Source organism: Eisenbergiella porci (genome assembly GCF_009696275.1).
GTDB lineage: Bacteria > Bacillota > Clostridia > Lachnospirales > Lachnospiraceae > Eisenbergiella > Eisenbergiella porci.
Genome location: NZ_VUMI01000009.1, coordinates 57,672 through 115,342, shown reverse-complemented (window position 1 = coordinate 115,342; position 57,671 = coordinate 57,672). Strand labels below are relative to the sequence as shown.

Here is a 57,671-nt window from a genome sequence, read left to right as displayed (position 1 = left end):
CGCCGCCCATGGAGCCTATGTAATTGCTGCTTTCGTTTTCAGAAATAAACTCGCCTTCATCGTCATAGTTATAGCCCACTACAAAAACAACCGCATCCGCGTCCTTCGCAAGCGCCTTTGCACTCTCCAGATCCGAACCGTCATTGTAGATTACTTCACAGCCTCCGTTGGCTTTTTTCAGCCCTTCCACCGGCGTTACCACATAGGGAGGACGCACCCAGCTGGAACCGTGATCGCCGATAACCGCGGTATTTGCCAGTTTTCCAATCAGGGCAATTTTCTTTGTTTCACTTTTTTTCAGAGGAAGCACGTTATTGTTTTTAATCAGGGTGATTCCTTTTTCCGCTGCTTCCTTTGCCACTGCGATATGCTCTGGACAGCCTACTACGGACATATCGTATTCCTTATGTTCTTTATCAAAAGCGATGATTGTGCGCACGATACGCAGCGCCGCATCGTTAATATCCTCCTCGGACACAAAACCGTCCTGCACCGCTTTTACCAGGCGGTCACCGAAAAACTGGGTCCACATCATTTCCATATCCTGTCCGCCCTGGGCAGCCTCCACGGTATCCCTGACGCCCCAGCAGAAGTCGGACATTACGAAACCGTCAAAATCCCATTCTTTCTTCAGAACCTGACGGAGCAGATATTTATGATGGCCGCACTGTACGCCGTTGTAACGGTTATAGGAGCTCATGATGCTGGCCGCCCCGGCATCCACGCAGTCCTTGAAATGCGGAAGATAAACCTCCTGCTCGGTGCGCTGGTCGCAGGTTACGCTGCATTTGAACCGGGCATTTTCCATATTGTTGAAGGCATAGTGCTTCACACATGCCATAATGTCCTCACCCTGCACGCCTTTTACCAGCGCCGCTCCCATCCGCCCGATCTGATAGGTTTCCTCGCCGTAGGTTTCCTGGCTGCGTCCCCAGCCCGGATTATAGGGCATGTTAATGCAGACACCGGCAAACAGATTGCCTCCGAACGCCCTGGTCTCCCTGCCGATGCAGTGTCCCACCCGTTCCTCCAGCTCAGGATCAAAAGTAGCGCCTCTGGCCATGGACACCGGGAAGCAGGTGCTCTGCCAGTTACCGCATACAACACCCCTGGGCCCGTCCACAAAAAGCATGGGAGGAACCTTCTCCTCTTCCAGTCCGCCCGCCGCATAGGGCGTTACATTATAATGGTTGGAATCATCCTGCATGGCCTCCATCATCTGCGCCATGTCTTCCTGTCTCATCCTGGTAATGTCAATGTTGCCGCTCATCAGCCACACCTTCTGCTCCAGTGTCAGCCGATCCACAATTTTCTTTGCCTCTTCCGTGCAGGAAAGGCGGTATTCCTTCGTCGCTCTCATACATGAACCCCTTTCTGAATCAATTGCAAGTCCGTAACTATTCAGTCCTTTCACAGTTACTGCCAAAATCCATCCTGAAGCAACGGATTATGGTCAGCGCAGTCATCGCGCTGTCCCGCTGAATCGTTACGCAATTCCATACACCTGCGCAGTCCTTCTCTTTGCCGCGCAGGCGTGTGCTCGTGAACATATTTATTTTAGATGATTTGTGCAGAAATGTCAATTCATATAACCACAACACAAAACTATCTCATTTCTTCTTCCGGTTATCAGATTCTCCTGCAGCCGTCCGGATGCCCGAATTGTTACACTTTCTCCTACCGCCTGCATACTGCACCAGCTTTGACAATTTGCAATTTTATGCTATGATAGTTTTATGGAACAATATGAAACATCCAGAATACACATTTTTTGTGAAACAATATAAAAACGGGGGAATACGATATGGCAAGCATGAGGGATGTAGCCCGGAAAGCCGGCGTGGGAGTGGGAACCGTGTCCCGGACTTTAAACAACAGCGGCTATGTGGCAGAAGAAACGAAGAAAAAAATATACGAAAGTATGGAAGAACTGAACTATAAGCCCGCCCCTGCTGTAAAAACACAGGCAGGCAGGAAAACCGGCTTCGTGGGCGTCATGGTCCCCAGCCTGGAACATCCTTTTTTTGCCAGGATAATGCGCTGTATCGAATACGAGCTGTCCCGGCATAATTACAAATGTATCGTCTGCAATACCATCGACATTGTAAACCGTCAGGTTGAATTTATGGAAATGTTGGAAGAGAATGTGGTGGACGGGCTCATCGCATGCGTCGATCCAATCCCAGGCTTTAACGGAAGAAACGGACGGGCAATCGTCAGCATGGATCGCTACTGGTCCGCAGATGTCCCACTGATCCGCTCGGATCACGAACAGGGAGGGAGGATTGCCGCGGAGGTATTTTTAAAGGGCGGCTGCCGGAAAATCATCCAGTTCTACGGCGGCTTTGATTGGGAAAAAAGCGCCAACATCCGCCACAAAGTAATGGAAATGGTACTCAGGGAAAACGGCTGTGAGGTGATTTCCGTAAATATGGAATGGGATGCCATGAGCTATTCCTACAACAAAAACATCATTCACAAATACTGGGACATCATTAAGGATACCGATGGATGTATGACAAATGACATCGGCGCCCTGAGCTGTCTGGCCGTGGCCAGGCAGATGGGGCTTGAGGTTCCCGGACAGTTCAAAATCATAGGCTATGACGGCACTGAAATCACCAATCTCACTTATCCGGAGCTGTCCGTTATCGAACAGGACTGCCCCGGCATCGCAAGGGAATGCGTAGATGCCGTGCTTTCTCTGATAGAAGGCAGGGAACCCGACACCTGCCTCCGCCTGGTTCCCGTCCATTGGCGCGGACGTGGAACAACGTAATTGTTCCATACAAACAAACAATTAAAAGACCATTTTGGCAGCCCGTCAAAATGGTCTTTTTTTATATTTCTTTTCATCTTCCACATTTTCTTTGTGATATATTCATAGTTAAAACGATTCATTTTTGTTGCTTTTATATGAAATGCTGACTCATTTCCAAAATATGGTTGACACGCCTATAAAAAGTGCTTATTATTCTAAACATGGAACCGTTCCATACGATTTGGTTAGGAGGATAAGCGATGAAAGTGGTGAACAAGAGTGGATTGTTTAAAACCAATGTTAAAAAGACATTAAAAGCATGGCAGCTGTATGTACTTCTCATACCCACCCTGCTCTGGGCAGTTATTTTTGCCTATTACCCCATGTACGGGGTCGTCATTGCCTTTAAGGACTATAAAATCAGGGCAGGAATTCTCGGCAGCCCCTGGGCCGACCCCATACTAAAATACTTCCAGCAGTTTTTCAGTACAAGCATTGCCCTGAATGCTATCAAAAACACCATTGTTATCAGCCTGGAAAGCCTTGTTATCGCTTTCCCGATTCCGATTATCTTCGCACTGCTGCTGAATCAGATTCAGGGCAATCGGATTAAAAAGACAATTCAGACCATCAGCTATGCGCCCTACTTTATGTCAAACGTTGTAGTTGTGAGCATTATATCCGTCTTTTTTGCAGCAAACGGTGTTGTAAACAACCTGGTGACAAGCGCAGGCGGCAAAGAAACCCTGTTCACTTCTCTCCCGGAGTGGTTCCGTACTCTGTTTATCGGTTCCAACATCTGGCAGACCATGGGCTTTAACGCAGTTATCTTCATTGCGGCGCTGACCGCCATCAGCCCTGATTACTACGAGGCCGCCACAATAGACGGCGCTTCCAGATTCCAGCGGATTCTGTATATCGATATTCCCATGATTCTGCCCACAATCATCCTGATGCTCATCCTGCAAATCGGCAATATCATGAATGTCGGCTATGAGAAAGCATACCTGATGCAGAACGGCTCTAATACCATCGTAAGCGAGCTGATATCCACCTATGTTTACAAGGTCGGCCTGCAGACGGCGCAGTACAGCTTCGCTACGGCCGTCGGCCTATTTAATTCCGTTGTTAACTTCATCATACTTGTAACCGCGAACTTTATAGCGAAAAAAGTAAGCGATATCAGTATTTTCTAAGAATGGGAGGAACCAGGATGAATAAGCAGGCATCAAAAAAGGCCGCGAACCCGGCCATTCATAAAACCAAAATGAAATTATCCGTAGGGGACAGGATTTTCAATATCGTCAACGCGGTAATCATGATAATCATCTGTCTGGTGATAGTGTACCCCATTTACTACGTGGTAATCGCCTCCATCACGGACCCGGTTATCGTAAATTCCGGGAAACCGCTGTTTTATCCGGTCAAGCTTTATCTAAACGGCTATAAAACCACTTTAAGCTATACCCCCCTGTGGACAGCCTATAAAAATACAATTACATATACCGTTGTCGGCACCATTGTTTCGCTGTTTGCCACAATCCCTGCCGGCTATGCCTTATCCCGAAAGGATCTCCCTGGGAGACGCGGCCTGATTTTTCTGTTTACCTTTACCATGTTCTTCAACGGAGGAATCATTCCCCTCTACCTGACCATCAGGAATCTGGGAATCTATAACTCCATTTGGGCGATGGTGCTGCCCGTTGCCGTTTCCGCCTATAACCTGATCGTCTGCCGTTCCTTCTTTGAGGCCGGCGTTCCGGATGAGCTGCTGGAGGCTTCCAAGGTAGACGGGTGCTCGGATTTCACCTTTTTCTTCAAGATTGCAATCCCGCTATCTTCCACCATCATCGCAGTTATGTGTCTGTTCTATGCAACAGCGATGTGGAACCAGTTCTTTAACGCACTGATGTATCTGCAGGATGACAGCAAGATGCCACTGCAGGTTGTTCTGAGAAACCTGGTCCTCATGAACCAGGCAAACCAGATGGGCTCCTCGGGAGACGCCATGGTTACCAAGCAGAAGCTGGCGGAACAGCTGAAATACTGTATCGTCGTCGTATCCGCAGCACCGCTTCTGGTTGTATATCCATTCATCCAGAAGTATTTTGCAAAGGGCGTAACCATCGGCGCAGTCAAGGGGTAATCCCGGTTAATCATATCTTCCCAAAACCAGGAAGATATATTTAATACAACAGTTACCAATTTTTCAATATTAGGAGGAAAATACATGAAAAAGAAAATTGTTTCTTTACTGCTCACACTGACTATGGCGGCCGGGCTGATTTCCGGCTGCGGCAGCAGCTCCTCATCAGGCGCAGCCAGCACAGGCTCCGGAGGACAGACTGCTGAAAATATGGAAGAGGCTGTAGCAGCGGCTTCCTCAGCTGCGGACAGCGGTCTGACCAAGGAAGAACAGGAGGCTGTGGACGCTGGAATCCTGAACCTGGACGGCACACTTCCTATCATCAAGGACCCGGCTGCCTTTGAGGAAAAATACGGCAAAATCTCCGCATTGATCGTTAACACGGCGGACAGAGTCGTACCGGTTAAGGATCTGGAAATGTGCAAGGTATGGTTCGAGGATACCGGTATTGAATTCGACTGGCAGGCGATTCCTTCCGAAGGTGCCCAGGAGAAAATAAATCTGATGCTTGCCTCCGGCGAAGAGCTTCCCGATGTATTCTGGAACTTCGGCGACGGAAAATCCGGCAATATCGTAGTTCAGTACGCAGATCAGGATATCTTCCTGCCGACGGAAGGGTTGATTAACGAATATATGCCCAACCTGAAAAAGATTCTGGATGACAGCGAAAATTACTGGTCCGAAATAACCGCTCCCGATGGCCATACCTACGGCTTCCCGTATATCGAGGAAATGTACGGTCTTGTCCTGACCGGCGGCCCCCTGCTGATTAACAAGACATGGCTGGATGAGGTAGGGAAGGAAGTTCCCACCACTGTTGACGAATGGGTTGACTGTCTGAAAGCTTTCCGCGATGGTGGAGATCTGAACGGAAACGGCGCTGCAGATGAAATTCCCATGGCTACCTGGTTCGGCGCTACCGATACCTTCGGTTCCTACAACATGTTCTACCGTTTTACCGGCGCTTTCGGATGCGCTGATTCCTACTGCGGCGGCAATGCCTATGCGGATCATTTAAGACTGATTGACGGCAAAGTAACTTTCACGGCCCAGGATGAAGCCTTCCGCAAAACCGCAGAATTTTTCAATATGCTTTATAACGAAGGCCTTATCTGGAACGGTTCCTTTGAAGCGGATGAAAGCGCTTCCTATAAATCCTCCTTGATTAAGGAAGATGTAGCCAGAATCGGATGCTTCGGCACCTGGACCGATCAGGAAATCACCAACCTGGATGTCCATGATGAATATGTTGCCATTCCCCGGCTGCAGGGTGAAGCAGGTATGACCGGTTTTGAAAATAACTATTCCGAGCTTCAGGATTCCTCCAATACCGCAATCACCACCACCTGCAAATTCCCTCATGTCATTGCCAAATTCGTGGATTATATGGTAGGTGATCCCGCCATATCCATCCAGTCCAACTGGGGTGCGGAAGGCTATAACTATGTAAAGGATGACAATGGTATTTTACGGACTCCGCTTGATGAGCAGGGAAGATATGTGGCTCAGACAGAATACACCAACTTCGGCGAAGCACGCGTAAACTCCACCACCTGCCGCGGTTCCATGATCGTTCTGGATGAGTACTATGAAACAGTTGCAGGCTATGCCTATGACGCCGTACAGCTTCTGGAAAACCAGAAAACCAACGGCAAGGAAGACATTATGGCAGAAAACGACACAATTCCCCGTGTTATGATGACCACCGATGAATTATCACGGCTCGCCCAGATTCAGCCCACCATCTCCGATATCGTTGACCGTTATATCAATCAGTGGGTAACAGGCGGCGTGACGGACGACAACTGGAACGCATACCTTGGCGAACTGCAGTCCGCAGGCGTTGAGGATCTGGTTTCCATCTATCAGTCCGCAGTTGACAGAAGCAGTAAATAAGACGGACATTGTAAACCGTTTATACCATGCTTTACAATCGTTTGAAAATAAGAAAAAGGAGATAATCTGAACAGATGCAAACAAAAAACAAATATAAACCTGTAGTTCATTTTACACCTCCGGCAAACTGGATGAATGATCCCAACGGCATGGTATATGTAAACGGCCGATATCATCTGTTTTACCAGTATTATCCGGCGGCCCCCAACTGGGGGCCTATGCACTGGGGCCATGCGGTTTCTGAGGATCTGCTCCATTGGGAGCACCTTCCCGTTGCCCTCTACCCCGATGAACTCGGATGTATTTTTTCAGGCTCCTGCGTGCTTGACAGGGCGAATGTTTCCGGTCTGGGAAGTATTGAAAACCCACCTCTGATAGCGGTTTATACCAACCATCGCATTTCAGATCACCTGGAACAGCAAAGCATTGCCTACAGCCTTGACTATGAGCATTTTGAAAAATATTATGGAAATCCCGTGATTCCCAACAAGGACAAACCGGACTTCCGCGATCCTAAGGTTTTCTTTAATCCGGTAAAAAACTGTTACAGCCTGGTGCTTGCTGCCGGAAGCAGGGTGGAATTCTACAGTTCAGAAAATCTGAAGGACTGGAAAAAAACAGGGGATTTTGAAGCAGGCATCCATGGGCTTGGAGGCATCTGCGAATGCCCGGACTGCTTCCCTCTCATGACAGAGGAAGGCGAAAAATGGATTCTTATCATCAGTATGATCCTGCCGCCCGGGCAGGCAGGCAAGGATAAGGACAGCGTCCACAGAATGTCCCACATCACCCAGTATTATGTTGGGATCTTTGACGGAGATACCTTCCATGACACAGAACAGTCTGCCGTCCCCCTTCTGCCTGATTACGGAACGGATAATTATGCGGCGGTTACCTTCCAGAACCTGGAGGAAAAGGTAATGCTTGGCTGGGCGGATAACTGGGATTACGCGGGCCAGGCCCCCACCGATGCCGACGGCTTCCGGGGCCAGATGACTCTCGCCAGGCAGATGAAGCTTGTAAAGACAGCACAGGGCTACCGGCTTGCCTTTTCCTTCCCAGGACTGGATTCCCTGAAAGCCTCCGCCTTACCGCTGTTTCCGGGAGACAACAGACTGCATACGCAGACCTTCGGCTTAAAGACCACCGTCAACGGCCCCGGAAAAATCACATTCCGAAACAGCACAGGGGAATCCGTAGAAATTGAAGTCACGGAGGAGGAAATCATCGTTGACAGACGCCACGGCGGGCAAACAGGCTTCCAGAAGGACTATGACAGCGACTGCTATGGCATAAACCGCGCCCCCAGGCTTTGTCAAAACACCTCCATCATGGAAATCGTCTTCGACAGATGTATCCTGGAGGTTCTTGCGGATGACGGAATGACTCCTTTTACCGTCAGCGTTTTTCCTGTACACCCCTATGAAAAGATATGTGTCACAGGAGAAATCAGCGCGGACTTTTACCAAATTCAATAACAACTATCATTCATATCGCTTATCCCAAAGCCCCGGTACTGTTCACCCAGCCGGGGCTTTGGCCCGTTTAAAAATCCCGGTTCAGGGCTTCCATGGCTTATAATCCGTTACATTACAGGAATTCCCTTCTTTTTGTAGGCATTAGCAGCTTTTAATGCAGATGCAACATGGTGCGAAGTTTGAGTAAGATATTAAAAAAGCAGCTATCATTGATTTAGGATCTCCTTTAAATGATTGCTGCTTTTTCCTCATTATTCTTTATCCTGCCAAAGGGAAGCATCCTGCAACCTTTCAGCCATCCGAATGGTTACAGTTATTTCACTTTCCGCGCCAGCATCTGGGCCTTCACACACAGCTCCGCCGCTTTCAGGGCATGGGCCTGGGTCATGGCATTCTCCGTCCGGTTGATACAGTCCAGAATCAGCTGTCCGAAATACGGAAACCCTACCTGGCCGCTCACATTGATGTAATGCTCTCCGTCCTTATCCGCCCAGAAAACATGATCCCCTTTTTCTTCCTTTGCCAAATCCACATATTTACGCAGTTCAATGTAGCCTTCCGTTCCCAGAATGAAGGTCCGTCCGTCTCCCCAGGTGGAAAGACCGTCGGGCGTAAACCAGTCCACCCTGAAGTAACCCATGGCTCCGTTGTTTCCCACCAGCGTGGCGTCTCCGAAATCATCCAGCTCCGGATATTCCGGATGGTTGTAATTGCCGATTTCACTGTTTACGATGGTTGCGTCCGTGGCTCCTGTATAATAGAGAAACTGTTCAATCTGATGGCTGCCGATATCGCACAGGATTCCGCCGTATTTCTCCTTTTCAAAAAACCAGGCGGGACGGGAGGGGGCATTCAGGCGGTGAGGGCCCATCCCCAGCACCTGGATTACCTTGCCGATGGCTCCCTGCCTGATCAGCTCGCCTGCATAAACGGCGCTTTCCACCTGAAGCCGTTCGCTGTAGCTTACCATGTATTTTTTACCGGTCTCTTCCACAGTTTTCTTTACCATATCCAGCTGTTCCAGCGTAGTCAGCGGCGCTTTATCCACGAAATAATCCTTGCCGGCCTTCATCACGCGCACGCCAAGGGCAGCCCGCTCCGACGTGATACAGGCGGATGCCACCAGCTTCACTTCCGGGTCGGAAAGCACCTGTTCTTCGCTCTCCGCCCTCCTGGCAGCTTCCTGCGGGTAAGCCTTAAGGAAGGCTTCCACCTTGGCAGGATCCGGATCGTATACCCATTTCAGCGAAGCACCCGCTTCCAGCAGACCGTTGGTCATCCCGTAAATATGCCCGTGATCCAGCCCTACGGCCGCAATCATAAATTCTCCTTTTTCCACCACCGGGTTGGGCTTTCCCTTAGGTGCATAGTTCATACCATCTCTTTTATCCATCTTTGCTCCCCTTTGCTCGCTGCAGCATATTTTATTTTTTAAATAACGGTTTTAAGTCTCTTTTCCCTATTTCTGATCATAATTTCCCACCGAGATCTCTTCCGGTGCAAAATTTTCCACACTGGCGGACTTTTCATAGAAATGGACCGCATTTTTCAGGAGCCCTTCCATCGTATAATATTCGTCCTCCGGTGCAATCGGCAGAGTTACCGTGCGTTTCTGGAATCCGGCTTTATAGATTGCCGTGATCAGTTCCACCGTTTTCCTGCCGTCTTCTCCGGTAATGAAAGGGCGAGTGTGTGTTTCCAGAGCAGTAAGGACATTTTCGATTTCTCCGGTATGCCCTTCATAGAGCAGATCCGGCAGGGCGGCATAGGTATCCTTCAGCTTCTGCATCAGCTCCTGGTTATGCCCCGGCACCGGAAAACCATTGGCCTGCGTGACCTCCGCCACACAGGACCAGGGCGCCGCCAGCTTCGCCTTCTCACACTGCAGCACAATCCCCTGCTCCTCGCCGTGGTGAACCACGGAGCTTGTGACTTCCGCCACAGAGCCATCCGCGTAACGGAGGGCTGCAAAGGAAAGATCCTCCACCTCTGAATTATCATGCATTACATTGGCAAGCACCGAGGTCACTTCCGTGGGAAGGCCTCCCTGAATCCAGTTGATCATATCGATATGGTGCACTGCATGGTTCAGTGTCGGGCCGCCACCCTCTTTTTCCCAGGTTCCCCGCCACCACAGATCATAGTAGCAATGCCCTCTCCACCACAGGGAATTTACATGGGCGCACCGTATCTTACCGGCCAGCCCGCTGTCCGCCGTCTTTTTCAGCTTGTAAATGCTGTTCCTGAAACGGTTCTGGGCCACCACTCCCATGGTTACTCCGTTCCTTTTTTCCGCTTCCAGCATGGCGTCGCATTCCTTTAAGCTGGGCGCCATAGGCTTTTCCACCAGTACATTACAGCCTGCATCCATGCAATGTACTGCGATTTCCGCATGGCTGGAGGGCGGCGTACAGATATGTACAAGATCTATTTTCAATCCGGATTCCAGCAGCTTCTCATGGCTGTCAAAAACCTGTGCCCCTTCCAAATGATATTTTTTCCTGGCGGCCTCCGCCTTTTCCGGATAGATATCAACCAGCGCCGCGATGCGGCACCTTTCCGGAAATGTGAGCAGTCCCTCAATATGACTTCCTGAAATATTTCCCGTCCCTATCACTGCTGCCTGTATCATTGCATACTTCCTCCTTCCGTTCTGCACGGATGTTTCATTCCGGCCGGTTTTGCGGCACGGGCTGTCGGCATTTTCCCTACGGCGCTGCGTTCTCTGTACAAGGCTGAACCGTTACCCCATTCGGCCAATTAAATCGCTGTGCGATGGGCCTCTTATTACTGATTTTCTGTTTTCCTAAACGTATCGTAGCATATGCCGCAGGTGAATTCTTTGCGTGTTTTGTCTTAAAACATGCGTTTATTGTGTTATTAAATACAAGTCCAATACACATAAAGGAAAAATGAGAACCGCTTATTTACAAGAGATATGAAAGAGATTATATTAGATATTGGTCATCACCTATAATAGTTCCAGCAGGTTTGCGCATTCACTGCGCAAACCGTGAGAAAACGTGGTGGCAGTGCCCCTCGCCGAAGGCGGCTGGATCGTTACCGTTTATTTTCCAAGAAAGCTCTTTTTATAATAATGTCCCGGAGAAACCCCGGTCATTTTCTTAAAGGTCCTGATAAAATTATTGTAGTCATTAAAGCCTGACAGATAACAGGTCTCCGTCACCGTTTTTCCGTCCAGAAGGTGCTGCTTTGCCGCCGCAATCTTTTTAATCAGAATGTACTGATATAAGGTGCTGCCCGTCTGCTGCCGGAACAGATGGCTCAGATAATATCTGTCGATGGAAAAACAGGCCGCAATGCTTTGCAGTGACAGCTCCGGCGAAAGATTGGCATCGATATAATCCATGACCTCACCGATTGTTTTATCCGCCGCCGCTGGCTGTTCCTGCTTAAAATCCCGGTAAAGGGAATTGACGTATACCAGCAGCTCGGCCAGGCAGGCGGTCATGAGCACATCAGAGCCGTATTTTTCCGACTGGCTGGCCTGACGGAGCTTTTCATTCATGCAAAGCAGCGTCTCCGTCTGTTCCTCTGAAAGCAGAATGACGTTGTCTTTTCCTGGCCGGTGGTTCTGGAAGCAGCCCAGAAGATTCGTGGCCGGAGTGCACATTCCATGCACCAGCCGGGGATGAAAATGTATGGCAATCCTGTGAAAGGGGATTTTGCCGTAATGGCAGGCGCGGTGGATCTCGCGGTCGTTAAAGACCGCGAGATGGCCTCTTTGCATATGATGGACAGACTGCTCTATGTACAGATCCACATCGCCCTCCAGGAAGAGGAAGATTTCATAATCCTCGTGGAAATGGAACCTGGCATCTCCCGGGCCTTCCGTGCGTTTGTCCATCAGTACGATGGATTCGTTTAATTCCATGTAGTAATCGTCATTGCGCATAAAGCCTTCCTTCTGCCATCTTTCAGCGTCCCGGCCGCCCGGACCGCTGCTGTTTTATGCTCCTGTTTTATGCTTCTTTCTTAATCTGAACCGCCATATAAGCCTCCCCCGGCAGCTCCACCCGGAATTTTCCGCTAAATACCCCTCTGTCTTCAACCGTCATTTCCCAGGTATCAATCACCTTCACCCGGAACTTCGTCTCATCATCAAAATAATAATCCCGGAAGGAGGGACGCATGAAGCTGTAATACATCAGATAATAGTCTTTCACCGGTTTCTCTTCCCCCTCTGCCTCCTGCGGTACGGCACAGATTTCATCAAAACCTCTGGTAAGCGGCATCAGGCCGTTTCCGGGCGTTTCGCACATAATATCATGAAGCAGTTCAAAACGCTTCCAGCTCTCCCCATGCAGTGTTCCGCCATGGGACCACCAGAGAATATCATCCGGGTTCATATAGGTTTCCCCATGGCCGGGATACCCGCCCCTGCAGGCCGCTTCCCAGAAACGGCGCAGCATTTCCTCGCCGCTGATATTGCCCCAGCCGTGCTGGATATTGCCTTCATAGGCGATTTCATCCATAACGATAGGCTTACGGTATTTTTCACGCCACTCATCCACCAGCTCAGAGGTTTTGTAAATATCCTGCCTCTGAATGCTGCAATGAGTGATCCAGGGCCTGCTGTGATCATACACCCCCATGCAGTTATGGATGGAACGCAGATGGCGGTACGCATCCTTTTCACACAGAATCGCGCCGTAACGCTCCCAGTCCTCCGTGGTCTTATTTTTCATTAAATCATATTCATTTGCCAACGACCACCATACATTGCGGTATGCGGAAAATCTGGCAATCACATAATTCCAGTAAAAATCATCCTGTTCCTTCGTCATCTGGGAAAAGCCCCAGCGATCATAAGGATGCATCACGATCAAATCCGCCTCTATCCCCAACTCCTGCAGGGCAAGGATGCATTTTTCGATATGCTTGAAATGAACCGGGTTAAACCGGTAGAAATCCCAGTCATTTCCTTCCGTTTTTCCTGTATAGCCCCAGAAATTCTCCTTGGTCAGCACGCTGGAATCCATGGGCGTCCCCTCATAGGGATAAGATCTCGGCTCTCCCAGGTTATAGTCATAATGCTTGGGAAAAATACAGAAGCGGATTTTGTTGAATGCACTTGCCTTTAGTGTTTCCAGCGTCTGTGCAATTCTTTCATCTGACTGCAGATCCCATACATAACAGGTGGTTCCGATGGAATAGTACCTTGTTCCGTCCTCATATGCAAAATGGTAGGTATCAGCCACACGCACCGGGCCATGGTTTCCTTCCCCCGCAGGAAGGCTCACAAAGCTTCCTGTCTCCTCTTTTTCCAGGAAATCCGCGCTTATGGCAAAGCAGTAGCTCCCCTCAAAGGAGGGCATAAAGCGTACCTTATAAACACCGTCCCCATCATAAAAACCGTCCGTCTTTACCGTTTCCTTTTCTCCGGTAAAGACGCCCTGAATATGGTGATCGACAAAAGGATTTCCCTCCGCAGGCCCCTGGCAGCTTACCTCCAGCATCCCCCATCTTTCTACCTGTTCCTGAAATAACAACTTACTCATTTTAATCCTCCTTGTTTTGCGGAGCAAAATGCGAGCCCTGCGCGAGCAGAGGATTTTCCTCCTGGTTTTGCGGAACAAAATGCAATTTCTTTAGAAATTTATCCTCTGACGAGCAGAGGAATTCTGCTCCTCTTTCTGCTTTTTATGTATGATCCAACACGCCGGCCACCGCTTTTTTCCAGCCGTCCAATTTCTCCCTGCGCACATTTACGTCCATGGAAGGAGTAAAAATGCTCCCCTCCCAACCGGAAAATAATTCCTCCTCCGAATACACCCCCGCGGAAATGCCCGCCATATAGGCGGCCCCGATGCCGGAAAGCTCCTCCGCCTGAGGGATTTTCAGTGTTTTCCCGGAAATATCGCTCTGGAACTGCATCAGATAACGGTTTCTGGCAGGCCCTCCGTCCACCCGCAGCTCCTTCATGGGAATTCCCGTATCCTGCTCCATGGCCAGAACCAGATCCGTTATCTGATAGGCAATGCAGTCAAGCGCGGCGCGGACAATTTCCGCTTTGCCCGTAACTCTCGTCATACCGCTTAAGGAAGCGGCGGCTGACTCGTCCCAATAGGGCGCCCCCAAACCGGTAAAAGCAGGAACCAGATAGGTCCGATCCGCAGGATTGGCGGCTGTGGCGAGAGACTCCGTCTCCCCTGCGGAGCCGATGAGCCCCACATCCTTCTTCAGCCAGGTAATCACCGCGCCGGTATAATTCAGGTTCCCCTCCAGCACATAATCCACTCTCCCCTTATGCTTCCAGGCCAGAGAGGTCACCACGCCGTGACTGCTGGGAATGGGCTGCCCGCCGATATTCATCATCAGAGAGGAACCGGTTCCGTAGGTGGCCTTGCTCATACCGGGCTGCAGGCAGCCCTGCCCGAACAGCGCGGCATGGGAATCTCCCAGCACCCCGCAGATGGGAACAGGCTTTTCAAACAGCCCGTTCATGGTGGTATGGCCATAAACCGCATCCGAATCGCAGATCTGCGCCAGGCACTCCATAGGAATCCCGAAAATTCCGGCAAGCTCCTCATCCCATGCAAGGGTTTTCAGATTCATCAGCTGGGTTCTTGAGGCATTGGAATAATCCGTCTTAAACGCATGCTCCTGCGTCAGCTGCCAGATCAGCCAGCTGTCAATGGTGCCCAGACAGATTTCTCCCCGCCCGGCCCGCTCTGTAAGCCCTTCCTCCTGCCCCAGCAGCCACGCCATTTTGGCTGCCGGGAAATAAGCGGACAAGGGTATCCCCGTTTTTTCTTTTATTATACTATCAAATCCCCGCTTTGCAATATCCCGGACAATACTCCCCGCCCGGCCACACTGCCAGACGACGGCATCGGCCAGCGGCTCCCCGCTCCCGCGATCCCACATGGCCGTTGTTTCTCTCTGGTTACTGATGCCTACAGCAACGATCTGCGCCGGCGAAACCCCGTTTTTTTCCATAAGGAGCCCCACCGCACGGACCGTATTATCCGCGATTTCACGCAGGTCATGGGACACCCACCCCTGTGCATTCACCAGCTGACGATGGGCCAGATCCTCCCTTGCCAGCAGTTTCCCGCAGCCGTCAAACAACAGCGCCTTCGTTCCCTGGGTGCTCTGGTCTATGCTTATGATAAATTTTTGTTCCACCTTTTTATCCCCTTAAATTTTTTTGAAACTCCCAAATTTTCATAGCTGCCTGGTAACTGTGAAAGAACCGCTTAGTCTATTACAGTTCCTTTAAAATCTCCGCCGCCTTTGCCGCAATGCCTTCCGCATTCAGCCCATAATAGTCAAACACTTCCCGAGAGGTTCCCGAAATCACCGGTGCATCCGGCAGCGCCATATTGATCACACGGCGGGGACAGGCACTGCCCACCACCTGGCTCACCATGGAACCAAGGCCGCCGAAGGGCGCATGCTCCTCCACGCTGATCACAGCCTTCACCTTCCCCGCCGCGTCCACTATCGCTTCCTTATCCAACGGCTTCACACAATACATATCCAGAAGCCCAGCGCTGATCCCCTGCTCCTTCAACAGCGCAACGGCATCCAGGGCCGGACGCACCATCTCCCCGCAGGCCACAAGAAGCACATCCGTCCCTTCAGCCAGCACCGTAGCCTTATCCATCACAAACGGAATATTATTTTCGCTGTAAATATCCTCCACCGCATTTCTCCCCACACGCAGATAGGCAGGCCTGGTATCCTGAAGCAGCGCCTCAATGAGCTTTGCCGTCTGGAACCGATCGCTTGGCAGATAAACCCGCATGTTTGGGATTGCGGACATGGCTGCAATATCCTGCGCGGAATGATGGCTCATTCCCAACGCCCCATAGCTGACGCCGCCGCTGATTCCCACCAGAGTCACATTGGTATCCGAATAAGCGCAGTCTATTTTTGCCTGTTCATAGCTTCTTGTGGAAAGGAAGCAGGCAGGAGAAGCCGCAAACGGTTTTTTCCCGCATTTGGCAAGCCCTGCGGAAATGCTCACCAAATCCTGCTCCGCAATACCCACCTCCACGAACTGCTCCGGATATTTGGCGGCAAAAGGCGCCAGCGAAGCGCTTCCCCGGGAATCGCTGCAAAGCACCACAATATCCTTATCCGTTTCCGCCTTTTCCATAAGCACTTCACAGATAGCCTGTCTGTTCGGTATTTTATTCATGACAAAGGGCCTCCCTTCTCTCCTTCAAATCCTTCATAATCTGTGCATATTCCTCTTCCCCTGGCACCTTATGATGCCAGGGCGCCTTATTTTCCATCACTGCGGAACCACAGCCCTTCACCGTATTGGCAATCACCACCGTAGGCCGCCCCTTACAGGCTCTTGCCGCCGCCCATGCGCCGCACAGCTCCTCCATACAGTTGCCGTCCACGCTGAGCACGTTCCAGCCAAAGGACGCCCAACGCTCCTCCTGGCTGTCCTGCCCCATCACATCCTCCGTGCTTCCCGAAATCTGCAGACGGTTGCGGTCCACCACCGCGCACAGGTTATCCAGCTTATACTGAGAAGCCGCCATAGCGCCTTCCCATACAGACCCTTCCGCCAGCTCGCCGTCTCCCATAACGGTATATACCCGGTAATCCCTGTGATCCATTTTCCCGGCCAGGGCCATCCCCACCGACACCGGAAGCCCATGCCCCAGTGAACCGGAATTCATCTCAATCCCCGGAAGCTTATTGTTCGGATGCCCGATATAAGGCGAGCCAAATCTGGAAAACTTCCGCATCACCTCATCTTTTGGAAAAAAACCCTTCCTGGCCAGCACCGCATAATAAGCCTCCACCGAATGCCCCTTGCTCATAATAAAACGATCCCTGTCAGCAGACTCCTGATTCTCAGGACTGATATTCATTTCCTTAAAATAAAGCGACACCAGAATATCCATGACGCTCATATCCCCGCCGATATGTCCGCCCTTTCCCTCCACCACCATATTCACCACATCCTCACGCAGCTCATAGGCCAGTGCCGCCAGTTTTTTCATCTCATCCATGCCCATTCTCCTCTTAACCTTTCATAAAACTCCTGCCTGACAAAACGCTTCCTTTACTTCCTCCGGATTGTCATCATAAAGATCCGCCTTCACACCCATATACTTGCACGCCTCATACAGCACCGGCACCACATCTGCATGGATACCCACACAATGATGAATATAAGGCCCCTCCACAAGCTTAGCCTCCAGACGCTTCAGGTTCTTAACCTCCACCCACACATAGGTTCCCTTGGTATACGGCCCCTCCACGCCCTTTGCATTTCCAAGAAGCATGGAATATTCCCCGTTATCCCCGTCAAAACGCGCCAGCGTCATCTCACCCAGCTTTGCCTGCGCCTCCACCGCGCCCGGATGCTCAAAGGCCAGAGGATAACCGATAACCGGCTTCTCCTGCGCCACGGAAATCGGCCAGGGCCCGCAATGCTGCAACAGCTCTCCGTTCTCATTATCCGGATGCCTCACCGTCCAGTCCGCGAAAAAGCTCCTGTTCTCATCCATTCCCGCAGCCTCCACCAAAACAGCGGTAATCGCCCCATGAATATCCGTCTCACACACCACCGGAATCCCCTCCTCATTCAAAAGAGAATTTGCAGCACAGGGCATAATCCCAATCTCCCCCTGCAGGGCATTCCAGCACTGAATTGCAATGGCATTACACCCATACTTCCCGGCCAGATTCTTCATGGCAACCTTCAGCGCCGCCACATTTGCAAGCTCCTCCGGCTTAATCTTCACACACATATTACTATTACAATACTCCACCACCTTCGCGGCCTCGCATCCCTCTTCCTTCACCCTCTCCATCTCCGCCATCAGCTCAGGCATGGGAATCGGTGACAGCTGAATATTAAACCGCTCCAACAGCTCCCCCTCATTACACATCGTGGACCAGAAATCAAACGGCCTGGGAGCAATCTGCAGAATCCTCGTATGCCGGAACACATCCACCACATTACAAACCGCCAGGAAATTCCTCATCCCCCTCTCAAACTCCGGATCCCCCAGCCTGCAATTCGTCATATATGTAAACGGCACCTGAAACCGCCTCAACACCTTCCCCGTAGCAAACAACCCGCACTGACTGTCCCGAAGCCGCACCCCATTCTCATCAGGCCTCTCATCCCGCGGCCCCCACAAAAGCACCGGCAGCCCCATCTCCTTAGCCAGCCTGGCACACACATACTCCGTACCAAAATTACAATGCGGAATAAAAATCCCCTTTACACCTTCCGCCCTGAACTTTTCCTGAATCCTCTCCCGATCCCCCTCATCATAAAAAAGCCCCTCCTCATTCACATCCACAATATCCACAAACTCCACCCCCAGCTCCCGCAGCCTCTCCCTCGTAAGATTTGCATACTTCACCGCATCCGGCGTACTGAAAATACTCCTCCTCGTAGGCAAAAACCCAATTTTAATTTTCTTCATACTCTCTCCCTTCCGCGCACCCGCGCATAAGACGCCATCCAAAGCCTCCAAATTCACCCCAAACCAACCAATAACTCTACAGTTAAACTTAATTAAATTCGAAATTAATTTGTTTAACTTTAGCTTAATATTATTGAATATTAATTAAATTGTCAAGCCATTTCACTATCTTAATTTACTAAATTTTATTTTTTTCCAAACGCCCCTACCTCCCGCTACTAATACCCCCAGCTTCCAGCATCGGCTGTGAGGGGGACGGGGCTGCGGGGGTCCGGGCTGTGGGGAGGGGAGGGGCTGGGGGAGGTGGTTTCTATGTCGTTTCGGCCGGGGCTGCTGTGGGGTGATTTTGTGTTCCATATGAAAAAACGGCGATGTTTCTTACTGCTCCGCCAGGCCAGGATTCTGCCGCCCTTAGCGGCCTGTCTGACGAACGCAGCCGACTCCCAAGTCGCTGCGTGAGGAGTTTTGGCCGCGTTGGCAGAAGCCTGACCTGACGGAACAGTTAGAAACACCGCCGTTTTTGAAACTGGAACACAAAACACCCCACAGCAGCCCCGGCCGGAACGACACAGAAACCACCTCCCCCAGCCCCTCCCCTCCCCACAGCCCGGACCCCCGCAGCCCCCGTCCCCCTCACAGCCGATGCTGGAAGCGCCGCCCTTGACTTCTGTTAAAAGGCGTATTAAAATTAAATAATAAATTTAACAGCCAGGAGACCCCAATGGAAATTTCAGCAAAGGAATTAGCTCAACTCATCAACGTATCTCCCGCAACCGTTTCCATGGTATTCAACAACAAACCGGGAATCAGCGAAGCAACCAGGGACCTTGTCTTAACCACGGCGGCCAAATACGGCTACACCCCCAAAAGCGCCCTGCCCGCTTCCGCCTCTTCCAGAGTCATTCAGCTAATCAATTATAAAAAACATGGAAAAATAGCGGCCGATACGCCCTTCTTTTCCCAGCTGACGGAAGGCATTACCCAGGAATGCCGCCGTCAGAACTGCGTGCTGCATATTTCCTATTTTTATGAAAATATGGATATTTCCGCCCAGCTCGCATCACTGAAGGAGGTGGACTGCATCGGCATTCTGCTTCTGGCTACGGAAATGCAAAGGGAGGATTTCAAAAAATTCAGGGATTTTCCCGTACCGATTGTGGTACTTGACTGTTATTATGATGAGCTGAAATACGACTGCGTACTGATCAATAATATTCAGGGAGCTTTCAATGCCACCAGCTACCTGATTAAATGCGGTCATAAAAAAATCGGCTACCTGCGTTCCAATCTGGAAATCAGCAACTTTGCGGAACGCGCCGACGGCTATTATAAAGCGCTGCGTACAAACGGTATCAGCACCTCTCATCCTTACGTCCACGCCATTTCCCCTACGGCTGAGGAAGGCTATCAGGATATGCTGACGGTTCTGGATGCGGATCCGGAGCTGGCGGATGCTTATTTTGCGGATAACGACATCATTGCCGCCGCCGCCATGAAGGCCTTCCGGGAACGCGGCTTCCGGCTGCCGGAGGATATTTCCATTATCGGTTTTGACGATATGCCGCTCTGCGATATGATGGTCCCGTCCCTCTCCACCATGCGGGTCCGCAAGCAGGAGCTGGGCGCCGCCGCCATTGCGCGCCTGATGGACCGGATTGCCGATAACAAAAAGGAATACCTGAAAATCTCCATGTCCACCCAGTTAATCAAAAGAGAAAGCGTCTCCGTTCTTACGTGAGACGCTTCACTTAACATAGCTGTTCAGTTTCTTTACACGATACGTAGTGCAATAACCAGTTGTTACACCAGGCATCGACCTGCCTGACAGCCCTATCCATATGATAAAAAGCCATTGCTTTCACCTTTTTAAATCAGCCTGCGTGTAATAGAATGACCTCGCTTAGGAAACACTATTCAACACGCAATACAGATAACATAAAATACAGATGACAGGAAATTTTTATGGAAGCAGATTGGAACTTAACAGAAGCAATCGAATATTACCGAGGTCAGAACGTATCCCAGGATCAGCAGGCTCTCATTGAGCTTTTGCGCGAGGTCCAGGCCGAAAACGGCGGCAGCATCCCGGCCTGCGCGCTGGAGGAAATCACCGCGCAGCTTGACATCCGTCCGGCTATACTGACGGCAATTCTCAAACGCTGTCCCGGCCTTCGAACTCAAACTGCACCGCACAGCCTTGAGCTCTGTGCCGGCCCCAGATGCCAAAAACGGGAATGCGCCCGTCTCCATGCTTTTATAGAAAAAAATTATCAGGTAAAAAACGGCGGAATCAGTGCCAAAGGCGGTTTTTCCTACCGCCTCACCGGCTGTATGAAAAACTGTGCAAATGGACCCAGTATGAAATGGGACGGGAAATTATACTCACAGGCCGCTCCTGAGCTGCTGCGTTCCCTCATTGAAAAGGGGCAATCGAATCCCCCGCGGTAAACAATTGAATATCAAGCTTGCAGCACTGCAAGGCAGCGGGATATTTGGTCTACGCTCCGCTTCGGTCGGTGCAAAACATGTGCCACTGGCACATAGCACCCCTCGCGGCAGTCACCAAATATCCATGCAAGCATGGCTGCCTGGTGCATTGCCCGCGGAAATAAAAAAGTTCTCCCGTATAGTCAAAATGCCGGACATTATGCCCGGCATTCCTTTTGTGAAAAACGGCCTCCCTGTCAGCAAACCTGGGATACGCCATTTTAGCTTTTTAATCTATTCCATAACTCATTGCTGTATATATTTTTCCGCCTGTGCCTTTGACAGAGAAAAAATCTTTATCATTTCGCTGACTATCTGTTCCCCAGACTTGCCAACTTCCAGGTTATAGCTTACAAAAGCGTGTATTCCTTCTGCTAGTCCTTCTGCCAGCCCTTCTGCCAGCCCAGCTTCCCGTCCATCTTCGTAGCCATCCTCATAAAATTCCTTACTCAGGCTCTTCATCACCTTTTCTTCGTCATATTCCGTTAAAAGCGCATTCATTACCTCTGCCCTCCTCTGACTCAAAAAATGGCATATTCCTCAATATACTTCTCACATACTTTTCAACAGAAACTTTCCGTGAACTCCGCAAAATTTTTTTCCGCCTGTGCCTTTGACAGAGAAAAAATCTTTATCATTTCACTGACTATCTGTTCCCCAGGCTTACCAACTTCCAGGTTATAGCTTACAAAAGCGTGTATTCCTTCTGCTAACCCCTCCGCTAGTCCTTCTGCTAACCCTTCCGCCAGCCCAGCTTCCCGTCCATCTTCGTAGCCATCCTCATAAAATTCCTTACTCAGGCTCTTCATCACCTTTTCTTCGTCATATTCCGTTAAAAGCGCATTCATTACCTCTGCCCTCCTCTGACTCAAAAAAACGGCCAATATCCCCTTCTCAATACACAGTTCCATTGCCTTCCGGATTGCTTCCGCCGGTTCCGTAGACTTCAGGAACTCTCTCACGCATCCTATAAATATGGCATATTCCTCTAGCTTCCGGCACCGTCCCATTAATTCCGCATTATGCCCCTCATTAATATTCAGTATACGGACACGTACCTCCAGACAGGCCATATCCGCTCCCTGCATAAACGCATCCGACAGCTTTAAAACCGAAACGTCCGGCAGCTGCTGTTCCCCATTGTAAAAGACAACATATACCGGCGTAGGAATCTTCAAAAGCCTGGTGGAATAAATTAAACGATCATGGAAGAAGCGTTTATACAGGTCTGAAAAATAAAATAATCCCCGCAGCGGCATATTGGGATTAAAGGTGCTCTGATGTTCAAATAAACCCATTCTTCCATCCAGAAGAAAGGAAACATCATTCTTCATCCCCATATAGATTACATCATCCAGTGTGGTGATTTCCAATGCGTCCGGATCCGTATAATCCTTCTGACACAATGCGTTATACAGCTCCAGTAAATCTTTCCGTTCCGAAAATAACATCCGGAACATGCGGTCCTTATACGCCTTCTGGGGCTTGCGGGCCAGTACTGCTTCATTTGTGTGCATGGCAGATTTTCTCCTTGAACCTAAGATTTTTCAGGAAAAAACCGCTTCCGCAAACCAAATCATAATAAAATATCAAAAGGGATTTTTATAAGAATATTATAAAAGAAAGTTTGAAATATAGCAAGATAAAGTAAATAAATCCACAGAAGATGAAATCAGAAATGTTATGTAGAAGAAATTACAGAAGCGATCGCTTCCTGAAAGTAACTCTATTCTGACATTCTTCTATCCATGTGTCAAGCATTTTGGTTTTGACATTTTACAACTTTTATAGACTTAAGACTTTTATAGATTTTGGACTTTTATAGACTTTGGGCTTTTACAGCTTTATTCTTTTATAGCTTTGTCCTTTTACAGCTTTATGCCTCCACAGCTTTTTTAATTTAACCAGCCAGCCGCAGACGGCAGAACCAGGCTCCTGCGTTCACAAGCCTGATTCCATCCTGATATATTCCGCTGTATTTTCACCTGCCTGTATGCCTACTTCATTGTATGCCTGCTGATAATAGTGAAACTCATCCTTCATCAGCCCGCGCGCCTTCATTTCCGCAAATTTACGGGACACCATTACCACCTCCGGGACCTTTTGGGCAAGGGCTTCCTGCGCCTGTCTGATATCCTCATAGCTGATTTTCTCCGCACCGTTATATCTTCCAATCCGTATGAGAAAGCATCTCTCCATGCCTTCCATTTTCATACGTTCCCACATTTGCATAAAATAGCTTTGATAATCCCCGGCAGTCATATGATGATCCCCATCTGTCTCTCCCTGGCACCACAGCATAAATGTATGCCGGATAAAAATCCCTTCCTTCTCCAGAAATCTCCTGGCTTTTGCCAGACGCCGCAGCGTATCTGATAAATAAGGTGTGCCCGGCTGCCACTGCAGAATGGATGAGCCGCCCTTGGACGCAGAAACACCCACAATGGGAACTCCCGTTTTCTGATAGCAGGCATTCACAAAAGCTGTAACAAGAGAACCTGTTTTCATATTGCCGTCATTAATCCCATCCTCCGCATTTTCCTGCCTTCCAAACGGTTCCGTCAGCGGATACAGCTTATCCGGGGCCGATATTGCCCGGTATTCATATCCTGCCCCTTCCATAATCTGAGGCGCCGGCTGCGCCCATTTTTCAGAAACAATCCCTCTGCCCGCCATATTTGACTGTCCCATAAATAAGAATAAATCGACTGTTTTACTGTTTTTAATTACGCATTTATTTTCCATCGCTTCTCCGGCCTGCGGAACGCATCTGGCAATGCTCCGTTTTTTCTTTTAATTTACCTGATTTCTTTTCAAAATGCAACGTTCTCCCGCCATTATTTTCCGCATAAGGAATTCCCTCATAAAAGTGTAGATGAGCCTGAACGGTTACATGCACTTTTCAATACCATACACTCCGTTGCAGGGTCCTGTGCGATTACACTATCCGTACTGCTTCCTGATATTTTTTCAAAAAAATATCTGCTTCTTTATAAAATCCTTAAAATTAACTGTTACCATAAAAGCACCGAAACAAAAGCGCCGCTTCTTTGGGAATACAGTCTATTGCCGGCGGCTGAATAGAAATGGAGGAAAAAGATGTCCGAATATATATTAAAAACCAATCATGTCTTCAAAAGCTTTAAAAAAACCCGTGCCGTAAAAGATTTAAGCATGTCTGTCAGGAAAAATTCCGTCTACGGTTTATTAGGGCCGAACGGGGCTGGAAAATCCACTCTGTTAAAGATGATCGCAGGTATTATCACACCTGATTCCGGTGAAATACTTTTCAGCGATCACCCCTGGACCCGGAAGGATTTACTAAATATCGGTTCGTTAATCGAATCTCCACCGCTGTATGAGAATTTAACAGCTTTTGAAAATTTAAAAGTGAGGGCAACGCTTATGGGGATTCCTGTGAACAATTGTGATGACGTTTTACAGAAACTGGACCTGACGGATGCCAAAAACAAAAAGGCCTCAGATTTTTCCCTGGGAATGAAACAGAGACTGGGGATCGCATTGGCACTGCTGAATCATCCGAAATTATTGGTCCTGGATGAACCCACAAACGGGCTGGACCCTTTCGGCATTGAAGAATTAAGGCGTATGCTTCGGGAATTTGCGGCGTCCGGGATGTCTGTCATCGTATCGAGCCATATTTTAAGCGAGGTCGCGCAGGTTGCTGATGATATTGGAATCATATACAATGGGTCGCTTCTGTATCAGGATGCAATTGATACGGGTGAAAATCTGGAACAACTTTTTATGGATATTGTGAGGAAGGAGCGTGAGGCCTGATGATTATTACCTATATGAAAGCAGAAAACCTGAAATTCAGGCGTTCCCTGTTCAGGAAACTCATCCTGTTGGTTCCGGCAGGTTTAATCTTAATGTCTGTGATTTTTATTTTTATCGGCATTGGCATGGGCGGTTTTTCCAGTTCTGTCGTGTGTAACTGGTGTATGCCGGTTGCCTGCTTATCCGTTACTATTTTATGCCATCTGGCAAATAAAAAAGAGCAAAAGCATGGATACAGGACGCTTTACAGTCTGCCTGTTGACCTGAAGAAAACATTTATTTCTAAAATTATTTTAACTGCGCTTACCCTTTTGATAATATCTCTGTTGCTGTCGTTCATCACTGTGATCTCTGAATGCATGTTTTCAGGCATCCGGGCAGCACTTGGGCGCAGCGTGCTTTATGTGGCAGGATATTGTTTGCTGTGGCTCTCCTTTTTATGGCAGGTTCCCTTCTGTTTATTTTTGGACCGGAAAATCGGTTTTGTCGGTTCCACATTAATAAATCTGTTTGCCTGCGCTTTGGGAGGTTTGTTCTTTTCCCTTACGCCTTTGTTCTGGTTCTTCCCTTATAGCTGGCCCGCCAGGTTTATGGTTACCTTATTTGGCGTGCTGCCCAGTGGATTACTGGCGGAAACAGGCTCACGTTTGATACTGAGCCCGGGAGGAAGTCTGTTGCTGGTATTGGTTTCCCTGTTGGCCGCGGCAGTTCTTTCCGTCTCATTTTCCTTTTGGTATGAAAGGCAGGTATATCGTAAATGACTGTTATAAGGGAGTTTATTTCCGATTTTACCAAAATCAGACGGACACCGGTTATTTTACTGCATTTGGTACTGCCGGTCGTGATTACCGCGGTATTTTTAGTTTATTATAAGTATGCGGGATATCATATTATTCCTGATGTGAGGCTGTTTTTTATTATACTGCAGATATGTTTCCCTGTTTTTGCAGGTATTGCGGTGCCGGTTTTGATTAACCTGGACAGAAATATAAGCAATATTCAAAATTCCCTTGGCTTAACGGAAACACGAAAAGGTGTATATTTAGGGAAATTGTTCTTTCTTATGTTCTTGTCTGCTTTAAGTATGATACTATATGAGCTGTGCTTCTATGTGGGAGTCAGGTTTTTTCTGGGCATCAGTATAATGGATTATACTTCTAACCTTTTGATATTTATAATTTTTTTATTTGGCAATATATTTTTGTATTTATTACACATATTCATTGCTTTCAGGTTGGGGGCGGGTATTTCGGCATTCACAGGAATTGCAGGCACAATATCAGCAGGTTATTTTGAAAACGCGATTGGCGATCAGATTTGGCCGTTCATTCCCTGGGAATGGGGCGTCAGGTTTTTGAAAAAACTCTTTGGCTTTTCGAATATTCCTGTTTTTTCCGGGATAATTTCTTTGATAATTATTACTTTGGCTGTTCTTATTTTGTCGGTACTGTGGTTTGACAGATGGGAAGGCAACATTGTGCAGGAGTAAACATAGAGGAAAACAAGGAGGTAAATCCTCTGCTCGCCCTGGGCTCGCATTTTGCTCCGCAAAACAAGGAGGATTATAAGGAGGATTTGATGTTTAGGGTGTTGGTTGTTGATGATGATCTTGAAATGCTGGCTCTGGTGCGCGCTGCCCTGGAGAAGGACGGGCATCGGGTGGATATTGAGCCGGATGCGGCGGCGGTACAGGCCGAGCGGTGTCAGGCGTATGATTTGCTGCTGCTTGATGTGATGATGCCCGGCGAGGATGGCTTTTCCCTTTGCGGCCGTATCCGTGATGAGGTGGATTGCCCCATCCTGTTCTTAACAGCCAGGGCGGAAGATGCTGCCCTTGTGCAGGGCTTTGGCCTGGGCGCCGATGATTATATTAAGAAGCCCTTCAGTATCGCGGAACTGCGCGCGCGGGTAAACGCCCATCTGCGGCGCGAGGCGCGCAGTCCGGTCCGTACCATGAACCGGGGCGGCGTACGTTTTGACATGCAGGCAAAAGAGGCTTTTGCCGGAGAACGCACACTGCCCCTTACCAGGGGCGAATATGCGTTCTGTGAACACCTTGCCCTGCACGCGGGACAGGTTTTTACCAAAGAACAATTATATGATGCAGTTTTCGGCTTTGACGCCGGGGGCGATCCGTCGGCTATTGCGGAACATGTCAAAAATATCCGCGCCAAACTGAAGGCCGAAGGATTAAGCCCTGTTGAGACAGTCTGGGGGGTGGGGTATAAATGGCAAAAAAACAGCGTTCTGTAAGTCTTACCTTCGTTCTTCTGCGCTTTGCCGTCGTTATGCTCGGCTGCATGCTGCTGTGCGGCCTGGTATGGATGCTTTGCTTTACGCAGCTTCGAAACGCCGGTATTATTTACCAGGGCTACGTCTCCAATCAACAGACGGAGCGGATTCTGGCCGAAGACACAAAAAACTTTATTTCCCCGGGTGCGGATTTTCTGCCCGAATATGCTTTGTTTGCACCGGACGGTAACGTGTTGGAAAGCAATGTGGAAGGAAAGAAACTGGAGACTCTGAGAGAATTTTTTCTGCAGGCTCCTGATGACGTCCATGTTTCGCGTCGCACCTACGCGGACGGGAGTACCGTTATTATTCAATGGTATTTCAGGTCGGAATTTGTAAATCCAATCCTGCGCAATCTGCTTCCTCCTTTTGAATACCTGTGGCTGGCCGTGCTTGGCGCGGGGTGGGTGTTCTGCCTGATTTTTAATACCCTGCGGCTCCGCCGGCGCCTTGCCGCCAGGCTCAGGCTGTTCGGTGAAGTGAGTGATAGGGTAGGCGCACAGGAGCTGGATTTTACAGTCCCTCATGCGGGCATACGGGAATATGATCAGGCGCTGGACGCCATGGAACATATGCGGGAAGCATTATACAGCTCCCTGTCCTCCCAATGGGCGGCCCAACAGGAACGTGAGGCGGAAATAGCCGCACTCGCCCACGATCTGAAAACTCCGCTCACACTGATAGGGGGAAACGCGGAGCTTCTGCTGGATGAAAATTTGCCTGAGAACTGCCAGAGAATGGTAAAAACCATCATATCAAACAGCGACCGTGCAAAACATTATGTTGCCAGCCTTCTGGAAACCTCATCCGATGCGGACGAAACGTTTGAAAATACCGCTCTGCCCGCCATGTTTGACGAGCTTTGCCTGAGCGCAAACGCCCTTGCACAAGCCAACGGGATTTTTCTGCACAGCCAAAACAGCCTGGAGGGTTCCGCCCGAATACAAAAAGACCATTTGCTTCGCGCTCTCGGCAATGTGGTGCAGAATGCCATTGAGCATACGCCGGAAGGCGGCAGCGTATATCTGGAAGGATGCATACTGGCAAACGGCTGGCAAATTACCGTGCGTGACGAAGGTCCCGGCTTCAGCAGGGCCGCGCTGCACCATGCGACAGAACGCCTGTGGCGTGATGATACGGCGCGGAGTTCTGACGGACACAATGGACTCGGACTTTGGTTCGCAGCGCAGGTGGTTACAACGCACAGTAGACAGCTGGAACTGAAAAACTGCGAATCCGGCGGCATGGCTGTCATTAAGTTCCGCAGGAATTTATAAAAATCCAATACCCCGCAGCAGCAACATCGTTCCCCATTGTATTTGGCGTTTCTTCCCTGAACTTTTCAAGGGTACTTGAGGACTGATAACCAGGAATGATTATGGAAAAATAACAGGAAATGTCAGGAAAAGACGCCCTGGTCTTAACATCCTGAGCGCCCCCGGAACTGAAAAAGTACCTATATATACCGCCTTACCCTTTTCATATACTGCCTGTAGGCATCCCCGAATTTGCCAATGCACCACCGTTCTTCTGAAAGAATAATCCAGTGGGAAGACAGCTGGAATATGATAACGATTCCGCCAAGCAGCACAGAATGCGTGAGCAGGGCACAGCCCATAAACAGTAAAAAATATGATAAATACATGGGATTACGTGAGAACCGGTAAAGTCCGTTTTTGTTCAGACCTTCACCGGATGGGGCTGCAAAATCTATCACTGATGCAGTGCACAGAACCAATCCCAAAAGATAGAACAGCGTCCCCGACCAAAATTGCCAGGAAAAATCAATTGGCACTTTAAGAAAAAACAGTACGATAAAAATTGCGGCACTGGAAAGCTGGTATATCCAATATGCCGCAATTTCCTTTCCGGCCATCGGCGCGAAAAAAGCCGCGCGTTTTACCGCAGCCCTGTCCAAATGTGAAAGGACGCCAAACCTTATCAGTAAAAAAGGGATTAGCAGCAGAAATCCATTCATAAATATTTCCTCTCCTTTTATCTGGGTAACTTCACAGTTCGGGATAAGACCTTTGGTTCAATGGAAACACCGTTCCATGTCCTGCCTATTTCCGCATCTTCCGGGGTAATTGTGTGATAATGGCCATCCATACCCTTTATACGCGCCTCTTTATCACTTATTTCAACGAACGCATGCAGCGGCTCCTGATATAAAATCATATCCTTGAGAGAAGGGTATTTTTCATGTGTCTTTGCATCGTAGGCGTACAGTTCTTTCATACCGTGCCAGATATACGACATGGAGTTGAGTGTAATATATGGAATTCCATTTATTATAGTGCAGCCATCCCCATGATCATGGCCGTTCATGCAGAAAAGAACCTTTCGGTTTTCAAGCAGCGCCCTGACTGCTTCTCTGTTTGCGATTCCCCTGTCTCTAAAATCATTTACCAGGCTGTGGTGGGAAAACACAACATAATAGCAGTCTTCCGATTCCAGTTCCTGCAAAAGCCAGTCCGCTTCCACCTGCGGAAGCCAGGGATAAGCCTGTTTTGTCTTATCATAATTACGCTTCAGGAAGGGAATGCATTTTTGCCCATCCCGGATATAGCAGGTATTGAGGACGATAAATTTAACGTCATCAATAAGGAAGGAATAATAGGATGACTTTATTTTCAGAAAATCCATCACTTCTTCAAGCGAATACCGATCCGTATCATGATTGCCGATTGTATGATACACCGGTACGCCGGATTGTTCAAGGACGTCAATAACTTTTCTGTTTTCAGCGGCCGGATAACACAAATCACCCAGAGACAGGATAAAATCAGGATTTTTCAGCCTGACTGTTTCCAGAAACTCCTTTATTCTTCTGTCTCCGTCCGGAATGTGGTCATAGTGCAGGTCAGTAAAAACAGCAAATCGAATCATTTTCCTTCCTCCTGGGATTCAAAAACAAAATTGCGGCAAACGGTATTTTTCATGTATCCTATATTATTTTATCCGCTGACCGACTGAAAAGCCACTCAAAATATGGTATGAAAATCAGTATCCCTGCCGGTTTGGTTTTTTCTCAGCTTCAGGTATACAGCTCTCTTTTTTGTGCAGGAATTGAGAGGATTGACACAGTAAAGGTCATTAAACTGGTAGTAGTACCCACAGCACCCCATACCAAAAAGGAGTATTCAAAATGGCCGATAATCAATTTCCCGCATTCCTTGAAACCATAGATGACAACAGCAAACCTCTCGCTTCCGAAATCAACGATTTTCTTCTGGCGCAGGGCTGCAAATGTGAAATCAAAACAGCAAAAAGCGGCTTTACTGTTTCCTATATCCTGCCGCAGACAAAGAAAACTCTGGCAACCTTCGTATGCCGCAAAACAGGCGTAAAAATGAGGATTTTTCCCCAGGGCTTAAATGTATATGAGAATTTTCTGGAAACTCTCCCGGAAAAGATGAAAAAAGATATCAGAAAAGCATCTCCCTGCAAGCGTCTCATAAATCCGGACGACTGCAACCCGAAATGTATGATGGGCTATGATTTCCATATGGAGGACACCCATTACCAGAAATGCCGGTTTATGGCGTTTATGCCTTCATTAAATGAGGAAAACTATCCTTTTATCAAAGAGTTTCTGGAGAATGAAATCAAGGTTCAAAACCGGGCTCAGGACTAAAGATTTTTTCTCCCACTATCCCCTGCTGACTATCCCTGGCAGCTCCGCGATATCTGTAATATGCCAGTCCGCCTCCTTCATAAGATCCCGCCGCCGCTCCTCCGGTTTGCGTTCCAGATATTCAGTAAAAACCGTTTTCATCCCTGCATTTTCAGCCCCTCGCAATTCATCGGAACCGCCGTCACCGATGAAAATGCTCTGTTCCGGGGTACAATTCATATATTGCATTGCCCTTTGATAGATTCTGACATCCGGCTTCAAAAGCCTTTCGCAGCAGGAAAAAAGCGCCTTATCAAAACAGGAAAACAGCGGGGATTCTTTCCAGTACATACAATCTATCACATCTGCATTGCTGATAAGACAAAGCTTCCAGCCTGACAGCTTCAGCCGCTCCAGCATTTCCAGGATTCTTCCGTCCACATTCATAAGCGCATGCTGCATTCTCGCTTTCCTCTGACGCAGCAGCTCTTTTTTCTGAAAAGGATTAACCTGCATGGGGAGAAGCATTGTAATATCTTCTATGATTTTGCTTTCCTCCGTGACAAATCCGCCGGCCCGTTCAAGGTACAGCGCTTTATCCTCTGCATAGGATTCCCATTCCTCAATGCTCAAACCCAGCACCTCGTTCTCACTCATATCAGGATAGTATTCCGGTTTAATTAATGTAAAGAATAAGTCAAAAAAACAGCAGCCTGCAGTTTCCATACAATTCTCCTGTAGTAATACTCACTTTTTTTACCGTTCTTCCAGAAAAGGCAGAATCAGCTTCAGCCATTCCTCCGGCAGATATACGGATAAATATCCGTGATTATATCCTTTTGCTTCATATATCCTGCAGTGGGGCACCAACTCCCCAAACATCCGGGCCGATTCCCGGACACATTTCATTTCCTTTTCTCCGTACAGGTACATTACCTCCGCATTTGTGCTGCGGACGCTTTCCTTCAGCGTATACTGCATCATATATGTACGGTATACCGCATACAGCGTTTCTTTACGAAGACGCGGCATGTCCTGCAGGTAATATCCTGCTATTTCCTTCGGATAACGCATGGATGAGGGAAAAAAACGATTCATTGCCGCAAGCTGGAACCTGCATGCCGTCTTCCCGAACATCAGCCTCCCGCATAAACGGATCGTCGCTATGCAGTAACGTGCCATAGCAGGCTGTGGATAACAGATACTGCCGTCAATCACCGCCTTTTGGACTAAATCCTTTTTCCGGGACAACAGCTCCATTACGATCTGTCCTCCCAAAGACACTCCTCCCAGTGCAAAAAGATGGCCGCCACATTTCTTTTCTATATATTCCATCAGCTTATCCGCCGTATCCTCCGTAGAAATATATTCGGTCAGATACTCTTCCCCATGCCCGTCCAGCGTCGGCAGAATGACGTGGTATTTCTCAGACAGGACACGGGCCTGCCTTAAATAATTCCACCAGGAATTTCCGCCTCCATGAATCAGCATGATGTGCGGATTCCCGCAGTCTCCGAACTCATGAAATTTCATTTTTGCTCCAATCTGTGTGTTACAGGCGCTTCCCCATGCAGCGAAAACCTATGCGGCCCGTAATTCTTTTTTTCCAGATACACCATCGATCCTATATGTTTTCCGGTAATATTATAACTCTGCGTTACTCTGAAATATTGCAGGCATTCCATTAATGCGCCTTATAATAAATCCTTCTCCACTGCTTTATAAGTCTCAGAAAATCCTTTTCTATTTCCTCCGCATCAACATCCTGCATGCGGTATCTCCGGCACAGATAACCTTCCGTCGTCCACAAAATTTCCTGATACATCAGTTCCAAATCCACATCCTTCCGAAATACAGAAAGGTCCATCCGTTCAAAAATATGTTTTTCCCCCATCCGTTTTAACTGGGAAAATTCCGGCTGAATACATTTTCTGATTTCTTCCTCCTGCTCATAATAGGCGTTTAAACAAAAGGCGCCAATATAAGGATACACTCTCGTCAATGAACATTTTACCCGCAGGTTTTTCTCCAGTATTTCAAAAAAATCTGTCGTATCCATGACTCCGAATTCCCGGACAGCATTTCCGGTCAGCTCTTCTGCCTGCTTCCACAGGAAAAGATACAGTTCCTTTTTATTTTTAAAATAGTGAAACAGCAGCGCTTTGGATATGCCGCATTCGTCAGCAATTTCAGACATCGGCGCCTTCTTATAGGAATTCCCGGCAAATACCTTATAGGCGGCGTTGATAATCTGCTGTTGTTTTTCTTCAGGTAACTGAAAGAATTTGGGATTCATTGAAATTCCTTTCCTTATATGCCATCAATCCGGCCTTGTGGACGTCGGCCCGTTTGCAGCCTGTAAACATCTTATACGACTATCTACAGAAACTATGCCGCTGTTAAATGTGTGGAATCCATTAACCGATCTGGTTAATGCGATTATATAGTCGTTGACCGTTTTTGAGAAGACCTTTTCCATAATTTGTTTCTATTAAAAGCCAGATCAATTAAAAATTCATACAAGCATCTATGTAATTCGTTGCAATATTCTTTAACAGCATGGATACGGCCCTGAAAGTATAGTATAATTATTTGATTGAAACAAGAACCCCATTATATCTATTCCGAATACAGAAACAGCGGCACGTCAGACTCTCCCGACATACCGCTGTTATCTTATTAATTTTATTTTATCTCCGGCCGTTTCCGCCTCAGTTTTCCACCGCCTTTTTCAACCCTCTGCTCTCCGCCAGTTCTTCCCGGAACTGCTGTACTGCAGCCTTTCCTTCCTCCGTAACCGGCTTAACCCATTTACCTGTTCTGGTATAATAAACCTCAAATACCAGCCGGATTAACTCATCCGTATACAGGAAAGCGAACACTGCCAGGAAAGGCAGATGCAGCACCATGCCGGCAATCCATGTCGCAGGCACACTGATGGTAAAAAGACATACGATTTCCAGCACGGTTCCGAAAATGGATTCCCCGCCCGCGCGGTAGCAGCTGTTCATAATATAATTACACGTACGGATGGTTCCCGCCGCCAGATAAATCATAATCATGTATTTTCCATAAAACATGGCTTCCGCCCCCAGGCCGAAAAGACGAAGCAGGGGCGCATTAAAGGACAGGCCGATGGCACAGATACAGAAGGTAATGGCCGGGCAGAGAAGAGCAAAGCCCTTAACATACTGATAGCCTTTCATATGATGTCCTGCGCCGACCTCCTTGCCCACCACCACGGAGCTGGCATCCGCCAGGCCTCCGAAAAAGGCAAATACAAAGCCCTCCAGCACACGGAAGGCCGCCATGGCGGCAATGGCCGATTCATTTTGTCTTCCGATAACAACATTTATCAGCATCTGTCCGATTCCGTAGAAAAGCTCATTGCAAATGATCGGAAAGCATTTGTTCAGATATATTTTCAGGAATCCGTCTCCCCATGCAAACATCTCCCTGAGCTTAAGAACCAACGTATTCTTATCCCGCAGCAGGAAGGTGAGCAGTACAATCAGATTCACGATTCCTGAAACAAGAGTTCCCACCGCTGCACCGGCCGCTCCCATCTTCGGCATGCCGAAACGGCCGTAAATGAGGATCCAGTTCAAAATAAAGTTAGTGATAAGAGCCAGAATCGAGCTGATTAAAGGGGCTTTTACCCTTTCTGTGGAACGCATCAGGAAGCTTATCAGAACCGCAAATACCTGCAGCGGATAAGCAAAACCAACGATCCTTATGTAAGGAATCCCCACCTGGATAATATTCTGCTTATCCGTATAAATCCCCAGCAAAAAACCGGGGCTTGTGATCGCCGTCACCGCGAAGATAAGCGCCACCGCCAGCATGCAGGTCATGGAAATTCCAAAGGTCTTATTAATCCCCTTATGATTCCCCGCGCCCCAATATTGAGAAAAAAACAGCAGAGAACCGCCCGCAAACCCGAAATAGCAGGAGAAAAACAGTGACGAAATCTGAGAACAGATTCCCACCGCCGCCACCGACAGCTCTCCCTGACTGCCTATCATAATCGTATCCACCATACTTGCCGTTGTAGACAGGAAATTCTGCAGGGCAATGGGCAGGGCAATCGTCACCACCGCCTTGAAAAATACGCTCCAGTCAACCTGATTCTTTTTTAATGCTTTTCCCCTCATTCTTACAATACCTCTCAATCAAAATTACCAAGTATTTTCCATTATATCGTTCTTTTTCCATATTACAATAGGGGAAGAGAAAAAAACAGGTTATATATCTACAGGATTTTACAATTTACATTATGGCCAATGGGAAGCCATTCCGCGCAATTCCTATTACCTACCTCTGGAACAAACGTAGAAAAGGGAAATGGATATGTGGCTGCATCTGCAACAAAAGATATTGCAGGGAAAAAGAAAGAAAAGGCGTCTGCTGCTCATGGGATCAGATATTTTTGACCCCGAAGCAGATCTTACCAATTGGGAAAACCATATTTACAGACGGTATCAATAGCGGATTTCAGAATATATGTGGTATAATTCATCTATCGAACACGATACCAATATTTAAACTAGGAGGAAAAATATATGCTTCACATTGCAAGCAACCCCAGCCTGAAAGGACTTTCCGTCCTCTCTCCCAAAATCGTCTATTCCACCCATACCGGCAAGGATATCACGCTGGATCTGCTCATGCCGCAGATACCGGAGGATGCGTGCGAAAAACGGTATCCGCTGATTGTTTTCATCCAGGGGAGCGCCTGGCATTTCCCGGATACCAACTATGAAATCCCGCAGCTGGCCCGCTTTGCCGATGATGGCTTTGTGGTCGCATCCGTTACCCACAGGAATATAGAAGAAGGCCATCCGGCGCCGGCATTCCTCCAGGATGTCAAGACAGCGATCCGTTTTCTGCGTGCCAACGCAGAGCAGTATCATATCGATCCGGATAAGGTTCTTGCCTTCGGCACCTCCTCCGGAGGAAATACCGCTCTCCTTCTCGGCCTGACAGGGGATATGCCGGAATTTAAAACCGATGAATATCCTGAATTTTCAGACAGCGTATGCGCTGTGATTGACTGCTTCGGCCCCACGGATCTGACCGCTTTTCTTGAATCCCCCCAGCCTGAGGTACGTTCGGAGGCCGCCGCTTTGTTCACACTCTTCTGCGGAGGCACTCTCGATAAAGAGTTATTGAAAAAAATGAGCCCCATAAACTATGTGCAGGAGGGGAAAAGCTATGTGCCTTTTATGATCGCCCACGGAAGCGCCGATCCCACTGTCAGCTTTTCTCAAAGCGAGCAGCTGGTGAAGCGTCTGGAGGAATGCGGAGCCCAGGTCAGCTTTATCTGTGTGGACGGCGCAGTCCATGAGGGGAATTTCTGGAGCCGGGAGCTTTGGGATATTTTCAGAGGCTTTATGAAAACGCAGGCAGGCTTTTATCACCCCGCCCCGTAATAAAAACTGAGCATCGGGGAAATGCCGAACATATAGCCTGTATATAATACGCTCATCAGGCCAAATAAATAAGGTAACAGTGCTTGCGGCCACTCCGTTCTCATCTGCATAATACATCATCCAGCCGTTAAAAAGCAGCATGACAACTCCTGTTCCTCCAGTATATTGGAAATAAAAAATCCCGTCATCATGGAACAGGAGGGCTGGATGACCGTCATGAGGATGGCGGGCGCCACCACTGCAGGAATCCGCAGTAACATAACCGGCTTCTGATAGAGTAATGTGTCATCCATTGCAGAGCCCCTCTTTCCCCTTCTTAAACGCAGACCGTTTCTTCCCTATCCCGGGAAACATCAGCCCTGGCATCATACTCATACAGAAAAAACTGCATCTCATTATCCACAGCAAGCGGGACCTTATAACTTTTCTGTCCGCAGCGCCGCATTCCCTGATGTTCATAGAAGCCATAATTGCAGCTGTTGTCCGTATACAGATAAAAACGGGATATTTTCTGTTGTTCCATATAATCAAGCAAAACCCGGAACAGCTTCTTCCCGATTCCCAGGCCGCGGTATCTTTCGTCCAGTGCAAAGAAGGAAAGCTCTCCCGGATATTCCTTTTTACTCTCCTTAAGCAATTCTTTGTCCACCTGGTTAATTCCCGAAAAAGCCCGGGCAACTTCCCTTCCCTCCTTTCCTGACAGCAGCGCCAGCGCTGCCGCCGTCTGCCGCAGCAGGCCGGTTACGGAAGGCTTCCACGCCCCGCAGTCCTTTCCCATAATCACGCCTGCCGGCCTTCCTCCCACCTCCGCTACCTTCATAAAAGTCTGATTCGCCATACACCCTGCCAGATAAAGGCGTGACAGCCTTTTTGCTGTTCCAGGGGAACAGAACCTGTCATGCTGCCAGGTTTTTCTTATGATATCCTGCAGAAACGGCGCATCCTTTCTTTCATAATCACGAAGTACTGTTTTTTCTTCCATTTCTGAAACCTCTTTTCCCTGTTTTCTTTTTATGTTATAGTCATCCTAAAGGATACAGTAACTGTAAGGTCAAGAGATTTTTACAATAAAAACAGAACGCGCCGTAAAAATGGCAGTGCCGCGGCAGCATGGAGGAATTTATGCCCACAAAATCCCTGCTTTTTACCACAGGACAATTCGCAAGGCTTCACCATCTGAACAAAAGAACGCTGCACTATTATGATGAAATAGGGCTTTTCTCCCCTGCCTTCAAGGGGGAAAACGACTACCGGTACTATACCTGGCAGCAAAGCGCGGATTTGGAAAACATCCTGGCGCTGCGTGAGCTCCATATGTCCATCGACGAAATCAGGTCCTATCTGCATTCGCCCAATGCACAAAGCTTTCTCGCCCTTTCGGAGAGGAAAATCGGTGAAATTGACGAGACAATCCGGCGCCTTACTAAGCTTCGTGCCATCATGCAGAAAAAACAGGAAATGCTGCATCTGAGTATGCAAATAAAGGACGGTCAGATTGACACCGTCCAATGTGAAGAGGAATATCTTTTTATCACGCCGCTTCCCCCTTCGGAACCGCTCCCGGAGCAGAAGCAAATGCAGATGGACACGCTTCTTTCCCACCTGCAGACCGCATGGGATCTGTCTGAATACAAGACCGGCTGCGGAAGCCTGCTTTCCCTGGAAAAAATCAGGCAGCACCGTTTTGACGAGTACGACGGCCTGTTCACCAGCCTGGAGCAGCCTGCACAAATCAGTGGTATTTACAGAAAACCTGCCGGGCTTTACCTGCGCGCTTTCTGTGTGGGCAGCTGGGACAGGCTTCCCGCACTCTATGGCCGGATGCTGGCCTTTGCCCGGAAAAAAGGCTGGGAGCTTCAGGGGTATTCCTATGAAATCGGCCTGAATGAATTTGCCATTTCCGACAGTGAGGAATATGTAACCCAGGTTACCATCCTTGTTTCCTGATCCATTTATCGGCCTCTTCTGCCGCTTCTTCCGGCGTCAGGTTTGTGTTATCCAGCAGCGTAATCTGCGGCTGCGTTTTTGACGCATTTTCCCTCAGCCACAGGTTGAAGGAAACGGAGCTGCGAATCCAGTCTTCTTCTTGGATACCCCGCCCCTCCCGCATTCTTTTTTCCAGGATTGGCGTTTCACAGACCACGGCCAGATAGTGAATCTGCGTAAAATATTCCCTTGCGTCGCATATTTCAAACTGCTCCGGAATCCCACAGCCGCACAGAACCACAGGCATGCCGATTTGGGAAACATTGGCGCACATGGTCATCCACACTTCCCTGAAATTCCGGTAATTATCCTGGGGCGTATTAAAAACCTCCTGCCATAGAATATCGCTTTCAAGCACAATATAATCCGTTTCTTTTTTAAACAGGATTTCACACATCGTGCTCTTTCCCACACCGCTGGCTCCTGATACAATAAATAACGGGAATTTTTTATCCGGTTTCATTGGTTTTCCTCCCTTTTTCGTGATTATCCCGGCGCTAATTTCACTGACATCAATTTCCCCGGTATTGATTTCCCCGGTATTGATTTCCCAGGTAATGATTTTCCGGGTAATGATTTTCCGTATATTAATTGATTTTTCCGACATTGATTTGACGCGGCGCAGGGCCTGAGGTATACTATTGAAAATTTGCAGCAAAACCACAGGGGAAAAAACAATGCCAAAGGCCGTTTCCTATATTTTTCCCCTGCATCTGCTCCATATTTCCCAGGCTGCAATAAAACTGTTTATGGAGGCGTCCATGAATCATATCCGTTATGTAGAATATAATGCCGTACACGACGGCAGCTTCGTATTTGATGTGCCGGAAGGCCACGACTGCTGGCTATTGGTGCTCACGCATACCCCCGCCCTTTTCCGGGTGGACGGCAGTCTGCAGGAATATCCGGCCAAATCCGCCGTCCTTTTTCCGCCTTTTTCCCCTATTTATTACTGCGCCTGCGGGGACAGATATGAAAATGACTGGCTGCGTTTCGATTCGGATGAAGAATATGTTTCCTCTCTCCCGATCCAGGGAATCCCCTTTTCCCTGCCGGATGCGGATTACTGCCACAACCTGTTCCAGCTGCTCACCTGGAAAAATGCATTTCCCGGCGCACATAATGAGCGGATAACAGGCCAGCTCCTGCAGCTTCTTTTTTCCGAGCTGCAGGAAGCCTCCCTGAAAATTCCGGGTTCGCTGTCTTCCCATTACCATGAACTGGTGAACCTGCGCAAATCCATCTACAACAGCCCCCAGCTTCCCTGGAGCGTGCCGGACATGGCGCGGCAGCTCCACCTGAGCGAGGGCTATATGCAGGTTGTCTATAAAAACACCTTCGGCATTTCCTGTATGGATGACTGTATTAATGCCCGCATAAGACTGGCAAAGGATCAGCTGCGCTACACCGGGAAAACAATTGCGGCCATCTCGGAATTCTGCGGCTACCACAATGTGGAGCATTTCTGCCGCCAGTTTAAGCGGATTACGGGAGAAAGCCCGCGTTCGTTCCGGGCATCCGCAGAAAAACGCAGCCCGGACAGGCTTCCGTAAAGGAAAGGCCAACCTGTTATTTCACCACAACCTCCATGGAAACCTCCGTCAGCTCCGGCGCCAGATCCTTTTCCTCCGTCATTTCCAGGATCGGATAGCCGTCGGCGCCAAAATGCACACGGCGCAGTCCTGAGCTTCTCGGCCCGTCAACACCCGGCTTGCCGTGGTAGGCATTCCACACCAGCCCGTCTTCATCCGTTACGTAGGAATTATGGCCTGTTCCATATTCCCCTTCCTTGCTCCTGGAGGACATCAGCGGATAATTTTCCTTCACCCAGCTTTCCGGGTTGAGCAGATCCGCATCAGGATCTGCGCTGAGCAGACCCACCACATAGGTGCTGTCCACAGCTGCACTGGAAAAGGTAAGGAATATTTTTTTATCCGTTATCAGGGTAAAAGGCCCCTCATCCACAAAGGTATGATTATTTGCCCAGCCATATTCCGGCATGGAAAGCAGGACAGGATCGGATATCAGCTTCCACGGCTCCTCAGGATTCAGTTCTGCGATATACAGCCACGCGCCCTGATCCACAGGATGGAACTGGCGCTGGGACCATGCCGCATAAACCCTTCCGCTGACCTCAAACTCCGTCATATCAAGCGTAATTCCCTGTTCCCCGTACAGATAGCTTCCGTCCTTTTTAACCACTCTTACCGGCATCTCCCAGTCGGAGGCCTTCATGGGATTTCCGTTCTCCTTCAGCGCCATCACATGGCACTGCTCCTTCTCAAACTCCTGCGGCGTCCCCGCATGGAAAATATACAGCCTGTCCCGTATAATATGGAACTCAGGCGCCCAGAGCAGATTCCCCAGATGGGGGTACATGGAGGTATTCAAAATACAGATTTCCTGGGCCGTAACAAGCTCCGGAATCGTATCCGCTTCCCGGATATACAGGGAATGATTGTTGTCATAATCATTGGTGGCAATAAAATAATATTTTCCCTTCCACTTGCCGATGCAGGGGTCGGCACGATGCCATGCAACAGGAAATTCATAATGATTCTGATGCACCCTGCCCGTCACCCGGTAAGTGCCCGGATGGGCAAAATCCACCTCCCCGGTGTACCAGTCCACTCTTTTTTCCACACAGGTGCCGTCGCTGTATTTAGCGTTCGCCCTGACCTTCTGCACATCCTCCGGCGATGCCGCGCATATCCGCTCCGGCACCTCATTTGCCACATTCACCGGCACCAGGAATTTACACCGCAGCCTCTCTGCCGTTTCCTCCCCTATGGATATAATATTGCGAAGCCTTGCCCCTTCCGGAGCTTCTCCTGAACCCGGCAGGACTGCCATCTCCGCAAGCGCTGCGCCGTCCTCCAGCCTCTCAGTCTGCGCCGCTTTCACCGCCTCCCCGGAAAGCTCCGGCAGATTGTATGCAAAGCAGCCGCCCTGCGCATCCTTCCACTTCAGGCAATAGCATCCCTTGTCCGCATCATACCTGCATACCGCATCCTCTGCCTGTACTCCCGTATTCAGATCAAGCAGCTCTTCCTCATGATACCGCACCAGATCCTTTGAGGTAAAAAGGAGCAGCTTTCCCCTGGACTCTTCATCCTCACTGCCGTCCGCTTCCGTCCTGCCCGCAAGGATCCCGAAAGTACCGTCTTCCATCTGAAAAAGCCACGGATTTTTCAGGCTCTTCGCATGCAGCGTTCCGTCCTCCCGCTGCGTTGCCTTTGCGTACAGTATGCCTGCGTTGTGATTCAGCGGAACAAAGCTTTCTCCCTCCCTGCGCAGCGCCAGATGCATGCTGTATGCCAGCTTCTCCGAATAGATGCTGTCCTCCCCAGGCTGCCTGGTGTAGCACAGTAATTCGTAATTATTTTTTCCGTTATCTCTGTTTTCCATTGGTTCCCTCCTGTTATCCAACATAAAACTGCTATAACTATTTTTTCACAAGACAGGGAGTAAAACAATGATTTTTTCTCAGATAAACTTGATTTATTCTTATACGGGAAGTTTAGGGGTAATTTAAAAGCAGCTTAAAGGGTGGCATAATGCAATACATAACATTTTCTCTTATTTCTGTTGTGGCTGATGTGGTTTGCTATTATATCGGCAAATGGCCGGATAGAAAATAAAAGCTAAGAAAACAGAAGCCAAACTGGGTTCTCCTGCCCTGATTAAGGAAAAAAGAATCCCCAGGGAGCTGCAACTCTCTGGGGATTCGCTTTGTGACATAATGCACATAGCGTCTTTTCTTTCCTTATAACATAGCCACGATATAGAATTGTCAAGACGATAGTAGAACCGGTCAAAAGCTGTATAGGTTGGTCTGTTTTATGCTATAATTCAATATCCTAAATTTGATAAAAACCAGATAATTACCTGCTATCATAAAAGAAACCCACCCGCCCAGGAAAGGACCGAAACTCCCCATGGAAAAAAAGCCTCCACAGAAAAAGAAAATACTCATCATAGACGACGAACAGGATATCACGGAAATGCTGCACTCCTTCTTTCAAATCAAGGGCTATGAAGCCATAACCGCCGACAGCGCTTCCCAGGCCCTTCGGCAGGTGGAAACCCGCCCTGACCTCATTCTTCTTGACATCAATATGCCCGGAGAAGACGGCTTCAGCCTATGCGGGAATCCGGGACTTCATCAATTGTCGCATCCTGTTTCTGACCGCCCGGGTGGAGGACGCGGATAAGGTGAGGGCCTTCCTGGCGGGCGGCGATGACTATATTGTAAAACCCTTTTCACTTCTGGAGCTGGAAGCCCGCGTGGCCGCCCATCTGCGCAGGGAACAGCGCAGCGCCGCATCCTCCCTGGCAAAATTCACGGACAGCCTGGTCATCGACTACGGCAGAAGAAAGGTCTTTTCCGCCGGCCGGGAGCTGCCCCTCGCCAAAAAATATTTTGCCATCGTCAGCCTGCTTTCCCAAAATCCCCGCCAGGTCTTTGACCGGGAACGCATTTACGAATCTGGGGATACGACGCCGAGGGCTGCAGCACCGTAGTGGCGGAGCATATCCGCAAAATACGCAGCGTATTTGAGGAATACGGCTGTAAAGATTATATTGAAACCATATGGGGAGTGGGATATACATGGAAAGAATAAAGCACACCTTCAAAAAACTAACCATCCGGAAAAGCTTCGCCCTCCTTATCCTGCTTTTCCTTCTGCTGGATATCTTCTTATGCCTGGCAACTGCGGGCCTGCTTCAGCTCCTTCCGGAAAAATACTATGCGCTGTCCTCCCCTCTCATAGTCTGTCTCTCTTCCGCCCTCTGTCTGGCCGCAGCCGCCTATCTCTTCTATAAATGCAAGCTGGAGGAACCGGTCCGACTGATCAAGGAAGCCGCCGCCAGAATCGGCAGGCAGGATCTGGACTTTCGTCTTTCCTATGACAGTGCCGATGAAATGGGCGAGCTTTGCCTCAGCGTGGAAAGCATGCGCCTTGCCCTGGAAGATAATTACCATCTTCTGTGGAGCCAGGCGGAAGAAAAAAAGCGCATTAACGCCGCCTTTGCCCACGATATGCGCACGCCGCTCACCATTATCAAGGGCTACCTGGAATTCCAGGAGCTGTCCGCAGGCAGCCTGTCTCACAAAGATCTGCAGAAGCAGGCCGCAGTAATGAAAAAACACCTTGCCCGCATGGAAAACTACATAGAGGCCATGAATTCCCTGCAGACGCCGGACGGCATCCGGGCCATCCCTTCCCTCATCCGCCCCCGAAAGCTGGAGGAGGATCTCTTCCGTACAGCCGCCATGCTCTGCGAGCGGCTTCACAAGTCCTTTGTCCCGGAATCGCAGCTTCCCGGATCTCCTCTGTCCGCCGATCCTGAAATCATCTCCCGTCGCCTCTTTTCTGCTGTTCCAGGATTCAAAGACACTGCAAAAAGCGGGGGACTAAAGACTGTCCGCGGCCTCTTCCCCCGCAAATGCCGCTGCGTTTTACAATTCTGCCTCTTCTCATTGAACCGCTGCCGGGGATTTCCTCATTCTGATATTTTTCCAAAACCAGATAAAAAGTTGAAAGATTGCCTATATACTGATAACAACCGCAGCAGTCAGGCTGTCCGAGCTGATGCGGGCAATCGCAGAAAGGAAACGGCATTCTTATGAACTATATCATCGAAACCCAAAATCTGACCAAATGCTACGGAGAACACGCCGCTGTCCGGGATGTAACCCTGCCCGTCCCCCAGGGCGCAATTTACGGCCTTCTGGGAAGAAACGGCGCCGGGAAAACTACGGTTATGAAAATGCTTTTAGGCCTGGCCCGCCCAACCTCCGGCTCCATCCTTCTCTTCGGCCTCCCCATGAAGGGCTTTCCCCGGGACATTTACAACCGCATCGGAAGCAGCATCGAAGCTCCCGGCTTTTATCCCCAAATGACGGCAAAGGAAAATCTCACCATCTTCTCCCGTCTGACAAGGAAGCCGGATCCGTCCCAGATAGAGCAGTCCCTTGATACGGTGGATCTTTCCTCTGACAGCCAAAAAACCTTTTCCCAATATTCCCTGGGAATGAAGCAGCGGCTGGCCCTGGCCAACGCCCTTCTTAAAAGTCCCCGGCTCCTGATTTTGGATGAGCCTGCCAACGGCCTCGACCTGTTTTTCAGAATTTCTCCCCCGTTCGCACCGGCCAATCCAGGGCAGTTCTCCGAACTGCTCCCCATAAGGCGCGCTGCCCTCATAGCAGCTGGAACGGGCTATAACATTCAGAATCCGGGCGGCGCAGGCCTGCAGCTCACCCAGCGTAAGCGCTTCCTCCCCTGCCTTTTCCGGATGCTCCACCGCCTCTACAATATCGTCCACATTCTTCTGGCAGCCCGGCATCTGCAGGTCATTCCCTGCTTTTATGCACAGCGGGGAGGAAGAAATGGGATACTTATGCACAGCCGCGCCAAACATAAAGGACGGATCCTGTGAGGTAAACCAGTCTGTCATCACAAGCCCCGCAAAGCCCTGTATACAACGCTTCGGCAAAGGAGCGCTCATCACTGCATAGGATATAGGCAACCTGTATCTGATCCATGCACCTTGAAAAATATTCCCGCATACGGGGCGACTTTTCCAATATAAGAATACGGCAGCTCCTGCGTCGCATGAAGCATACCGTCTCTACCCGCATACCCCGCATAGGTGAAACCATGCCTGTCCACCATTTGCTTCAGATAACCGACACACTCCTCCTGTTCCATAAGAGGCAGGGCATCCGCCGCCGTCTCCAGGGTATCCAGCGTATCCTCCACCGCCGCCTGGATATAGGTAACGATATGATCCGCCACCTCCGCCAGATGGCTCTGGTTTTCCTCCAGCAGGGTCTGATCAAAATTATGGATATAAAACGCTGAAACCAGCGCGAACACTATAATCACCCGACCAGAGCACCCGCAAAAATCCGGGTTCCCGCCTTTTTCCCCATACCACTCTTCATCTGCAACCCCTACCTTACCGGATTTTCCTGCATGCGCTCCGCACGCAGCCTGTCCATATTCCTGAGACAGTCCTGCGCTGTCATCCCGCTCCCGCTTTCCATAAATTCCAGGATGCAGGAGGCATCCATCTGTGAAAACCCCCGGATTCTCAGCCATGCTATGGAATCATGGAAATGTCTCTCAATCACACTTTCCGCCTCCAGATACTGCGGGGTGGAAATACTGGCTATCTGGTTTTTAAAAACAGGCGCCGTATAAATCCCCTCAAATGCGGCGTTATAATTATAGGAATCCGCCAAAAACGTAATAAAATTCAAAGCGGCATCCAGTCTCTCACTGTTTATGTCCCGTTAAAACTATTTTATAATTGTTACGATAAAAAGGAAAGGAAACGGCCGCTGCGGCATTCCCGTTATTCGGCCGCTTCCTTCAGCATGAAATACACCGAAGCAACCCCTGCGCCTGTCGCCCCTTTGGCTTCAAACGCATAGGTGGGCGTATCGCACCAGGCCGTACCTGCAATGTCCAGATGAATCCAGGGCTTTCCCTCACAGAATTCCCGGATAAACAGGCCTGCCGTGATTGTCCCGCAGCAGCTGGAGCCTACATTTTTCACATCGGCCACGCTGCTCTTAATCATTTCCACATGCTCCCTGCCGAAAGGAAAACGAAGGTATTTTTCCGCCGAATGCGCCAGTCCTTTTTCAAATATCCTGTAAAAATCATCATCATCCGACATCGCCCCCGCGATGGTATAGCCCAGCGCGTTCCAGGCCGCCCCGGTCAGCGTTGCGATATCCAAAAGCTTCGTTATCCCTTCATCACGGATACAAAAGCTCACCGCATCCGCCAGAATCAGCCTGCCTTCCGCATCAGTATTGAGAACCTCAATGGTTTTGCCGCCGTACCCTGTGATCACATCCCCCGGCAGCAGCGCAGACTGGGAAATCCTGTTTTCACACATGGGCAGGCAGGCCGTTACATTCACCTTAAGCTTCCTAGCCGCCACAGCATGGAGCGCTCCCGCAACGGCGGCCGCCCCTGCCATATCCCCCTTGATCCCGGCCATGGAACCGCTGGGTTTCAGACAATAGCCTCCGGTATCGCAGGTCACGCCCTTTCCTACCAGGCCGTATACCTCGCTGCTGTCCGGATTCCCCCGGTAGCGCAGGACGAGCATACAGGGCGGATACTCACTGCTGCCGCCCACGCCGTACAGCCCCTCCATTTTCATGGCGCGCAGCTGTCCGTAAACAAAGGTCTGCGCCTCGATTTCCACATCCTCCACGAAGCCCGTCACCGCCCGGTCCAGATCCATGGGACGCAGATGGTTCCCCGGCGTATTTACCAGATCCCTGGCAAAAAGGATATCCCCTGCCAGCTCTTGCGCCTCTTCAATTAATTCTTCCAGCCCTTCAAGCCCGCTGACCCTTTCCAGCTGGAAACAGCAGGGAGCCTCCTCCCTCTTTTCCCCGGAAAAAGAATAGCTGTAGCCTCCCAGCTCCAGCCCCAGCACGCTCTGCGTCACCGCATCCTTCCCCAGAAGCTGCGTGAAAACAGAGATATCAACGGAGCATTCCTTCACCTTCATCTCCCGGCACCTGGCTGAGGCGGCCGCCAGGATTTCCTTCACCTCCAGAAGCCCTGTCTCCTTTTCCTTACCGCACCCAACCAGCAGAAACGCCTGTCCCTGAACAGGCACATACAGCGTCTCCAGGTATTTTCCTTCAAAAACCTCCTCCAGCCCCAGCCGGAAGCTTCTGATATGGGGATCCTTCTCCCACGCAAAATCAATATAAAAACGGGCATTCTTCCCTTCCGTTACCGTAACCATTTTTCCATCCTCCCTTTTATCCAGATTCCATGACAAAGCCTTCCCGCCGGAATCACAGCATTCTTCCGAAGCCCTTGCCCACCACATTGCTGGCCTCCGCCACAATGATTAAAGCCTTTGGATCCACCCTGCGGATTTTTTCCTGGATTTTTGAACAGTCCGCCTTCCCTGCCGCTCCCAGAATCACCCTCTGGGTTTCGCTGGTATAACCGCCCTCCCCCTTCAGAATGGTGATTCCTTTATGCTCATCCAGGAAAACGCAGCGCACCTTGTCCGTGCATTCACTCATTACAATAATCAAATCCTTGGAATTCGCCTGGTTCACCAGCCTGTCCATAAAAAGCCCGGACACATATACCGTCACAATAGCATACAGGATGCTGTCAATGTTCCGGTAAACCACACCGGAGGCCAGGACGATTACCATATTGATGGCGGACACAAGCGTTCCCACCTTCAGGTGGGGAAAATACTTCTGCAGGATCAGGCCAATCATGGTAATGCCGCCCGTATCCGATGTGCCCAGATAAACCATTGCCAGCCCCGTGCCCATGAAGGCCCCGGCAAACAGCGCCGCCAGAAGGGCATTTCCCTGATAATGAGGCAGGACGGGCGCCAGCAGGTCCGTCATCAGTGACAGCAGTACAATGCTTGCCGTCGCCTTTCCCACAAATCCGGCCGGGAAAATCTTTTTCCACAGCACAACCGCCAAAATCGGGAAATTAAACAGGGCGCAGAACAAGCCCATGGGAAAACCCGTCAGGAAATTCACCAGGATGGCGATACCGCTGGCGCCGCCGGGCGCAATCCTGGCCGGCGCCGCAAAGCTCCTCATCCCTACCGTATACAGAAAAATACCAACCACATTCAGAACAATAACCGCTTTTGTATTCTTTTCCTTCACGTCCGTCTTTGTGCCGCCTCAGGGCGGCTTCCCCCTTTATCTGCTCAGAATTTTCAGCATGAGATCCACGCTTCCCACATTATAGCCGCTGCTTGCGTAAATCCCTGTCATACCGTCCTTTGTCACCACCAGCAGCGGAAGCTTTTCCGGATCCACATACATCCGTCTGGCGATTGGCTCCGGCGTTTCTCCCTCCGGGTCAAAATAAACGGAAACACAGGGGATTTTCTCCAGTGTGCGGGCAAGCGTGGCGTTGGCAAGCGCCTCCTCGTCCCTTACGATAAATATAAGCTTCGCCTCCGCCGCATTCCAGTCGCCCGCCTGCTGCATCAGTTCATTTAAAACATGCTCCGTAGGCTCCGCGCCTTCCTCCAGAAAACAGAGTACCGCGCTGCCTCCGGCCGTAAGCCGGGCCGCAGGACAGCATTTCCCGTCCGCATCCGTCACCTCAAAATCAGGAAGCTCATTGTTCACAAGCATATCCTCCAGGCTGCCCTCCCGCAGACTCATGGATATTTCCCTGCGCTCTCCGTCTGTCAGCCGGAAGGTACGCTCCGCCACATGCTGGTTGCCGTTTGGCATGCGCGAGGTGATGAGCAGCCGGTAAATCCCCGGCTCCAGGGACAGCTCCAGGCAGTTTCCGCCAAAACGCAGGCCTTCATAATCCAAGGTAACAAACTGCAGGCCGTCCAGCTTCCCAATCGTCCAGGTCTGATAATAAATCCATTTGCTGCCGTCCTCCACCTGCAATACCAACGACGCGTCCGTATTCCCCGGCGCGGCATCAGCTTTCCCTTGTCCAACGCTCTTCCCCGGCGTACGGAACTGCGTTCCCGTATAATACTCCGGCTCCGCCGTCACCCGGTTCAGCCTGGCGGGAATCCCCAGGGTACGGCAGGCTGCCGCAAACAGGATTTTCCTCGACGTTTCATTCCCCTGCTTCAGCGTCAGGCAGCCCACCGGCGTGGCGCAGATGGTCCGGTAATCAAGCGCCGGTTCATAACTGATTTCTTTTTCTATATAAGCCCAGAGCTTCTCCGGATCTTCCCTGAATGCTTCTTTCTCCGCTTCCGTAAAATACCCGTCAATAAAGCTGTGGTAAGCCGTCAGCTCTTCATAATAAATCCTGGGGCACAGCAGATATTCCCGGTAAATTTCCTCCGGCCATGCGCCCCTGACCTTTTCCGCCCCGCAAAGCGCATCCTCCAGCACCGCTGCCCTTACATCCAGATAATCCTTTGCGCTTAAGCTGTGAAGCAGCGCTTTCCTGTGGGGATTCCCATCCTTTTCCAGGAACCGGAGCACCTCGTCAAAATTGCCGGCCGCAATGCGCAGCAGCTCCTTTTCCTCCGGATACCTGGCCGCAGCCTCCTCCCGGTAAAAGGAACGGATTCTCTCCTCCCGCATTTTATTGGCGGCGGCAAGCCGCAGCCGCTTTCTCCGCTTCTGCTCCGGTGTCACAGCGCCCGGATTCATGGGATAATCCTCCGGTGCAGTTATTTCCTTTGGCTCCCACACATCCCTGATCCAGTTATCTTGCGCCACAGCAGCGGCCAGCACGATTTCCGCCCGCTCCTGCCTTGCCCCGGATACGAGCTGTTCTCCAAAATAACCGCCGGCCTGCGCCCTCACATGGAAATCTCCCAGCCCCGCCGTCAAGTACACCTCGCCTTTTTCATCCGTTGACAGCGACGCCACGCTGCAGTACTCTCCCATATTCAGGATTTCAAAGGAAACCAGCGCGTCCTTTACCGCCTTTCCCTCCCGATCCTTTACCGCCACCGTAAGCCTGCGGGTCCGGGCATAGACGGAGGTATTGTTATAGAACCAGGTCACGCCCTCCCTGCCAATACATTCCTCCGCTTCCTCTCCGGTAAAATCTGAAAAATTCCTGCTGTGCACCAGCAGCGCGCGGCTGGATGCATGGGAAAACCATCCCTTGTTAAGCACCTCCTCCGGCTCGCACGCCCCCAGGAAGTACCACCGGCCCTCCGCCCATACCTCCACCCAGGCATGGTTATCGTCGCAATGGGCCCATCTGGGAGTGTATACCTGTCGGGCAGGGATGCCGACGCTGCGCAGCGCCGTCACCATAAAGGTGGATTCCTCCCCACAGCGCCCCTTCCCGCTCCTGTATACCGTCATGGGTGATGCGGTTCTCATATCGGACGCCTGGTACGTTGCATGCTCCGCACACCAGTAATTGATTTCGATTACGGCCTGACGGGGTGATTTCCAGAGCTCCTTCCCGGTCAGCCTATCCTTCAGCTGTTCATAAAAAAAAGCCCTGTTTTCACTGATGTCCTCGGAATTGATCCGGTAATACAGCACATGGTTCACAAAAATATCCTCCGGAAGGGCGGCGCACCACGCCACATGCTCCCGCAGCCAAAGCCCATGTCTGACAAAGGAAAGGAACACCCGGAAATCATACTCCCCCGCATCCCGCAGAGGCATCGTGCCGTAGAAAAACCGCATCAGCGCCGCTTCCTCCGGCGTGCACCGGGAAAATCCCTCCTCCAGTCCGGCCCGCACCGTTTCCAGATACGGCAGCCTTTCCGCATATTTTTTCTCCGCATATTCTATCAAACGATTTGATAACATTTTCATACCTCCCATCCATCGCGCCGGCGCGCGCATCCATGCATCATTTATTATCCAGCCCCTCCGCATAATAGCTGGGTGCCAGCCCCATAACACGCTTAAATGCCCTGCGGAAGGAAAAATCGCTGCCATAGCCCACAGCCTCTGCCACGTCCTTTACCGGGACCTGTTTTTTCAAAAGCTCGCAGGCCATTTTAATCCTTTCATTTTCCAGATACTCGCTGAAGCTCATGCCAAACAGCGACTTAAACTGCTTATACAGCCTGTTTTCAGAAACCTGCAGCTCTTCCGCCAGCTGGCTGAGATTAAAATCCTGCCGGTTATATTTTTCAGCCACCGTTTTCCGGATCGACTGCTTCAGGGCATCCGCATCCTGCTCCTCTTTTTTCCTCTTCTGACCGGAGGCGCCGGCCAGCAGCTGTCTGCATATCCCCGCTAGCTCTTCTAGGCTCTCCGCCCCGTTAATCCGCTCCTCTGCGCCGGAAGCGGCGTCCTCTTCCTCCTTCAGCGCCCGCAGCACGGTAGCCCGCACTAGATCCGTCAGGTATCCCGCCATGGTGACGGAAAGTTTCCTGTAGGTAAAGTTTTCAAAGGTGAGCACCCGGAAAATATCGTCAATCTCCTCCTGGTTGCCCTGGCGGATGCTCTTTACAAGAAGAAGCTCCGTCTCTATGGGGAAAAAGAAGCTGTCCGTCTGCTTCGGCATTTCCTCCTTGCACATCACGGTACGCATGTTATGGAAGGCCAGATATTCCGTGATCTCCCTGGCATCGTCACAGGAGGTGGCGATTTCCATCCGATCCGTCACATTCCTGCCCAGCCCCACATAGGTTTCCAGCTCTTTTTCCATGAGAAGGCTCTCCCCGAAGTCTGTCAGCAGCTCCCGGATGGTCTCCCTCGCTTCCTCCCTGCTCACGGGAAAAATCAGGGCGCTGCGGGACTGATCCAGCTCACAGTAAATCTTGGAGATGCAGATCTGCTCCTGTATGTATTCCCTGATGAACAGCCGCAGCTCGTTCCACTGCTCCAGATCCTTACTCATAACACTGCTGCGTATCTGAATTACCGCAGCGCAGTAGGCATCCCCCTCCAGGGTGATGTCCACGCTCTTAAGCTCCTCTTCCAGCTCCGCGCCGGAGGTATATTCTCCGAACAGCAGCTTGCGCACCACTGCCGTGCGCATGAAATTCTTCTGCAGCTTCAGCGTTGTCTGCAGATTGGCGGCGCTGTCAAGCAGGTAGGGAATGCCCTCCCAGAAGCTGCGCACCGGCTTCCCGTTGCCCTGGGCCGTTCCGAATTCATCCTGATATCTGCTGAAGGAAAGAACCACGTCCCTGCGCTTCCTCCACAGCCCGATACATACGGCCAGCCCCGCCAGCATGGCCGTCACGCACAGCGCCACGATAATATATTTTATGGAACCGATCTGGCCCAGCAGCGTTTTTTTCGGCAGTATGGAAACATATCTGTAAGGGGAACCGGGATTTTCCACCGCACATATGATATAACGTTCCCCATGCAGGGAGAATTCCCCGTCCTTTTTCCCTAGGATGTAATCCATGGGCAGCTCGTCCGCTCCCACGTCACAGTTTTCCCCGGTAATGATTTTCTGGAAGTACTCTCCGTCCCGCTCCTTATCCAGCATCAGCGTTATTCCCTGCCCATGGATCAGGTTGTTGCGCAGCTGTCCTTCTATCAGGTTGTCGTTAAGCACCACCACCAGCGTCCCTTCGGGATTCTCATAACCGCTGAAGGGGAAGGACTGGGCCACCATCAGCTTCTTATCCGTCCCGTCGTCCTGCAGGCGGAGCACATCCTTGCTGTATACCTTGCCGGCGAAGGTTTCCAGCAGCTCCTTATAGCTTTCGCTGCCAAGCATGCCCACGGAAGCGTAGCCTCTGTCATCCGCGGGGACCACCACCTTGTCCATCACCATGTATTCCCCTTTTTCAAAGAAAAAATAAATGTTTTCTATGGCGGCGTTGAACATGGAATAATCCGACAGCGACCGGATATACAAATACATATCATAATAATCCTTTTCCTGCCGGATCTTGCTGCAAAGATCCCGCAGCTCCGGGGAATTGCTGATATAGCCTCCCATATTCCCGGCCTCTTCAATACTCCGGTTCACCTCCAGCGCGGTCATATTCAGCGTTGTAAACATCTTTTCCTTCTGCACGGACAAAAGCAGGCTGGTAGCCGTAAAATAAATAATCACTATGGCAAGCAGCGGCGCCGCCAGGATAGAAAGATAGGAAACCAGCAGATTCATGGATAACTGGTTCACTCTATATCGTACAGGTCTTCTCACAGTATCTCTCCCCTTCTTTTCTTTCGTACAGCCGTTAAAAATACCCGGCTCCCCCGGAACGCATCCGACACCGGAGCCTCCCCGGCATCACGTTCTCCCGTCTTTGCAGCCGCACCCTGCCCCAGCTGCCCACCCGTCCATTATACTATAAGGAAAAAAAGATTACTATGAAAAACCGACCTGTTTTCGCATGAAAAAAGGTCTCCCGTTCCCGCCTCACAGGGGCTCTCGCCGCCGCGGTCCTGCCTCCCGGCCTTTCCGTCTGCCGCCCTGCCCGGATGTTGTTTTCTGTAAGGGTCGTTTAAAAACGCCGGTCCTTACGCCGCGTATTTTGCGGCGTTAGTACCGCTGCGTTTTTAACCGAGCGAAAGCAAGACGACTTTCGGTCGTCTGCCCTCTAAGAAACAACATCCGGGCAGGGCGGCAGACGGAAAGGCCGGGAGGCAGGACCGCGGCGGCGAGAGCCCCTGTGAGGCGGGAACGGGAGACTCCGGCATATTTTCAATCTGCCGGAGGACACCGCAATTATTCATTCATTTCCACTGCCAGCACATAATCTGTGGGATCCGGCAGCACGGGATCGGGGCCGAGGGAGGCGAACACAATATCAGGATAATCGCTGTGCACCCAGCTATCGGACACCGGGATTTCATAGCCGTCCGCCAGCGCCCGTATTTTCTTCACCCTGGATTTATCCAGACCGAGAAGGGGTACCGGGCCAATGGTATTTTCAAACATATGGAAATAATAGGTATTTCCCTTCCTGGTAACCCGTCCGTAATCCGGCTTGGGAACGCCGGCCGGCCCGCAGCCGTAAATGCTGTCCCCGTTTTTCTTCATCCACCGGCCGATTTCCTCCAGGATCTCCACCGACCGGGGCGGGAAATTGCCGTAGGCGTCAGGCCCCACATTCAGAAGCATGTTTCCGCCCTTGGATACGCATTCCACCAGCTTCTTGATAAGCATCGGGGCCGGCTTGTAAAAATGGTCCGTCCCGCAGTAGCCCCAGTGATTGTTCATGGTCACGCAGGCCTCCCAGGCAAGCGGCCTGCCTTCCTTATCCAAAAGTCCGTTGGGCGGAATTATCTGTTCCGGGCTTACAAAGTCCCCATGATAAGGCGTGGGGCTGCATTCCGCCAGAGAACCCATTCCTTCCCCGCTCACCTCCAGCCTGTTATCGATGATCACCTGCGGCTGCAGGGAACGCACCATGTTGATCAGCCGGGTGGCGCCCCATTTCTCCCCGCGCATGTCATCGTAGGAGAAATCAAACCAGAGCAGATCCAGCTGTCCGTAGTTGGTGCAGATTTCCTCCACCTGCCGGTGCATGTATTCGATGTACCTGTCAAAATCCCGGTTTTCATTTCCGCATTCCGGATGGTTGCGCATGGGATGGTTGCGATCCTGGTAATGGGGATAATCGTCATGATACCAGTCCAGCAGGGTGAAATAAAGCCCCACCTTCAGCCCCTCCGCCCGGACCGCCTCCACATATTCCTTCACCAGATCCCGCCCGGCCTTTGTATTTGTCGCCTTGTACTCCGTATACTTACTGTCAAACAGGCAGAAGCCGTCGTGATGCTTGGCCGTGAGCACCATATATTTCATACCGGCCTGCTTTGCCATCCTCGCCCATTCCCTGGGCTTAAAATCCCTGGCGTCAAATTCCTCAAAATACTTCTGATACTCTTCAATTGTCATTTCCTCGGTGCTGCGGATCCACTCCCCCCTTGCGGGAATGGAATACAGCCCCCAGTGGATGAACATACCGAATCTTGCGTCCCGGTACCATTCCATCCTCTTCTCATATTCTTCTCTGTTAAATTGATACATGTCCTTTCCTCACCCTTTCACTGCTCCAATCATAACACCTTTTACAAAATATTTCTGCACAAAAGGATAAATACACAGAACCGGCAGGGAAGCCACAACGATGGTGGAATATTTCAGCAGGTCCGTCAGGCCTCTCTGCGCCGCAATGGCCGAAGCGTCGCTTACCATCGTGTAATCCACCTGATTCAGAATCAGGATATCCCGCAGTACAATCTGCAGCGGTACCATTGTCTGGTTTTTCAGATAGATCATGGCGTCAAAGTAGGAATTCCATTTTGCCACCCCGTAATACAGCACAAGGACGGCCAGAATCGGTTTTGACAGCGGCACCACCACCCGAAGCAGATATTTGAAGGGCGTACAGCCGTCCAGCTGTCCAGCCTCATACAGTTCATCCGGAATGGAATTCACAAAATAAGTCCGGCAGATGATCATATTGTAAGTGGACATGGCGGAAGGGATGATCATTGACCACCTTGTATTTACCAGTCCCAGGGAATTTACCAGCATATATGTAGGAATCAGCCCGCCGCTGAAATACATGGTAAACACAAAGATCATCGCCACCTTGTTCCTGGCCGTAAATTCCTTTCTGGACAACGGATAGGCGCACATTACGGTCATGACGATATTGACTAATGTCCCCACTATCATATAGTAAAAGGAATTGGCAAAGCCGGTGAGAATATTCCTGTTCTTAAAAACAGCCTGATAGCCCCGCAGCGTGGGACGCACCGGCAGGAACCACACTTCATTGCTGATTACCGCCTGCGGGTCGGAAAACGAGGCGCTCACAATATAGACCAGCGGCAGAAATACCACCAGCATAATGACCGCCAGCAGGATATAGATCAAAATGATAAATATTTTATCTCCCAAAGGAGCCTTCCCGAACTTTTTCAATTGATTTCCCATAACGCTCCCCCTTACCACAGACTGGTTTCCGTAATTTTTTTGGAAATCTGGTTCACTGTTACCAGCATGATGAAGCTCACCAGCGACTGGAACAGGCCCGCCGCCGTGGAGAAGCCGTAGTCTGCGTTCACCAGGCCGACCTTATACACGAAGGTGGCGATAACTTCGGATTTTGCCAGGTTCATGCTGTTCTGCATCAGGAATACCTTGTCAAAACCGATATTGATCATATTGCCGCAGGCGAAAATCAGCATTGTCACCACAGTGGGCCGGATAGCCGGCAGATCCACATGCCAGATTCTCTGCAGGCGGCTGGCGCCGTCCACAATGGCCGCTTCCTTCAGCTCCGGGCTGACGCCGGCCAGCGCCGCTATGTAAATAATGGCCGAATAGCCCGCCGTCTGCCATACGCCGCTCCATACATACAGGCTTCTGAAAATATCCACATCCCCGAAGAAATTCACCGGCCCTACGCCGAACAGCCCCAGCAGCTTGTTGATGATGCCGATACGCAGATCCGTCATCTGCATGAGCATGCCGACCATAACCACCGTGGAAATAAAATAGGGAGCATAGGTTATCATCTGTACAGTTTTCTTGAATTTTACCGCCTTCACCTCATTCAGCCCCACCGCCAGCAGAATCGGGATGGGAAAGCTTGCAAGAAGGCTGTAAAAGCCCAGCACCAGCGTATTGATAATAACCTTGGAGCTGGAAGGGGACAGCAGGAACTGTTTAAAATACCTCAAACCCACCCAGTCGCTGCCCCAGATCCCCTTTCTGATGCTGTAGTCCTTAAAGGCCAGAATCACTCCGCCCATGGGAATATAGGCAAATACAATGGCATAAATGAGCGGCGCCGCTATAATCGCCCAGAACTGCCAGTTGGAATTCTTTACCCTGTTCTTATTTTTTGCTTTTACTTTCATCGCACCTGTTTTCAAAGCATTCCCTCCTCCTCTGCCTTAAGCTCGAAATCCTTTGCTGCCCGTCCCGGCCTTCTTCTGTAGAAAAAGGCGCCCCCTTTTCCGGAGGCGCCTTCGCTCCTGACACCGGCAGCGCCTTACGGCAAATGCCATTTATTCCTGCGGACACCAGCCGGACTGATACACGTATGCGTCCGCCTGACAGCTGCCGCGAGGGTCAAATACCATTTTACTTTGAGCTTTGCCTGTCATATGCGGTCTGATAAACCTCCAGCAGCGTAGGCAGGCCTACGTTGTCAAAGCCTTTTACATAAGAATCCCAGTCCTTGTCGAAGTCCTTTCTTCCGGTAATGAACGCCACCTTGTTTTCCTCAATGTAGTTTTCCACCTCCACACCTATGGTCTGGATTTTGGTAGCCTCCTCATCCGTCAGCTTCAGGTAAGGCAGCACATCCCAGTCGCCTTCCTTCTGCGCATACGGCTCCATTTTTTCCTTGGTAGCGTCATACAGCAGCTTCTCCAGGCCCAATGAGGTTCCCACATCCACGTTCTGATCCGTGCTCTCGCCAAGACGGAACTCTGCGGGGAAATACTTCACCTGCACGTCCTGCCAGTCATGGTTCTGCGCCTCGCCGGAATAAGGATTGAGCACCTCATACATGGCCGGTTCGCCGTTCAGGCCCTTCTTTCCTTCCGGATTGAGCACCCAGTCGGTGCCTTCTTCAGCGCCGTACTGAGAGGAAAGCGCGCCCTCTGTGGTAAAAAAGTAATCAATCCAGCGAAGCGCTGCTTCCGGATATTTGCATTTGTCGGTAACGAAGAAGTCGCCTTCTCCCAGACCTGCATATTTCATATAGGTAGCCCGTCTGGTTCCGTCCGGGCCGGCAATGGGAGCCATTACCTGATAATGTCTGTAGGTTTCATTATTGTTGTCCGCATCAAAATGGTTGGAAATAGTTCCGCAGGGCAGGAACAGAACCGGTTCGCCTTCCTGATTGGCCAGGGCGCGCAGCTGCTCCTCTGTCTGTGTGAAGTCGCCGTCATAAATAGCGCCCAGTTT

The 57,671-nt window shown here is 50.1% G+C and carries 49 protein-coding genes and 2 pseudogenes (2 of these 51 cut by a window edge); 19 read left to right on the top strand and 32 right to left on the bottom strand.

Going from position 1 to position 57,671, the window contains the following annotated elements; all coding sequences use genetic code 11:
- On the bottom strand, positions 1-1,360 hold the 5' portion of the coding sequence (locus tag FYJ45_RS07795; RefSeq protein WP_154464150.1) for a beta-glucosidase. Its footprint begins 722 nt before the window's first position; 1,360 of the gene's 2,082 nt are visible here — the first part of the coding sequence; its start codon is at positions 1,358-1,360; its stop codon lies off the left edge, out of view.
- 444 nt (positions 1,361-1,804) lie between these two features.
- Between FYJ45_RS07795 and FYJ45_RS07790 the strand changes: the two genes are divergently transcribed.
- From FYJ45_RS07790 to FYJ45_RS07770, 5 genes are all read left to right on the top strand, one after another.
- On the top strand, positions 1,805-2,779 hold the full coding sequence (locus tag FYJ45_RS07790) for a LacI family DNA-binding transcriptional regulator (protein WP_102287737.1): 975 nt from the start codon (positions 1,805-1,807) through the stop codon (positions 2,777-2,779).
- Positions 2,780-3,021: 242 nt separating this feature from the next.
- Positions 3,022-3,957 carry an ABC transporter permease gene (locus FYJ45_RS07785; RefSeq protein WP_154464149.1) on the top strand — a complete coding sequence of 312 codons (936 nt, stop codon included), beginning with the start codon at positions 3,022-3,024 and terminating at the stop codon, positions 3,955-3,957.
- A 17-nt stretch (positions 3,958-3,974) separates the two neighbouring features.
- Positions 3,975-4,907: a carbohydrate ABC transporter permease gene (locus tag FYJ45_RS07780; RefSeq protein ID WP_154464148.1), complete on the top strand. Its 933-nt coding sequence runs from the start codon at positions 3,975-3,977 to the stop codon at positions 4,905-4,907.
- 84 nt (positions 4,908-4,991) lie between these two features.
- Positions 4,992-6,803 (top strand): extracellular solute-binding protein, encoded by a 1,812-nt coding sequence (locus tag FYJ45_RS07775; protein WP_154464147.1) that lies wholly within the window; start codon positions 4,992-4,994, stop codon positions 6,801-6,803.
- Between the two features lie 74 nt (positions 6,804-6,877).
- Positions 6,878-8,281, top strand: a complete 1,404-nt coding sequence (locus tag FYJ45_RS07770) for a glycoside hydrolase family 32 protein (RefSeq protein WP_154464146.1) — start codon at positions 6,878-6,880, stop codon at positions 8,279-8,281.
- Positions 8,282-8,594: 313 nt separating this feature from the next.
- On the opposite strand, the gene FYJ45_RS07765 is transcribed toward FYJ45_RS07770, so the two are convergent.
- From FYJ45_RS07765 to FYJ45_RS07730, 8 genes are all read right to left on the bottom strand, one after another.
- Positions 8,595-9,674, bottom strand: a complete 1,080-nt coding sequence (locus tag FYJ45_RS07765) for a Gfo/Idh/MocA family protein (protein WP_021637356.1) — start codon at positions 9,672-9,674, stop codon at positions 8,595-8,597.
- Between the two features lie 66 nt (positions 9,675-9,740).
- The gene (locus FYJ45_RS07760) at positions 9,741-10,913 is read right to left on the bottom strand and encodes a Gfo/Idh/MocA family protein (protein WP_154464145.1); all 1,173 of its coding nucleotides are present in this window, start codon (positions 10,911-10,913) and stop codon (positions 9,741-9,743) included.
- Between the two features lie 435 nt (positions 10,914-11,348).
- Entirely contained in the window at positions 11,349-12,197 is an 849-nt protein-coding gene (locus tag FYJ45_RS07755) for a helix-turn-helix domain-containing protein (protein WP_154464144.1), read from the bottom strand.
- A gap of 67 nt (positions 12,198-12,264) precedes the next feature.
- On the bottom strand, positions 12,265-13,803 hold the full coding sequence (locus tag FYJ45_RS07750) for a DUF5605 domain-containing protein (RefSeq protein ID WP_154464143.1): 1,539 nt from the start codon (positions 13,801-13,803) through the stop codon (positions 12,265-12,267).
- 142 nt (positions 13,804-13,945) lie between these two features.
- Positions 13,946-15,433, bottom strand: a complete 1,488-nt coding sequence (locus FYJ45_RS07745) for an FGGY-family carbohydrate kinase (protein WP_276891249.1) — start codon at positions 15,431-15,433, stop codon at positions 13,946-13,948.
- A 79-nt stretch (positions 15,434-15,512) separates the two neighbouring features.
- A complete protein-coding gene (locus FYJ45_RS07740; RefSeq protein ID WP_154464142.1) occupies positions 15,513-16,451 on the bottom strand; it encodes a transketolase family protein in 939 nt (312 codons plus the stop codon).
- Positions 16,444-17,274 carry a transketolase gene (locus FYJ45_RS07735; RefSeq protein ID WP_154464170.1) on the bottom strand — a complete coding sequence of 277 codons (831 nt, stop codon included), beginning with the start codon at positions 17,272-17,274 and terminating at the stop codon, positions 16,444-16,446. Before FYJ45_RS07735 ends, FYJ45_RS07740 begins: the two co-directional genes overlap by 8 nt.
- 30 nt (positions 17,275-17,304) lie before the next feature.
- Positions 17,305-18,714 (bottom strand): L-fucose/L-arabinose isomerase family protein, encoded by a 1,410-nt coding sequence (locus tag FYJ45_RS07730; RefSeq protein WP_154464141.1) that lies wholly within the window; start codon positions 18,712-18,714, stop codon positions 17,305-17,307.
- A gap of 721 nt (positions 18,715-19,435) precedes the next feature.
- Here FYJ45_RS07730 and FYJ45_RS07725 point away from each other — a divergent pair.
- Positions 19,436-20,452: a LacI family DNA-binding transcriptional regulator gene (locus FYJ45_RS07725; RefSeq protein ID WP_154464140.1), complete on the top strand. Its 1,017-nt coding sequence runs from the start codon at positions 19,436-19,438 to the stop codon at positions 20,450-20,452.
- Between the two features lie 224 nt (positions 20,453-20,676).
- Entirely contained in the window at positions 20,677-21,162 is a 486-nt protein-coding gene (locus tag FYJ45_RS07720; protein WP_154464139.1) for an NADH-quinone oxidoreductase subunit NuoE family protein, read from the top strand.
- Positions 21,163-21,447: 285 nt separating this feature from the next.
- Here the strand turns inward: FYJ45_RS07720 and FYJ45_RS07715 are convergent, their stop codons facing one another.
- From FYJ45_RS07715 to FYJ45_RS07705, 3 genes are all read right to left on the bottom strand, one after another.
- Positions 21,448-21,702: a hypothetical protein gene (locus FYJ45_RS07715; RefSeq protein WP_154464138.1), complete on the bottom strand. Its 255-nt coding sequence runs from the start codon at positions 21,700-21,702 to the stop codon at positions 21,448-21,450.
- Positions 21,703-21,764: 62 nt separating this feature from the next.
- Positions 21,765-22,718, bottom strand: a complete 954-nt coding sequence (locus tag FYJ45_RS07710; RefSeq protein WP_154464137.1) for an RpnC/YadD family protein — start codon at positions 22,716-22,718, stop codon at positions 21,765-21,767.
- 424 nt (positions 22,719-23,142) lie between these two features.
- Positions 23,143-23,946 (bottom strand): sialate O-acetylesterase, encoded by an 804-nt coding sequence (locus FYJ45_RS07705; RefSeq protein WP_154464136.1) that lies wholly within the window; start codon positions 23,944-23,946, stop codon positions 23,143-23,145.
- 354 nt (positions 23,947-24,300) lie between these two features.
- Between FYJ45_RS07705 and FYJ45_RS07700 the strand changes: the two genes are divergently transcribed.
- The 5 genes from FYJ45_RS07700 to FYJ45_RS07680 all read left to right on the top strand — a co-directional run bounded on the left by FYJ45_RS07700 (position 24,301) and on the right by FYJ45_RS07680 (position 28,571).
- Entirely contained in the window at positions 24,301-25,002 is a 702-nt protein-coding gene (locus tag FYJ45_RS07700; protein WP_154464135.1) for a lantibiotic protection ABC transporter ATP-binding protein, read from the top strand.
- The gene (locus tag FYJ45_RS07695) at positions 25,002-25,763 is read left to right on the top strand and encodes a lantibiotic immunity ABC transporter MutE/EpiE family permease subunit (protein ID WP_154464134.1); all 762 of its coding nucleotides are present in this window, start codon (positions 25,002-25,004) and stop codon (positions 25,761-25,763) included. The genes FYJ45_RS07700 and FYJ45_RS07695 overlap by 1 nt, the downstream gene beginning before the upstream one ends.
- Complete coding sequence (locus FYJ45_RS07690) at positions 25,760-26,491, top strand: lantibiotic immunity ABC transporter MutG family permease subunit (protein ID WP_154464133.1); 732 nt, start codon at positions 25,760-25,762, stop codon at positions 26,489-26,491. The genes FYJ45_RS07695 and FYJ45_RS07690 overlap by 4 nt, the downstream gene beginning before the upstream one ends.
- A gap of 89 nt (positions 26,492-26,580) precedes the next feature.
- Positions 26,581-27,255 carry a response regulator transcription factor gene (locus tag FYJ45_RS07685; RefSeq protein ID WP_154464132.1) on the top strand — a complete coding sequence of 225 codons (675 nt, stop codon included), beginning with the start codon at positions 26,581-26,583 and terminating at the stop codon, positions 27,253-27,255.
- Positions 27,231-28,571, top strand: coding sequence for a sensor histidine kinase (locus FYJ45_RS07680; RefSeq protein WP_154464131.1), 1,341 nt, complete (start codon positions 27,231-27,233; stop codon positions 28,569-28,571). The genes FYJ45_RS07685 and FYJ45_RS07680 overlap by 25 nt, the downstream gene beginning before the upstream one ends.
- Positions 28,572-28,750: 179 nt before the next feature.
- Here the strand turns inward: FYJ45_RS07680 and FYJ45_RS07675 are convergent, their stop codons facing one another.
- Positions 28,751-29,272, bottom strand: coding sequence for a methyltransferase family protein (locus tag FYJ45_RS07675; RefSeq protein WP_154464130.1), 522 nt, complete (start codon positions 29,270-29,272; stop codon positions 28,751-28,753).
- A 17-nt stretch (positions 29,273-29,289) separates the two neighbouring features.
- Complete coding sequence (locus tag FYJ45_RS07670; RefSeq protein ID WP_154464129.1) at positions 29,290-30,183, bottom strand: metallophosphoesterase family protein; 894 nt, start codon at positions 30,181-30,183, stop codon at positions 29,290-29,292.
- Positions 30,184-30,442: 259 nt separating this feature from the next.
- Between FYJ45_RS07670 and FYJ45_RS07665 the strand changes: the two genes are divergently transcribed.
- A complete protein-coding gene (locus FYJ45_RS07665; RefSeq protein ID WP_025488665.1) occupies positions 30,443-30,931 on the top strand; it encodes a hypothetical protein in 489 nt (162 codons plus the stop codon).
- 15 nt (positions 30,932-30,946) lie between these two features.
- Here FYJ45_RS07665 and FYJ45_RS07660 read toward each other — a convergent pair whose 3' ends face one another.
- The 4 genes from FYJ45_RS07660 to FYJ45_RS07645 all read right to left on the bottom strand — a co-directional run bounded on the left by FYJ45_RS07660 (position 30,947) and on the right by FYJ45_RS07645 (position 35,064).
- On the bottom strand, positions 30,947-31,636 hold the full coding sequence (locus FYJ45_RS07660) for an HAD family hydrolase (protein ID WP_154464128.1): 690 nt from the start codon (positions 31,634-31,636) through the stop codon (positions 30,947-30,949).
- Between the two features lie 30 nt (positions 31,637-31,666).
- Complete coding sequence (locus FYJ45_RS07655) at positions 31,667-32,443, bottom strand: alpha/beta fold hydrolase (RefSeq protein ID WP_154464127.1); 777 nt, start codon at positions 32,441-32,443, stop codon at positions 31,667-31,669.
- Between the two features lie 151 nt (positions 32,444-32,594).
- Entirely contained in the window at positions 32,595-33,206 is a 612-nt protein-coding gene (locus tag FYJ45_RS07650) for a TetR/AcrR family transcriptional regulator (protein ID WP_154464126.1), read from the bottom strand.
- Positions 33,207-33,621: 415 nt separating this feature from the next.
- Complete coding sequence (locus tag FYJ45_RS07645) at positions 33,622-35,064, bottom strand: MATE family efflux transporter (protein WP_154464125.1); 1,443 nt, start codon at positions 35,062-35,064, stop codon at positions 33,622-33,624.
- Between the two features lie 408 nt (positions 35,065-35,472).
- On the opposite strand from FYJ45_RS07645, the gene FYJ45_RS07640 reads away from it, so the two are divergent.
- On the top strand, positions 35,473-36,342 hold the full coding sequence (locus FYJ45_RS07640) for an alpha/beta hydrolase (protein WP_154464124.1): 870 nt from the start codon (positions 35,473-35,475) through the stop codon (positions 36,340-36,342).
- A gap of 116 nt (positions 36,343-36,458) precedes the next feature.
- On the opposite strand, the gene FYJ45_RS07635 is transcribed toward FYJ45_RS07640, so the two are convergent.
- Positions 36,459-36,635 carry a hypothetical protein gene (locus FYJ45_RS07635; RefSeq protein WP_154464123.1) on the bottom strand — a complete coding sequence of 59 codons (177 nt, stop codon included), beginning with the start codon at positions 36,633-36,635 and terminating at the stop codon, positions 36,459-36,461.
- A gap of 23 nt (positions 36,636-36,658) precedes the next feature.
- Positions 36,659-37,324 carry a GNAT family N-acetyltransferase gene (locus FYJ45_RS07630; protein WP_154464122.1) on the bottom strand — a complete coding sequence of 222 codons (666 nt, stop codon included), beginning with the start codon at positions 37,322-37,324 and terminating at the stop codon, positions 36,659-36,661.
- 140 nt (positions 37,325-37,464) lie between these two features.
- Here FYJ45_RS07630 and FYJ45_RS07625 point away from each other — a divergent pair, with 140 nt between their 5' ends.
- Positions 37,465-38,289, top strand: a complete 825-nt coding sequence (locus FYJ45_RS07625) for a MerR family transcriptional regulator (protein ID WP_207708406.1) — start codon at positions 37,465-37,467, stop codon at positions 38,287-38,289.
- Here the strand turns inward: FYJ45_RS07625 and FYJ45_RS07620 are convergent.
- Complete coding sequence (locus tag FYJ45_RS07620; RefSeq protein ID WP_025488657.1) at positions 38,270-38,791, bottom strand: AAA family ATPase; 522 nt, start codon at positions 38,789-38,791, stop codon at positions 38,270-38,272. The two genes, FYJ45_RS07625 and FYJ45_RS07620, sit on opposite strands and share 20 nt — an antisense overlap.
- 214 nt (positions 38,792-39,005) lie before the next feature.
- Here FYJ45_RS07620 and FYJ45_RS07615 point away from each other — a divergent pair, with 214 nt between their 5' ends.
- Entirely contained in the window at positions 39,006-39,881 is an 876-nt protein-coding gene (locus FYJ45_RS07615; protein ID WP_320620655.1) for a helix-turn-helix transcriptional regulator, read from the top strand.
- A 16-nt stretch (positions 39,882-39,897) separates the two neighbouring features.
- Here FYJ45_RS07615 and FYJ45_RS07610 read toward each other — a convergent pair whose 3' ends face one another.
- A complete protein-coding gene (locus FYJ45_RS07610; protein WP_154464119.1) occupies positions 39,898-41,736 on the bottom strand; it encodes a family 43 glycosylhydrolase in 1,839 nt (612 codons plus the stop codon).
- Between the two features lie 530 nt (positions 41,737-42,266).
- Here FYJ45_RS07610 and FYJ45_RS32615 point away from each other — a divergent pair.
- The 3 genes and pseudogenes from FYJ45_RS32615 to FYJ45_RS33100 all read left to right on the top strand — a co-directional run bounded on the left by FYJ45_RS32615 (position 42,267) and on the right by FYJ45_RS33100 (position 44,772).
- Positions 42,267-42,953: pseudogene (locus FYJ45_RS32615) on the top strand (response regulator transcription factor).
- Entirely contained in the window at positions 42,941-43,963 is a 1,023-nt protein-coding gene (locus FYJ45_RS07600; RefSeq protein ID WP_195841723.1) for a histidine kinase dimerization/phospho-acceptor domain-containing protein, read from the top strand. The pseudogene FYJ45_RS32615 and the gene FYJ45_RS07600 overlap by 13 nt, the downstream one beginning before the upstream one ends.
- Entirely contained in the window at positions 43,960-44,772 is an 813-nt protein-coding gene (locus FYJ45_RS33100; RefSeq protein WP_154464117.1) for an ABC transporter ATP-binding protein, read from the top strand. Before FYJ45_RS07600 ends, FYJ45_RS33100 begins: the two co-directional genes overlap by 4 nt.
- A gap of 68 nt (positions 44,773-44,840) precedes the next feature.
- Here the strand turns inward: FYJ45_RS33100 and FYJ45_RS07590 are convergent, their stop codons facing one another.
- From FYJ45_RS07590 to FYJ45_RS07545, 10 genes and pseudogenes are all read right to left on the bottom strand, one after another.
- The gene (locus FYJ45_RS07590) at positions 44,841-45,221 is read right to left on the bottom strand and encodes a hypothetical protein (protein ID WP_154464116.1); all 381 of its coding nucleotides are present in this window, start codon (positions 45,219-45,221) and stop codon (positions 44,841-44,843) included.
- A gap of 68 nt (positions 45,222-45,289) precedes the next feature.
- Positions 45,290-45,598, bottom strand: a complete 309-nt coding sequence (locus FYJ45_RS07585; RefSeq protein WP_154464115.1) for a hypothetical protein — start codon at positions 45,596-45,598, stop codon at positions 45,290-45,292.
- Positions 45,599-45,693: 95 nt separating this feature from the next.
- Positions 45,694-47,202: a leucyl aminopeptidase family protein gene (locus FYJ45_RS07580; protein WP_235930700.1), complete on the bottom strand. Its 1,509-nt coding sequence runs from the start codon at positions 47,200-47,202 to the stop codon at positions 45,694-45,696.
- Complete coding sequence (locus tag FYJ45_RS07575; protein ID WP_021637819.1) at positions 47,168-48,019, bottom strand: YitT family protein; 852 nt, start codon at positions 48,017-48,019, stop codon at positions 47,168-47,170. Before FYJ45_RS07575 ends, FYJ45_RS07580 begins: the two co-directional genes overlap by 35 nt.
- An 879-nt stretch (positions 48,020-48,898) precedes the next feature.
- A pseudogene (locus tag FYJ45_RS33095) lies at positions 48,899-50,476 on the bottom strand (transglutaminase-like domain-containing protein); the annotation flags it as partial.
- 190 nt (positions 50,477-50,666) lie between these two features.
- Positions 50,667-52,937 (bottom strand): helix-turn-helix domain-containing protein, encoded by a 2,271-nt coding sequence (locus tag FYJ45_RS31725; protein WP_154464113.1) that lies wholly within the window; start codon positions 52,935-52,937, stop codon positions 50,667-50,669.
- Positions 52,938-53,462: 525 nt separating this feature from the next.
- Entirely contained in the window at positions 53,463-54,770 is a 1,308-nt protein-coding gene (locus tag FYJ45_RS07560) for an alpha-L-fucosidase (protein ID WP_154464112.1), read from the bottom strand.
- A gap of 9 nt (positions 54,771-54,779) precedes the next feature.
- Positions 54,780-55,685, bottom strand: coding sequence for a carbohydrate ABC transporter permease (locus tag FYJ45_RS07555; RefSeq protein WP_154464111.1), 906 nt, complete (start codon positions 55,683-55,685; stop codon positions 54,780-54,782).
- A gap of 11 nt (positions 55,686-55,696) precedes the next feature.
- Positions 55,697-56,614 carry an ABC transporter permease gene (locus FYJ45_RS07550; protein WP_154464166.1) on the bottom strand — a complete coding sequence of 306 codons (918 nt, stop codon included), beginning with the start codon at positions 56,612-56,614 and terminating at the stop codon, positions 55,697-55,699.
- 226 nt (positions 56,615-56,840) lie between these two features.
- Positions 56,841-57,671, bottom strand: the final stretch of a protein-coding gene (locus tag FYJ45_RS07545; RefSeq protein WP_154464110.1) for an extracellular solute-binding protein. It continues 873 nt past the right edge of the window; only the last 831 of its 1,704 coding nucleotides appear in the window; the start codon falls outside the window, past its right edge — the gene reads right to left on this strand; it ends in the stop codon at positions 56,841-56,843.

Coding starts and splice junctions, on each gene's coding strand:
- FYJ45_RS07790 (WP_102287737.1), top strand. CDS start 1,805: ATGGCAAGCATGAGGGATGTAGCCCGGAAAGCCGGCGTGGGAGTGGGA.
- FYJ45_RS07785 (WP_154464149.1), top strand. CDS start 3,022: ATGAAAGTGGTGAACAAGAGTGGATTGTTTAAAACCAATGTTAAAAAG.
- FYJ45_RS07780 (WP_154464148.1), top strand. CDS start 3,975: ATGAATAAGCAGGCATCAAAAAAGGCCGCGAACCCGGCCATTCATAAA.
- FYJ45_RS07775 (WP_154464147.1), top strand. CDS start 4,992: ATGAAAAAGAAAATTGTTTCTTTACTGCTCACACTGACTATGGCGGCC.
- FYJ45_RS07770 (WP_154464146.1), top strand. CDS start 6,878: ATGCAAACAAAAAACAAATATAAACCTGTAGTTCATTTTACACCTCCG.
- FYJ45_RS07765 (WP_021637356.1), bottom strand. CDS start 9,674: ATGGATAAAAGAGATGGTATGAACTATGCACCTAAGGGAAAGCCCAAC.
- FYJ45_RS07760 (WP_154464145.1), bottom strand. CDS start 10,913: ATGATACAGGCAGCAGTGATAGGGACGGGAAATATTTCAGGAAGTCAT.
- FYJ45_RS07755 (WP_154464144.1), bottom strand. CDS start 12,197: ATGCGCAATGACGATTACTACATGGAATTAAACGAATCCATCGTACTG.
- FYJ45_RS07750 (WP_154464143.1), bottom strand. CDS start 13,803: ATGAGTAAGTTGTTATTTCAGGAACAGGTAGAAAGATGGGGGATGCTG.
- FYJ45_RS07740 (WP_154464142.1), bottom strand. CDS start 16,451: ATGAATAAAATACCGAACAGACAGGCTATCTGTGAAGTGCTTATGGAA.
- FYJ45_RS07735 (WP_154464170.1), bottom strand. CDS start 17,274: ATGAAAAAACTGGCGGCACTGGCCTATGAGCTGCGTGAGGATGTGGTG.
- FYJ45_RS07730 (WP_154464141.1), bottom strand. CDS start 18,714: ATGAAGAAAATTAAAATTGGGTTTTTGCCTACGAGGAGGAGTATTTTC.
- FYJ45_RS07725 (WP_154464140.1), top strand. CDS start 19,436: ATGGAAATTTCAGCAAAGGAATTAGCTCAACTCATCAACGTATCTCCC.
- FYJ45_RS07720 (WP_154464139.1), top strand. CDS start 20,677: ATGGAAGCAGATTGGAACTTAACAGAAGCAATCGAATATTACCGAGGT.
- FYJ45_RS07715 (WP_154464138.1), bottom strand. CDS start 21,702: ATGAATGCGCTTTTAACGGAATATGACGAAGAAAAGGTGATGAAGAGC.
- FYJ45_RS07710 (WP_154464137.1), bottom strand. CDS start 22,718: ATGCACACAAATGAAGCAGTACTGGCCCGCAAGCCCCAGAAGGCGTAT.
- FYJ45_RS07705 (WP_154464136.1), bottom strand. CDS start 23,946: ATGGAAAATAAATGCGTAATTAAAAACAGTAAAACAGTCGATTTATTC.
- FYJ45_RS07700 (WP_154464135.1), top strand. CDS start 24,301: ATGTCCGAATATATATTAAAAACCAATCATGTCTTCAAAAGCTTTAAA.
- FYJ45_RS07695 (WP_154464134.1), top strand. CDS start 25,002: ATGATTATTACCTATATGAAAGCAGAAAACCTGAAATTCAGGCGTTCC.
- FYJ45_RS07690 (WP_154464133.1), top strand. CDS start 25,760: ATGACTGTTATAAGGGAGTTTATTTCCGATTTTACCAAAATCAGACGG.
- FYJ45_RS07685 (WP_154464132.1), top strand. CDS start 26,581: ATGTTTAGGGTGTTGGTTGTTGATGATGATCTTGAAATGCTGGCTCTG.
- FYJ45_RS07680 (WP_154464131.1), top strand. CDS start 27,231: ATGGCAAAAAAACAGCGTTCTGTAAGTCTTACCTTCGTTCTTCTGCGC.
- FYJ45_RS07675 (WP_154464130.1), bottom strand. CDS start 29,272: ATGAATGGATTTCTGCTGCTAATCCCTTTTTTACTGATAAGGTTTGGC.
- FYJ45_RS07670 (WP_154464129.1), bottom strand. CDS start 30,183: ATGATTCGATTTGCTGTTTTTACTGACCTGCACTATGACCACATTCCG.
- FYJ45_RS07665 (WP_025488665.1), top strand. CDS start 30,443: ATGGCCGATAATCAATTTCCCGCATTCCTTGAAACCATAGATGACAAC.
- FYJ45_RS07660 (WP_154464128.1), bottom strand. CDS start 31,636: ATGGAAACTGCAGGCTGCTGTTTTTTTGACTTATTCTTTACATTAATT.
- FYJ45_RS07655 (WP_154464127.1), bottom strand. CDS start 32,443: ATGAAATTTCATGAGTTCGGAGACTGCGGGAATCCGCACATCATGCTG.
- FYJ45_RS07650 (WP_154464126.1), bottom strand. CDS start 33,206: ATGAATCCCAAATTCTTTCAGTTACCTGAAGAAAAACAACAGCAGATT.
- FYJ45_RS07645 (WP_154464125.1), bottom strand. CDS start 35,064: ATGAGGGGAAAAGCATTAAAAAAGAATCAGGTTGACTGGAGCGTATTT.
- FYJ45_RS07640 (WP_154464124.1), top strand. CDS start 35,473: ATGCTTCACATTGCAAGCAACCCCAGCCTGAAAGGACTTTCCGTCCTC.
- FYJ45_RS07635 (WP_154464123.1), bottom strand. CDS start 36,635: ATGGATGACACATTACTCTATCAGAAGCCGGTTATGTTACTGCGGATT.
- FYJ45_RS07630 (WP_154464122.1), bottom strand. CDS start 37,324: ATGGAAGAAAAAACAGTACTTCGTGATTATGAAAGAAAGGATGCGCCG.
- FYJ45_RS07625 (WP_207708406.1), top strand. CDS start 37,465: ATGCCCACAAAATCCCTGCTTTTTACCACAGGACAATTCGCAAGGCTT.
- FYJ45_RS07620 (WP_025488657.1), bottom strand. CDS start 38,791: ATGAAACCGGATAAAAAATTCCCGTTATTTATTGTATCAGGAGCCAGC.
- FYJ45_RS07615 (WP_320620655.1), top strand. CDS start 39,006: ATGCCAAAGGCCGTTTCCTATATTTTTCCCCTGCATCTGCTCCATATT.
- FYJ45_RS07610 (WP_154464119.1), bottom strand. CDS start 41,736: ATGGAAAACAGAGATAACGGAAAAAATAATTACGAATTACTGTGCTAC.
- FYJ45_RS07600 (WP_195841723.1), top strand. CDS start 42,941: ATGGAAAGAATAAAGCACACCTTCAAAAAACTAACCATCCGGAAAAGC.
- FYJ45_RS33100 (WP_154464117.1), top strand. CDS start 43,960: ATGAACTATATCATCGAAACCCAAAATCTGACCAAATGCTACGGAGAA.
- FYJ45_RS07580 (WP_235930700.1), bottom strand. CDS start 47,202: ATGTGGTGGGCAAGGGCTTCGGAAGAATGCTGTGATTCCGGCGGGAAG.
- FYJ45_RS07560 (WP_154464112.1), bottom strand. CDS start 54,770: ATGTATCAATTTAACAGAGAAGAATATGAGAAGAGGATGGAATGGTAC.
- FYJ45_RS07555 (WP_154464111.1), bottom strand. CDS start 55,685: ATGGGAAATCAATTGAAAAAGTTCGGGAAGGCTCCTTTGGGAGATAAA.
- FYJ45_RS07550 (WP_154464166.1), bottom strand. CDS start 56,614: ATGAAAGTAAAAGCAAAAAATAAGAACAGGGTAAAGAATTCCAACTGG.